This is a genomic window from Aminobacter sp. MET-1, from assembly GCF_026521175.1.
In the GTDB taxonomy this organism is placed as follows: Bacteria; Pseudomonadota; Alphaproteobacteria; order Rhizobiales; family Rhizobiaceae; genus Aminobacter.
Genome location: NZ_JAMSHL010000015.1, coordinates 1 through 55621, shown reverse-complemented (window position 1 = coordinate 55621; position 55621 = coordinate 1). Strand labels below are relative to the sequence as shown.

Sequence of the window (55621 nt, the reverse complement as noted above, 5' to 3'; positions counted from 1 at the left end):
CTCCAGCGCATCGGGCTTATGGGCGTAGTCGACATAGACGGGGGCGCCCGAAGACGTAGTGCCGACGAGGTCGAGACGGCCCGGCGCCCCCTTGAGATGCTCGAGCGCCGACAGTGCCTTGGCGACATCGGTGCCCGTCGCAATCGCGAGGCCTGCCGCCACCAGCGAATTGGCAACCTGGAAGTCGCCGGCCAGCGGCAGGTCGATCTCATAGATCGTGCCGCCGCATTCGATTTCGGCGCGCTGGCGATGGCGTTCATGCTCGACGCGCTTGAGGCTGAGGAAATCGCCATGACGTCCGACCGTCAGCACCTTGAGACCTGCGGCGCGGGCCGCGTCGACCGTCGGCTGCGACCAGGCATCGTCGGCAAAGATCACCGCCGGCGCGCCCTTGGGCAGCAGCGTGTCGAACAGGCGCAGCTTGGCGCGGTGGTAATCCTCGACCGTCGGATGGTAATCCATGTGGTCGCGACCGAGATTGGTGAAGCCTGCGGCGGCGAGCTGAACGCCATCCAGCCGGCGCTGGTCGAGGCCGTGGCTTGAAGCCTCCATCGACGCATGGGTCACGCCTGCATTGGCAAGTTCGGCCAACAGCCTGTGCAGCGCCACCGGATCCGGCGTCGTCAGCTGGCCGTATTCGTTGCGGCCCGGCGCGACGACGCCCGTCGTGCCGATGCTGGCAGCGGCATAACCCGCCCGCTCCCAGATCTGGCGGGTAAAGGCTGCGACCGACGTCTTGCCGCTGGTGCCGGTCACGGCCACCATGGTTTCGGGCTGGCGGCCAAAGAACTTGGCGGCGCTGAGCGCCAGCGCCTGGCGCGGATCGTCGACCGAAATCACCGGCACGCCGATGGAGCCGAGTTCGGCGCCCCTGGCAGCCACGACGGCCAGCGCACCGCGCCTGGCGGCATCCCCGGCATAGGCGGCGCCATCGGCCTTGCTGCCGGCAACGGCAAAAAACACGGTTCCGGGCACGACTTGCCTGGAATCCGACGACACCCCGCTCACCTCTACATCGTTGGGATTGAGCCCATCGACAGGCAGGACACCGGCAAGGTCTATCAGTTTCATTGAGGTCCGTTCGCTACAAACAATTGGCGCGCCCCGCAGGCGCGCCCATGGAATCAAGGGTAGGAAGCCAGCGTTGCCGCACCTTCTTGGCCGAATTCTGGCTTTACGCCAAGCAGGGACGCCGAACGCCGGATAATGTTGGACACCATCGGCGCGGCAGTGAAGCCGGCCGTGGCCGAACGGGTGGACCCTTCCATCTTCGGTTCGTCGATGATGGTCAGCACCAGATATTGGGGATCGTCCATCGGGAAGGCAGCGAGGAAGGCGTTGAAGTTCTTTTCCTTCGAATAGCGCCCGTTGACGACCTTTTCGGCCGTTCCGGTCTTGCCGCCGACGCGATAACCGGGAACCGTACCGCGCTTGCCGGAACCACCGGGGGCCGTCGCGTTCAGGTTATAGAGATAGCGCATGTCGGCGCTGGTCTGGTCGCTCACCACCTTGGTCGAGACGGCCATCGCCTCTTCTAGGGTGCGCGGCAGGAAGGTCGGTATCATGTAGCGGCCGCCATTCATCAGCGCGACCGCACCGGCTGCCGTCTGCAGCGGCGTCGTCGAGAAGCCGTGGCCGAACGCAGCGGTGATCGAGTGCACCTTCTTCCAGACCTTCGGCTCGGTGGGACGCGCCGATTCCGGAAGCTCGGTCTGCAGGCGGTCGAGCAGGCCGAGACGCTTGAGGAACTCGCGGTGTCCCTCGATGCCGACGACGTCGGCCTCCTTGGCCGAACCGATGTTGGACGAGAAGATGAACACTTCCGGCACCGTCAGCACCCGGCCCTTGCCGTGGAAGTCGCGGATGGTCTGGCGGCCGATGGTCAGCGGGCGGCTGGCATCAACGGTGCTGTTGAGCGACATCTTGCCCGAATCCAGCGCCATTGCCGTGGTGAAGCTCTTGATGGTCGAGCCCATCTCGAACAGGCCGGCCGACATGCGGTTCAGCCGGTCCTTGTCCTGGGCGTTGAACGGATTGTTGGGATCGAAGTCGGGCACCGAGCCCATGGCGAGGATTTCGCCTGTCTTGACGTTGATCACGACAGCACCGGCAGCCACAGCGCGGTACTTTTCCATCGCCGCCTGGATCTCGTCGCGCACGATGTGCTGGACGCGCAGGTCGATCGACAGACGGACAGGCTTGAGGTCCTTGGCAACCGCAAGGCCCGAGGCCTGCAGGTCGGCAAGGCCCTGGTCGTCGATATACTTCTCGAGACCGGAAATGCCCTTGTTGTCGATATTGGTCAGGCCGACGATGTAGGACGTCGTCTCGCCGCCCGGATAGAAGCGGCGCTTTTCGGTGCGGAACGCGATGCCGGGAATGCCGAGCGCCATGATCTCGGCCTGCTGCTTCGGCGTCAGCTGGCGCTTCAGCCAGACGAAGCCCGTACCGCTCTTCAGCTTGTTGTAGGTCTGCTCGACATTGAGGTCGGGCAGCACCGTCGACAGCTTTTCGATGGCCTCGTCGGCGTCGACGATGCGGCGCGGCTCGGCAAACAGCGAGGCCGTCTTGATGTCGGTGGCAAGAACCTCGCCGTTGCGGTCGACGATGTCGGGGCGCGAGGCGGTGATGCGGGATTCCGGCCCGGCCGATGTATCGGGGTCGAGCATGCCGAGATAGACGAGACGCCCGGCAATGGTGGCGTAGATGCCGAAGAACACGGCCATCGTCATGATGACGCGGTTGCGCGTTCGCCCGCCGGTCGCCTTGCGGGCGCTGTCGACGACGATCGCGGTCTCGGTCTTGACCTTGATGCGCTTCCTGCCGAACAAGCCGATCATCGAGCGATGCCTCCGGTAACGGTCTGGTCGGTGCCTGCTGCGGCCATGCCGCCGGTCCGGGTCAGGTCCTCGATCGTCAGTTCACGAACCGGCAGGTCCTTGAGATTGACGATCTGGCGCGCATCCACCGGGTCCAGCTTCAGTTCCGACTGATAGGCCTGGGCGAGCTTCTGAAGCCGCGCCGGCTGGGTCAGAAGGCTCCAGTCGGCCTTAAGCAGGTCGATGGTGTCTTCCTCGTAGCGGATCTGCGCCTCGATCTTGCGCACCGCCTCGAGCCGGTTCTCGGCCTCATGCTTGGTCTGGTAGGTGAAGGCCGCGGCCCCGACCATCGCGGCGATCAGGATTATGTCGCTGGTGCGGAACATGGTTCACCTTTCTCCCGACTGACCGACGTCGGGGAGCTTCGGAAGTCCGAAGATGGAAAAGTCTTCGCCGCGCGGCGCAACGGCGGTGCGCACGGCAGCCCGCAGCTTGGCCGAACGGGCACGCGGGTTGATGGCAGTCTCGGCGTCGCTTGGGCCCACCGCCCCGCCAGCCTTGGTGAAGGTGGTGGCAATCACCTCGAGTTCCGGCATGTAGCGCGACCGCGACGGCGCGCTCGAACGGTCGGTGATGAAGCGCTTGACGATGCGGTCCTCGAGCGAATGGAAGGTCACCACGACGAGGCGTCCGCCGGGCTTCAGCGCGCGCTCGGCAGCAAACAGCGCCCGCGCCAGTTCGCCCAGCTCGTCATTGACGTAGATGCGCAGCGCCTGGAACACGCGCGTCGCCGGATGGATCTTGTCCTTGGGCGCGCGCCCGATATGCGTCTCGATGGCGTCGGCAAGGTCGAGCGTGCGTTCGAACGGGCGCTTGTCGCGGCGGCTCTCGATCATACGGGCGATACGGCCGGCATGACGCTCCTCGCCGAGGAAGCCGAAGATGCGGGCGAGATCGCCCGCCTTGAAACGGTTGACCACGTCGGCGGCACTGGCGCCGGCCTGCGCCATGCGCATGTCCAGCGGGCCGTCGGCGCGGAAGGAAAAGCCGCGCTCGGCCTGATCGAGCTGCATGGACGAAACGCCGATGTCGAGCACGACGCCATCGACCTGGTCGACATGCTCGTCGAGGCTGGAGAACGGCGCCTGAACCAGCCGCAGCTTGCCGCCGGACTGGCTTTCGAGCGCCCTGCCTGCAGCGATCGCATCAGGATCGCGATCGATGGCGACAACCGAAGCGCCCGTCTGCAGGATCGCCCTGGTGTAGCCGCCAGCGCCAAAAGTGCCATCGACATGCACTTCGCCCTCAGCCGGATGAAGCGCCGCAAGGACTTCGGCGAGGAGAACCGGAATGTGGCGGGCCGGTCCGCCGTCAGCGTGATGGTCGTCGCCGTGGCCTGCCATCATTCCGGTTGCTCCCCAGGCTTCGTCCCCTGCCGAAGCTTCGAAAGCCGGGCACGCACGTCCGCGCCATAGGCGCGCAGCCGCTCCGGCTCCCACATCTGAAAAAACTGTCCGCGACCGACAAAGGCCACATCGGTCGTGATGCCCGTATGCTCCCGCAGGAAATCCGAGACCGAGATACGCCCATCCTGATCGAGTTTCAGGAAAGTGCTGTCGCCATGCACGAAGAAGGACATGTCGTCCGCCGTCTGCAGGAATGGATCCTCTTGCGCGATGCGCTGTTCGTAGCGGTCGAGAAGATCGAGCCCGCCGACATCCAGCGCCGGAACGTCCAGCGCCCTCAGCGCATAGAGTTCCTGGTAGCCGCGCTTCTGCAATACGGCACGGAAATGCGCCGGAACGGAGACCCGCCCCTTCGCATCGATCCTGTTCACCGCACTCGAGAGAAACCGGTCCATCGCTTGATCCGGCCGTTGCGGCCGCGCCCCTCGTCGTCACGGCCGAACCCTGATGGTCCGGCCAAAATCGCAAGCCCTGAAAATCCCTGCAGTCAGCAAATAGGTCGCGACCCGCAGCCGCCGCGGCTACCGGTCCGGCGAACGCCCTACCCTTTACTGAAACGAAATCATGGTTACCGATTTGGGATATCATGGGCCAATATGGGCGTCAACGGGAACTGGGCACACAACGACGTCGCAACCACCCTTTCGGGGCCTTTCGCGGCATCCCGATTTTTATGATCCCTTAAGGCTAACGAAGTCTTACGTGGCATAATGCAGGAGTGGCTTTTCATCTTGCCGCGCAAGCACCTGGGGCCTAGCGTTGAGGCGTCTTCTGACTGCCAGGGAGAGACCGCAGATCATGTCCGAGACCATGAAGGCCCGCGCCGCAACCCTCGCCCACCTGCGCCGTTCGAAGCTGTCGGTCGGCGATCCGATCCCGGTTCCGCTGACCATGGCCTCGATCTACCACGCACCCGGCGACGCCACCGGCCACAATCAGTATGGACGTTTCAGCAACGCCAACTGGTCGGCTACCGAAGAGATGCTTGGACATCTCGAAGGCGCGCCCTGCGTCGGCTTTCCTTCAGGAATGGCGGCAATTTCGGCAGCCTTCTTCGCCCTGCTCAAGAGCGGCGACCGCATCCTCGTCGCCTCCGACGGCTACCACACGACGCGCATCCTGGCGGACCGCTTCCTCGGCGCCTTCGGCGTCAAGACCGACGTCCGCCCGACGGCGACCTTTCTTGATGGCAGCTTCGAGGGTTATCGCCTCGTCTTCATCGAAAGCCCATCCAACCCGACGCTCGACATCTGCGACATCGAAGCGGTCGCCGCCGCGGTGCATGCGGCAGGCGGCCTGCTGATCGTCGACAACACCACGATGACGCCGTTCGGCCAGCGCCCCCTCGACCTCGGCGCCGACATCGTCGTGGCCGCCGACACCAAGGCGCCCAACGGCCATTCCGACGTGCTGTTCGGCCATGTCGCCAGCCGCAGCCCCGAGATCATTGCCGCCGTCACCGAATGGCGCCAGAATGCCGGCGGCATCCCCGGTCCGTTCGAGGCATGGCTCGTGCATCGCGGACTGGAAACACTGGAAATGCGCTTCGATCGCATGTGCTCGTCGGCCGAGATTCTCGCCCCGCGCCTCAAGGCCCACCCTGCGGTCTCCGCCTTGCGTTTTCCCGGCCTTGAGGGCGATCCCTCGCACAATCTGGCGCGTGTCCAGATGGATCGCTTCGGTTTCCTCATCAGCTTCGACCTGGGCTCGGAAGAACGGGCGGAAAACTTCATCAATGGCTGCGAGCTGATGCACGCAGCCACCTCCTTCGGTGGCGTGCACACCGTCGCCGAACGCCGGCTGCGCCGCGGCGATGCCGTTACGCCGGGCTTCGTCCGGCTGTCGGTCGGCTGCGAGCCGGTGGAGGAACTCTGGGCGGCAATGAAGGCATCGCTGGACCGGCTGGGCGGCTGACAGCCGCCAGCGCGACATGTCGCCTGCCGGGATGTCGCAACGGCCTTGCAGGATGTCAACGCGCCCGTCTGCAACAGACTGTGCCGTCCCCGGGCTCATCGCACGACCGGCCGGGCTGGAATGCGGTTGGTTCCACAGGATTTCCAAGCGATGCGCCGACCGAAAGCCGGCCCGGCGCTTGATTCGAAATGCGCGGAAAGCACCCGAACGCCCTGAACATGCAGCAGAAAGGCAGCGCCAGCTGGCCTATAAGCCGGGTTCTGTATGGCCCCCGCACCTTGCGGCACGGAAACGTGGCGGCCATTCTTCTTGGACGCATGTTGCCATGCGCCTCACGCAACCTACCCGGGCGGTGAGCCGGAAACAGCCCTGAGGGTTTCCCCTCGCACCACCCCTATTCGGTTTTGCTCCCGGTGGGGTTTACCGTGCCGCTCCTGTTGCCAGTCGCGCGGTGGGCTCTTACCCCACCCTTTCACCCTTACCGCGGAAACCGCGGCGGTTTGCTTTCTGTGGCACTTTCCCTGGGGTCGCCCCCGCCGGCCATTAACCGGCACCGTGTATCCATGGAGCCCGGACTTTCCTCACGCGCTGCCTTTCGACAATTGCGCGTGCGGCCGCCCGGCCAGCTGGCAGGGCGTATAAAAGGGTTCGCGCGGCAAAAGGCAAACGAAAACGTTCGCCTGTCGCACGAGCCGCCAGGCTCCATCGGGTATCGGCGCATCGGCCCGAAAATCGGAACCGATTTTCGGAAAGCACGATGCGTAGTTTCAAGCACTTGAAGCGAACTTTGTGCGCCCGTTCGGGCGCACCGCACTCTAGCCGCCGATGCGGGCCTGGACCTTCTTGCAATAGGCCGCGGAAACCGGGTTCATGCGCTTGGCGCCATGGCCGGCATTGTACTTCAGGATCGTTCCGCAAGTGGTGCCGCCGCTCAGTTCATGCGCCTTGGCAAGATAGAGCATGCCGAACTTGATGTTGGTCTCCGGGTTGAACAGGCCCTTGGACGAGCCGCTGTAGCCCATCATGCGCGCCGTCGCCGGCTTGATCTGCATCAGGCCGATTTCGCCAGCCCGGCCACGCGTGTTCGGACGATAGTTGCTCTCGACGCTGATGACGGCATGCGCCAGCGAAACCGGAACGCCGTAGGCGGATGCGTAGCGGGCGACGATCTCGCCATAAGGCTTGCCGTTTGCCCTGGTCGTCGTGGCTGCGTTTGCAGCCTTCGCGGCCTGGTCCTTGATGTTCCTGGCGCCCTTGCCGGCGATGGACGCAGTGGTGAACGTGTCGATTTCAGCCTTCTTGGAGCAGCCAAACAGATAGGGGCATTCGTCTGCCTTCTTCTCTTCGATCTTGGCGGTCTTTTTGCTCTGGGTGATGATCGTCTTCGAGGCCTTGACAGCGCCGCCCTGGGCGTTTGCGGCAAAAGAAGTCAGGCCGGCGGCAACAGCCACCGCAACAACGGTCAAATACTTCATGTTATCCTTGTTCTCGACAGGCCGCGCGAAATGATCGCGCAGCATCCCTTCCTGACGCCGGGAGCTCTCTTCGGAGCGTTGACAGGATTTAGCCGGCGCCTTGCACGGCGATGCATTTGCCGAGGGAACTGGCGGGAAAAATGTCCGGGCAATTCACATTGGGTGACAGGTTGTAACCTTGTCGAATCAACCTGAACTAGTCGTCAAGCCCATCGGGGAGTGCGGCAAGCAGCCGGCGCAGCGTCGAAATCGTCGACCGATCGGCCACCCCGTCAACGCAGCTTGTCCGGAAATGTCGTTGAAAAGCTTGGATAGTTACCGCTGTCTGCGGGTCGAACTGGCCGGTGATTTCGACGCCGTAGCCATAGAGCGCGAGCATCGATTGCAGCTCCTCGACCGCATCCCCGGCGTCGCCGGGACGCAGCGTGTCGTGCCCGCGACGTGGTGAAGGTGCGACCCAATGACCGATGCCCGAACCGTGCAGACTGCGCCACGGGAACAGTTCGCCCGGGTCGATTTTGCGGCCGAGCGCCACATCCGAGTGGGCAAGGACACGTTCCGGCACGATCGCATGGCGGGCGATGATCCCCTGGCAAAGCCTTGCCACTGCCTGCATTTGGCGCTTGGGAAAGCGGCGATAGCCGAGCGTGTGCCCCGGATTGACGATCTCGATGCCGATCGATGCCGAATTCACGTCGGTCAGGCCCCGCCAGGAGCTTTTGCCGGCATGCCAGGCTCGGTCGCTCTCGCGCACCATCTGCACGATCCGCCCGTCCTCGTGGACGAGGTAATGCGACGACACTTCGCTTGCCGGATTGCACAGCCAGGCTTCGGCGCCGTCGCCGGTCTCCATGCCGGTATAGTGCAGCACGATCATGTCGGGTCTCATGCCGTCGCGCCGCGGTCCGAAGTTGGGCGAAACCCTCACCTCGGCATGCGGATGATCGGGCAGGAAACCGCTCATGCGTGCCGGAGCCCCCTTTCGATCATCTCGTAGGCGGCGTTGATCGCAGCAATGCGGGTCGTTGCGATGCGAATGAACTCTTCGGGCAGACCGCGCGCGATCAGCTTGTCGGGATGGTTGTTGGCGACCAGCTTGCGATAGTGCTTGCGCACATCCTCGAAGGATTTGCCGCGCTCGATGCCCAGCACGCGATACGGGTCGGCGTCGCCGAGATCGAGATGACGCGCCAGGATCGTCTGGTAATGCACTTCGTCGATGCGGAAGATCTGCGACACCTTGTGCAGGAACGAGCCTTCGCACTGATGCATCAGCCCATCGGCCTTGGCGATATGGAACAGCCCGTCGAGAATGTCCTCCAGCATGCCGCAATTGGCATGCCCGGAACCGCAGAGCTTGGCCATGCGCTCGGCATAGAACTCGAAGCCGGCGACGTCCTGCTGGGCGATCTCGTAGAGCCGCGCCACATCGCGCGCATGCTCCGGCGGCACCGCGAATATTTCGTAGAAGGCCCTGATCTCGGCCTGCGAGACCACGCCGTCGGCCTTCGCCATCTTGGCTGACAGGGCGATCATCGCCACTGAGAACGCCACCCGGCGGCGCGTTTCCGCATCGCCCGAGAATACGGTGCGCACGGCCTCCACGACATCGGCGACGCCGTTGGCGGCAGACACCGAGATACGCGCAATGAAATCGCCGAGACGGTCCCAAATCGACATGGCCGCTTCTTAGGATGAAACCTTCGCAAATGCGAGACGGCTTCGTACCGCAGGCATAACTTTTGTCGGCAACACTCTGAAAACGATCTGGCCGAAGCAGATCCGACCGAAGTAGATCTGGACCAAAATTCTGGACCAACGGAAATTCCGCGACGTAAGCGCCGAGGCCCGCTAACCCTTGCGCCCATGGATGCACGCAACACCACCCAAACCGGCTCAGCCATATCGCGCGAAACGATCGGCCTGGCGCTTGGCACGCTCGGCGTCGTCATTTTCGGCGGCACCTTGCCGGCAACGCGTGTCGCCCTGACACATTTTTCGCCATGGTTCGTCACCCATGGCCGCGCCGCCATGGCCTCTCTCGCCGCAGCCCTTCTGCTCCTGATCCTGCGCAGGCGGTTTCCGAAAGGCGATGCGCCGGCCTTGTTCCTCGCCGGCCTGCTTCTGGTCTTCGGCTTCCCGATCTTCTCATCCATCGCCTTGCAGACTGTGCCTGCCTCGCATGGCGGGGTGGTTCTCGGCGTCCTGCCGCTGACCACCAGCATCTTTGCCGCCATCATCGGCGGCGAGCGGCCATCGGCGTTGTTCTGGGTTTGCGGCGTGGCGGGTGCGGCTCTCGTCGTCACCTTCGCCATCAGCGACAACGGCATGCAACTTTCAAGCGGCGACCTGTTCCTGTTCCTCGCGGCGCTGTCGGCGAGCCTTGGTTATGTCGTGTCAGGCAAGCTGTCGCGCCGCATGCCCGGTTGGGAGGTCATCTGCTGGTCGCTGATCCTGACAGCGCCAGTCTCGATCCCCGGAGCGTTGTGGAGCTGGCATCCTGAATTCGCCAATGCTTCCCCGGCACAGGCATTTTCATTCTTCTATCTGAGCTTCGGCTCGATGTTCCTCGGCTTCTTCGCCTGGAACGTCGGCCTCGGTATGGGCGGCATTGCCCGCGTCAGCCAGGTTCAGCTGCTGCAGTCCTTCGTCACGCTGGCGATCTCCGCTTTCCTGCTTGGCGAACATGTCGGCGCACATACGCTGCTGTTCGCCCTGGGCGTCATCGCCATCGTCGCCCTGGGCAGGCGGGCGCGCGTTTCGCGCTGACCTTCCCGAAAGAGAATGCAAGCGGCCGGCCCCAATGAAAGAGGCCGGAGCGTCTGCTCCGGCCTCTCCTCCTCCCGCCGAATTACTGCGCGGGGGCTGCCGGCTCGACTGGCTTGGGCTGCATCGGCTCGCTGTTCTGCATCGTGCCCGACCCGGTATCGGGTGAAGGCGTGATGCCCTGCGTGGTCGTGTTGTCGGTTGCCGGCGGCTTGGCTGCCTCAGGCGTCGCAGGCGCCGGCGTCATCGGCGCAGGCTGTGTCGCTGAAGGCTGCTCGACGCTCTGCGTCGTCGTCTTGTCCGTGCTGTCGCTGCATGCCGCAACGGTCAGAAGTGCTACGGCGGCGGCCGACGCGAGAATGAGTTTCTTCATGATGTATCTCCTTCGCTGATGCGCCCGACAGGCGGGCCGTCGGGGAAAGAATGCTCCGGCTCCGGATGGGTTGCTTCACGTTCGGTGTCGCCATGTCACATCAGAGCCCGGATCGGGGCCCGATCGAAGCCCCGATCGAAGTATGTCGCAGCCGCGTCATGCGCCCGTCACCGCGCTGTCATGCCGGTGCGTTACCCGCTGCGCCCAACAACGAAGCGGGGAATCGCATTTCCATGACCGACGTTTCCGGAGAACTTGTCTTTCGTCGCGGCAAGAAGGTTGGAAAGGCGGTCTACCAGAACCGCGCCCTTTCGAAGGAAGGCCTTTCCGAACGGCTCTTTGCCCTTCTGTTCTCGGGCCTGGTCTATCCGCAGATCTGGGAAGACCCCGATGTCGACATGGAGGCCATGGAGCTCGCCGAGGGCCACCGCATCGTCACCATCGCCTCGGGCGGCTGCAACATCCTCGCCTACCTGACCCGCTCGCCGGCCCGGATCGACGCCGTCGACCTCAACGGCGCTCACATCGCCCTCAACAAGATGAAGCTGGCCGCCGTTCGCCACCTGCCCTCGCAGGCCGACCTGTTCCGCTTCTTCGGCGAGGCCGGCATCGGCCACAACTCGCATGCCTATGACCGCTTCATCGCCCCCAATCTGGACGCGGCCAGCCGCACCTACTGGGAAAGCCGCAACTGGCGCGGCAAGCGCCGCATCGCCACCTTCGACGGCAATTTCTACAAGACCGGCCTGCTCGGCCTGTTCATCGCCGCCGGCCACCGCGTCGCCAAGCTCTATGGCGTCAACCCGGCCGAGATCATGATCGCCCGCGGCCGCGCAGAGCAGCGCCGCTTCTTCGACGAAAGGCTGGCGCCGGTGTTCGAGCGCCGCCTGCTGCGCTTCGTCACCTCGCGCAAATCGTCGCTTTTCGGCCTCGGCATTCCGCCGGCACAATACGACTCGCTGCTGACCTCAGGCGACGGCTCGATGGCCGGCGTGCTCAGGACGCGGCTCGAAAAACTCGCCTGCGACTTCCCGCTGGAAGACAATTATTTCGCCTGGCAGGCTTTTGCCCGTCGTTATCCCAAGCCGGGCGAGGCAGCCCTGCCCGCCTATCTCGACCAGGCGAACTACGCAACGATCCGCGTCAATGCCGACCGCGTGGCAGTCCACCACGCCAACTTCACCGAGCATCTCGCCGCCAAGGACGCAGGCTCGGTCGACCGCTACGTGCTTCTCGACGCCCAGGACTGGATGAGCGACGCCCAGCTCAACGCGCTGTGGACCGAGATCACCCGCACCGCCGCCGCTGGCGCCCGCGTCATCTTCCGCACCGCCGCCGAGCCCAGCCTGCTGCCCGGCCGGCTGTCGCCTGCCCTGCTCGGCCAGTGGCACTACGAAGCGGACCAGTCGCTGCACTACACCGCCCGCGACCGCTCGGCGATCTATGGCGGCTTCCACCTCTATGTGAAGAAGCCGGCATGAGCGCGCCGGAGCTTTCGGTCGGCCATTCCGGCCTGATGGACCAGGTCTACCGGCACCAGCGCCACATCTACGACCTGACCCGCAAATACTACCTGCTCGGCCGCGACCGCATGATTGCGGAACTCGCGCCGCCGCCTGGCGGCACGGTGCTCGAGCTCGGCTGCGGCACCGGCCGCAACCTGATCCTCGCGGCCCGCCGCTATCCCGAGGCGCATTTCTACGGGCTCGACATCTCGGCCGAGATGCTGGTCACTGCGCGCGCTGCAATCGCCAAGGCCGGCCTGCAGGACAGAATCACGCTCGCCCAGGCAGACGCCACCGCTTTCGATGCCGAGGCGCTGTTTGCGCGCAAAAGCTTCGACCGCGTGTTCGTGTCTTATTCGCTGTCGATGATCCCCGGCTGGGAGAGCACGATCGCCGCCGGTCTCGCTGCAACCAATGGCTCGCTGCACATCGTCGATTTCGGCCAGCAGGAGCGGCTGCCCGGCTGGTTCCGCGGCCTGCTGCACCGCTGGCTCGCCAAATTCCACGTCACCCCCCGCGAAAGCCTCGCCCGGGAGGCGTCGCGACAGGCACGGGAAGCCGGACGCGACTGCCGCTTCACCCCGCTCTATCGCGGCTACGCCTGGCTCGCCGTCATCGGCGCGCAGGAGCTGCCGCTCGGCGCGCCGCGCTGATCAGCGCTGGGAGGAAGCGACCGCCTCGAAGCTCAGGCCGAAGCGCATAAGATATTTGCGCAGCCTGTCGGCATCGTTGCCGCTGGTCTTCAGCTTGCGCGACTGCGCGAACAATTCGCGGCCGGCCGCGCTGAGCGAACTGCTTTCACGACAGACCTTCAGCACCGCCGCCAACTGCGCGCGATCGAAAAGGTCGAGACTGTCCGCTTCATCCGCCCCCAGCACGTCCCTCAAAACATCGTCCGACGCATCGATGCCAGAACCGGCACGCCACAATCCGGTGAGGCCGGCAATCTCGTCGCGCACGGTTTCTTCATTGATCCGCCCTTGCGGCGCCAGCGTCGCCATGCGGGTGACCGAAGCCGACAGGTCGCGGAAATTCGCCCTCCAGGAAGCCTCAGGCGCCATGGCGAAGGCCAGATAAAGCGCGCGGGCCTCCTTGTTGAAGGTCACATTTTGGCCCTCGCGCTCACTGAACCGGCGCAGTTCGAAGTCCAGATTGGGTTCGATGTCCTCCTTGCGATCGGCAAGCCCAGGCAACTGGAACGTCCAGAGATTGAGACGGGCGAAAAGATCCTCGCGGAACCGCCCTTCACGGACGCCGATCGAAAGATCCCGGTTGGTTCCCGCCAGCAGCTGGAAATCGGATGTCGTGTCCTTGTCGGCGCCAACCGCCAGGAAACGCTTTTCCTCGATGGCGCGCAGGCACATCGCCTGCTCATCCAGCCCAAGTTCGCCGATCTCGTCGAGAAACAAAACGCCTTTGTCGGCCGACTTCATCAGGCCGGCGCGCTCGTTGTGCGCGCCTGTGAAGGCGCCCTTCACATGGCCGAACAACGTCGACATCGCCTGATCGCCGCGCAGGGTCGCGCAATTGACCTCGATGAAGGCGCCCGACACCTGCCGCTGCGCCTGCTTCAGCTCGTAGATTCGCCTCGCCAGCTGCGACTTGCCCGCTCCCGTCGGCCCCGTCAGCAGCACCGGCGCACGCGAACGGATCGTCACCTTCTCGATCCGTTCGATCATCTGGTTGAAGGCGGCATTGCGGGTGGCGATGCCGGATTTCAGAAATGAAGTCGCCTCGTTTCGTTCCGCCTGGAAACGCGTCGCAATCACATCGTAGCGCGAGAGGTCGAGATCGATGATCGAATGGTCACCGGAGGAATCGGCCCTCGGCTCTCCCCGCCTCGGCGGCGACAACTGCAGCAGCCGCCCCGGAATGAACCGTGCTTCGGTCAAGAGGAACCAGCATATCTGCGCCACATGCGTGCCGGTGGTGATGTTGACGAGATAGTCTTCGCGCTCTGGATCGAACGGATAGGCATGAGCGAATTCGCGCAGGCCGGTATAGACCTCGCTGAAGTCCCAGGGATCCTTCATGGCGATCACATGCTGGCGGACTTCGGTCGCCGGCGACACCTGCCCGATATCGGCAATGACCTGCTTCGCCAGGCCGGCCGAATGGGCATCGTGGACCAGCTCCAGCCGGTCGATGAACAGCCCCGGCTGCTGGCACAGCGCCACGGTGGGGCGCCAGCGCTGCCAGCGATCCTCGCGGCCACCGACATCAAGCGTGGTTCCGAGAATTCCGATGGCTACACGACGCCGCATATCTTATCCATTTGTCTAATCCTGTATCCAAATGGATATCAGAATGCCACGACCTCCTACAACCACTTCGATCGACATTCGTCACTTCAAAACTTTGTTTTGTTTATTTTCAATAAGTTAGCAAAAATCGTCAGGTGGTTCCTCGCCTCTTTGGCAAACTGGCACGCGACTTGAAATGTAGTTTGCGTGAACAGAGGGATGAAAGAGATGGCAAACAAATCCGTGTTTGCGACGATAGCGGGAAAGCTGCTCCCGCGCGCCGACGCCAGGAACCATGAGGGCGCCCAGGCTTACGGCCTGACGCCGCACCAGGCGCTGGCACAGCTGGCATCGACGGGAACGTTCAACGCGACCTTCTATGCCGATGCGCGGGAGCAGCTGGACGAGGTTCTCAAGCTTGCCTGGCAGGTCGAGCCGGACTTTCTGGCCAAGACTGCGGTGCATGCTTTCGAACGCGGCTACATGAAGGACATGCCCGCTCTGCTTCTCGCCGTCCTGTCACAGATGCAGGGCAACGAGTTCGAGCGCGCCTTCGGTCGCATCGTCAGGAACGGCAAGATGCTGCGCAACTTCGTGCAGGTCATGCGCTCAGGAGCGACGGGGCGCAAGTCCCTGGGCACGCGTCCCAAGCGGCTGGTGCAGAAATGGCTGGAGCAGGCCGCCGACGTCGAAATCATGCGTGCGGCCGTCGGCAACGACCCGTCATTGGCAGACGTCATCAAGATGGTTCACCCGAAGCCGGTCTCGGCATCGCGTGAGGCTCTTTATGGCTACCTCATCGGCAAGCCGCACGATGTCGACGCATTGCCTGACGTGGCGAAGGCTTTCGAGGCGTTCAAGCGTAACCCCTCGCAGCCCTTGCCGGCTGTTCCGTTCCAGATGCTGACTTCGGTGCCGCTGACCAGGGAGCACTGGGTACAGATCGCGGAAACGGCCGGCTGGCAGATGCTGCGGCAGAACCTGAACACCTTTGCGCGCAACGGCGTGTTCGAGGTGGAAGGGTTCGCGGAAAAGCTGGCCAGGCGCCTGAGCGACAAGGGTGAGGTAAGTCGGTCGCGGGTGTTCCCCTACCAGTTGATGGTGGCGTTCAACAATCTCGTCCCCGGCGTGCCGCCGGTGATCCGGGATGCCTTGCAGGATGCCATGGAACTGGCGATCGCCAATGTTCCAGCCATCGAGGGGAATGTCGTCGTCTGCCCTGATGTCTCCGGTTCCATGGGGTCTCCCGTGACCGGATACCGCAAGGGCTCGACGACGGCGGTGCGCTGCATCGATGTGGCTGCCCTGGTGGCCGCCGCACTGCTGCGGCGCAACCCGAACGCCAGGGTCCTGCCCTTCGAGGGCGATGTGGTGGACATCCATCTCAACGCTCGCGATACGGTGATGACCAACGCACAGAAGCTCGCGGCGATAGGTGGTGGGGGGACAAACTGTTCGGCGCCGCTTGCCAGGCTGGTGAAGCAGCGGGCCAAGGTCGACCTGATGGTGTTCATATCGGACAACGAATCCTGGCTGGACGATCGGGCACGAACGCATCACGGCACGGCAACGATGCAGAACTGGCGCAGGCTGAAGCAGGACAATCCTGAGGCCAGGCTGGTCTGCATCGACATCCAGCCGAACACCACGACCCAGGCTTGGGGAGGACCGGATGTACTCAACATCGGGGGCTTCTCCGACCAGGTCTTTGCGGTGATCGGCGCAATGTCGGCGAATGGCGATCCGGACCATTGGGTCCAAACGATCGACGCCACCGAACTTTGATCACGCTCCCGGCGGCACCTGTCGCCGGGAGCACGGAAACGCGGGGGCATGACGAATGCCGATGGAACTACAGGTCAGAAACCTCCGGGTCGCGGGTTCGAATCCCGCCGGGTCCTCCACCATGGACCCGTAGCTCAGCGGATAGAGCAGGTGTCACCGAAAGGTGAAGTTTCATCACTCTTGTCGTCATGGCCAGCGCATCCGGCAACGAACGGCAACGGAAAAGGAAGAAAACAGATGGCGTGACGAATGCTTTTGAAACTACATCCACACTTCGTGTCGCGGGTTCGATCCCCGCCGATCCCGACACCATGGGACCGTAGCTCAGCGGTAGAGCAGAAGAGAACGTTTCAAGACTTTTTGTCGTCACATCTTGAAAACACGGACGCGGCGAATGCCGGATGGAACTACAGCATCTAGATCGGGAAATCCGTGAGGTTCGACTCCTCACCAATTGCATGCGCTCTCTGGCACGAGCGGGACCCCGGAGTTTCATCCTATTTTGTCGCCGCGTCCGAACCGAATTGGCGAATGCAGGCCGGACTACAGGATAGAGCGCCCACGTCGAAAGACTGGGGAGGTCGGGTGTTCAAGCCACCCCTTCGATCTCCAGGCAAGTTGCCTGGGAACGAAAGTAGCTCAGATTTCGTCCTGCCGTTCTTGTCGCCGGTCGAGACACGGCAGGTCGAATGCCTGCGGGACTACATCTGGTGCTGGGTGGTTCGATCCCACCCCGTCTGTCCTTCACCGGACAGGCGGAAGTCCGGCAAATGATTGTCGTCTGCTGTGTTGGCAAATGAGCGAATGAAGTGAGGCCGCAATGGAGGCGGCGCATCGTGCGGGTGACGGAAGGCTGAACGTTGAAAGCCTTGCTTTCCTGAACATCCGCGTGTCGTCCCAATGCAATTCGGCCGCAGCCGCGGCCAGTTTGAAAGCAACTGACATGAAAGAAGTACTGAGCGGACAGGATTTGATCGACGCCGGCATGCGCCAGGGCAAATGGTTCGCGCCCGCCCTCGCTGCAGCCAACGAACTGCTGGACAAGGGGGGATCGCATGCCGACGCCCTCCAGATCGCGCTCGGCTTCGCGCCGCCGCCGACTGTGCCTTTGCACGCGTCCGGCGCGATCCCGTTCCACCTCAACATCGAGGCTGAAACGCCCGATGAGCAGGCAAACATCGACGCTGTCGCCGCCAGCATGCAGGCGCTGATGCGCACCCCTGTGGTGCGCACCGGCGCGATCATGCCCGATGCCTGCCCGGCGGGACCGCTGGGCACCATTCCGGTCGGCGGCATTGCCGTGTCTGAGGCCATACATCCGGGCATGCACTCGGCCGACATCTGCTGCTCCATGGCCATCTCGGTGTTTCCCGGCGTGGCTCCGGCGGCATTGCTCGACGCTGTGCACGCGATCACGCATTTCGGACCGGGCGGACGTCCGCGTGGCCAGCAACTGCGTCCGGATGCAGCGATCCTCGAGCGCTTCGCAGCCAACAGGCTGTTGAGCGACGCGACGAGTGCGGCGATCGAACATTTCGGGACGCAGGGCGACGGCAACCATTTCGCCTTTGTCGGCACGATCAAATCGACCGGCGAGACCGCGCTGGTGACGCATCACGGCTCGCGTGCGCCAGGCGCCCGTCTTTACACCAAGGGCATGAAGATCGCCGAAGCGGTGCGCCAGGAAAAGTCGCCGGAAACCTTGCCGCAGAACGCGTGGATTCCGGCCGACACGGCAGAGGGCGATCTCTACTGGGAGGCTTTGCAGGCCATTCGCGAATGGACCAAGGGCAACCATCTGGTCATCCACGACATGGCGGCCGAAAAGCTGTCGGCGCGGGTGTCCGACCGGTTCTGGAACGAACACAACTTTGTCTTCCGCCGTTCGGACGGCCTGTTCTACCACGGCAAGGGCGCGACACCGGCCTTTGACGGCTGGGCGCACGATGCCACCGACCTGACGCTGATCCCGCTCAACATGGCAGAGCCAGTGCTGATCGTGCGCGGCAAGAATGCCGACAACGGGCTCGGCTTCTCGCCGCACGGCGCGGGGCGAAACTACTCGCGCACCCAGCACAAGCGGCAGCAGGCCGGGCGAAGCGACGCCGAAATCTTTGCCGCGGAGACGAAGGGCATAGACGCCCGCTTCTTCACCGGAAGAACCGATATCTCGGAGTTGCCAAGCGCCTACAAGAACGCCAGCGCCGTGCGACGCCAGATCGAGCGCTACGGCCTGGCGGAAGTCGTCGACGAGGTGTTGCCATATGGCTGCATCATGGCCGGCGACTGGCAGGCCGACGCGCCCTGGCGCAAGAAGCGGCAGGCGCGCCAGGAATAATCCAGACGCCCTGGATACGACGTCGAATGCGGAACTCGCCAATCCGCATTCGACGGTCATCTGATGCCAAAACCTCGCATCGGCCGTTGCCAAGACCTCAGCGCATGGCGCCGATCAATGCCGCAAGCATCGCCTGCGGCTTGTAGTGCAGCTTTGACGGCGTCAGGCCCAGCCTGACCACCACCAGATTGGCCGACGGTGCAATCGCCACCGTCTGCCCGTCATGGCCCTGCATCCAGAAGGTATCGGCAGGCAGGTCGAAGCCGGTGTCGGGATTCTGGCCCACCGGGGTTCCGCCTTCCGGTCCCTGCAGCCACAGCTGCCCGCGGCCATACTCGCCATGCGTGGCGGCCGGCGCCTTTTCGCGCATCCACCGGACATAACCCTCGGGCAGGATGCGCGTGCCGTTCCAGACACCGTCCTGCAGAAGGAACTGGCCGAAACGGGCCCAGTCATGGGCGGTCGCATACATGTAGGACGAGCCGGCAAAGGTGCCGCGCGCATCGACCTCGAGGATAGCGCTCGACATGCCGAGCGGCCCGAACAGCCGCTCGCGCGGCCAGGCCAGTGCCTTGGCCGGATCGGCCACCGCATCCTGCCAGAGGCGCGAGAGCAGCACCGTCGTGCCGCTCGAATAGGAAAACACCTTGCCGACCTCACCCGCAAGCGGCTTGCCGCCCGCGAACCCGGCCATGTCGGGTTCGAGATAAAGCATGCGGGTGACGTCGGTGACGTCGCCATAGTCCTCGTTGAATTCCAGTCCGCTCGACATCGCCATCAGGTCGGCGAGGCTGATCGCCGCGCGGCCGTCGCCCTTCCAGGCATCGCGCAGGCCGGTCTTGTCGACCGCCATCCTGCCGTCGCCGACCAGCGTGCCGATGATCGCCGCAGTCACCGTCTTGGTCATCGACCAGCCGAGCAGCGGTGTCTCAGCGCTGAACCCCTCGGCGTAGCGTTCGCCGACGATGCGCCCGTTCTGGACCACGACGACGGCTCGCACGCCCGGTCCGGCCAGCGCCGCATCGTCGAGGATGGCGTTGATCCCGGGCGCCTGCGACGGCTCGACCTTGTCGCCTTCGGGCCACAGCGCGTCCTTGTTGGCGGCAGGTGCTGCCGGCACGGCGCCCAGCCTGGCAGCCGCAAGGTCGCCGTCGGGGACGGTCGTGCAGCCGGCACCTTCATGGGCAACCGCAAGCCCCCGGCCGAAGACGCCGAACAGCCCTGCCCGCACAGTGCCCGCCTCCTTGTCGACACTCACCGACATCAGCCGAAGCAGCGGATGGCCCGGCGCCTGCACGTCGTCGGCCAGCACCTGGCCGGCATCGCGCCCTGCAACGAAGACGTTGGAACAGACGATCTTGGCCGCATAACCCGAACCGACACGGATCAGCGCCGGCGGCGCGAAATAGAGCCAGCCGGCCAAGGCGGCGACCGCAAGGACAACAAGGGCCGCAAACCATTTGATAATCTTGCCAACAATGCGCATTGCTTCCTCCGCCGGGAACCATGCTTTCGCCATGGAATTGCCGTCATTCCTCACGCAAATCGGGAAGGCTGTCGAGCACGATCAACCCTTTATCAACCATGATCGGCGAAGACAGGGAGGGGATATGCGGCCGCGTGGGATATAGCCGCGATCCATCACAAATCTGCCTGACCGCAAGGTCGGCTCCTTAGATGCTCGTTCCGATCGGCCGTGCCGGTCCCTGGGAGACGTGATGCGCCGCGCTTCGGCCCTCTTGCTGCTTGCCTTCCTCAGCGCCTGCTCGACGGCGGACACGCTGTCGCTCGCCCCCGTCGGCAACTCGACGGTCACGGCGTCCAACGTGTCGGTCAGGAACCCGCGCTTCGAGGACAGCGACCCGCATCAGTGGGAGAGCGGCGCGCCCTGGACCTATGCCGTCCACGGCACCGACGTATCAAAATACCAGACCTCGATCGACTGGCCGCAGGCCAAGGACAGCGGCATCTCCTTTGCCTTCATCAAGGCGACCGAGGGCGGCGACCGCGTCGACGACTATTTCGACGAGCACTGGCGCGCCACCAAGTCGGCCGGCGTGCCGCGCGGCGCCTATCATTTCTACTATTTCTGCCGCCCTGCCGCCGAACAGGCGCGCTGGTTCATCCAGAACGTGCCCAACGAGCGTTCGTCGCTGCCGCCCATCCTCGACATGGAATGGAACCCGCAGTCGCCGAGCTGCAAGCTGAGGCCGGCAGCCGCCACCGTGCGCAGCGAGATGAAGATCTTCCTCGACATCGTCGAAAGGCACTATGGCAAGAAGCCGGTCATCTACACCTCGATCGACTTCTTCGAGGACAACAACCTGTCGACGTTCACAGGCTATCCCTACTGGCTGCGCTCGGTGGCTGGCCATCCGTCATCGAGATATGGCAGCCATCCCTTCACCTTCTGGCAGTACACCGGAACCGGTGTCGTGCCGGGCATCCGGGGCAATGCCGACATCAACGTGTTCAACGGCACCGAAACCCACTGGAAGAAGTGGCTGGCCGCCAACACGAAGTAGCACTCCAGACGCCCGGTCTGCACCGCCGGGCTGCACATTTCGCATGGCAGATGCGACAAGAAGAGGGGGTGCGGCCCTCGCGCCGGTTCTATAGAAGGCCGGCAAAGACAATGACTTGGCCGTCAGCCTGATTTCGCCATTTTGCGAAGGCACGAAGCTCGACGTGACGGGCCAAGCAGGAGACCTGCCCAATGAGACTGCCGAGCAAGGCGCTGATCGCCATCCTTTTTGCCACTGCCGCCCTGCCCGCGGCGGCCCAGGACACCGCTGCCGTCCCCCAAAGCGCGACCGCTGCAGCCTTGGAATGCGGCGACGACTTCGCCACCTGGAAGCAGAACCTTGCCAACGAGGCCCGCACTGCGGGCGTCGGCGAAAAGGGATTGTCGGCGCTCGCCAATGCTACGCTTGACCAGAAGGTGCTCGACCGCGACCGCGCCCAGGGCGTGTTCTCGCAGACCTTCACCCAGTTCTCAGAGCGCATGATCAGCGACTACCGGCTGAAGCATGGTGCTGCGAACCTCCAGAAATACGGCACCTACTTCGCCAAGGGCGAACAAGACTACGGCGTGCCCGGCCCGGTGGTTGCCGCCTTCTGGGCGCTCGAGACCGATTTCGGCGCCGTCCAGGGCAATTTCAATTCGCTCAACGCGCTCGTCACGCTTGCCCATGACTGTCGCCGTCCCGACCTGTTCCGGCCGCAGATCGTGCCGCTGATGACCCTGATCGACCGCAATGTCCTGCCCGCCGACGTCAAGGGCGCCTGGGCCGGCGAAATCGGCCAGACCCAGATCCTGCCGTCGGACTATCTGGCGCGCGGCGTCGACGGCGACGGCGACGGCATCGTCGACCTGCGCAACAGCCCGGCCGACGTCATCCTGACCACCGCCCGCAAGATCGAATCCCGCGGCTGGAAGCGCGGCGAGCCCTGGGTTCAGGAAATCCGCGTGCCCGCCGAGATGGACTGGGCGCTGACGGGCCGCACCAACAAGCTGCCGCTGGCCGACTGGGCCAAGATGGGCATTACCAACCGCGACGGATCGGCCCTGCAGGACAACGGCCTGAAGGCCGGCGTGGTGCTGCCGATGGGCCGCAAGGGCCCGGCCTTCCTCACCTACGAGAACTACGACGTCTATCTCGAATGGAACCAGTCGGCGACCTACACGCTGACGGCGGCCCACCTCGCTGCCCGCCTCGCCGGCCAGCCCGCCTTCGACCGTGGCAACCCGGACGCAGGCCTCACCGGCGATGCCATGAAGGCCCTGCAGCAGAAGCTCCACGACAAGGGTTATGACGTCGGCGGTATCGATGGCATTCTCGGCACCAACACCCGCGAAGCCATCCGCCAGGAACAGATGCGCCTCAAGCTGCCAGTCGACGGCTGGCCGACGGACGAGCTGCTGGCGGATCTCTGAGGGAATAGGGAAGGATTACGACGTCTTGCCGTTGGAAACTCCCACTTCCCACTATTCCCTACCTCACTATTCACCCTTCGCCATTCTCAAAACAACGCCGTAGCGCTCTCGTGCCGCGGCTTCCAGCCAAGCTCGGCGCGCGCCTTGTCACCGCTCAGCTGTTGGCTGATGGCATAGCCGCGCACCCATTCGCCGAGCCGCTCCGCAGCCTCGTCGACGCTGACGACACGCATCTCCAGACGTTCCACGCCCAGGTAATCCGCCACGCCCGATATGATCGCGCCCTGGGTCAGGCCTGATATGGCCGAGCCGTTGTAGACGGAACCGGGCCGCGCCTGCTCCATGGCCAGCAGATAGAGATCGGCAAGGTCGCCGGCATGGACGAGCGGCCAGACGACATCGAGCGAGCCGATGACGTCGACGGACTGGCCTTCGCGCAGGGCGTCCATGAACGACGAAAACACGCCGCCTTCGCCGGAGTAGACCATCGCCGGATGAATGACGACGCCTTCGACGCCCGGCGCCTCCAGCACGCGGCACATGTTGTCGATCATCCAGCCGAAGGCCGGCAGCGGATCGAAAGCGCTGTCTTCGGTGGCCACACGCTCTCCCGTCGCCCCGAACAGCCAGCAGCCGCCGGTATAGACGAAGCGCGGCCGCTTTGGCATGGCGCCCAGCACCGGCAAAAGCGCATCGAGCAGCGCCGTCTCGACAGGCCCCATGTCGTCGCCGAAATCGGCCGCCGCATGGATCACGGCATCGACGGGCGGAAGCTTGCCGACCCATGCACGCGGTGTCCGCAGGTCCCCGAGCAGCGGCACAGCGCCTGCCGCCACGAGACGTTCAGCCGACGCTTCGGAGCGAGCGAGGCCGATCACCTCATGGCCGCCTTCGATGAGAAGCTGCAGGACATGGCGCCCGATGAAACCGGTGCCGCCGAGAAGGAAAACGCGCATGGGGAAGGCCTTGAGAAGTGAGTAGTGAGTAGTGCGTAAGGTGCGTAAATCGGAACGTCCCCACGGCCGTTCAAGCCGCCACTCCCATTTCCCTACTCACTATTCCCTATTCGCTGTCCCTCTCACTCCGCCGCCATCGTCTCCAGGCTGGCAAAGCCCTGCGGCGCGTCGCCCTCGTCGAACGGCGTCGTCACCTCGACGAAGGTATCGGGATAAAAGCCGTTGAAACGGGTCCTGAGCGACAGCGAGTAGGCCCCGATATGGCCGATCTCGATCCAGTCGCCGGTGTCGATCGTCTCGGGCAGCCAGAATGGCCGCGACAGGATGTCGACGGAATCGCAGGTCGCCCCGCACACCTTGAAAGGAACGATGTTGCCGACGTCGCCGTTGCGCGTGCGGATCGCCGGATCGGGGATGAAGCGCGCCGGCAGGGTGATCTTGCCGGTCCATGAGTCCGACAGCGATGCCCAGATGCCGTCATTGATGTAGAGCCGCCTGCCCTTGCGCAACAGCACGCGCACGATCAGCGACAGGCAGCGCGCCACGATCACCCGCCCCGGCTCGGCCACCAGCGGCATCTCGTCGAAATTGTACTCCTTCAGGTCGCCGCGAAAGCGCGACATGATCTGGCCGATCGAGGGCATCGCCGGCTTCTTCGAGTTGGGGTCATGGCCGTATTCGGCCGGGAAGCCCCCGCCGACATCGAGCCCCGCCAGATCGAACGACACGCGGTTGCGCACCCAGTCGACCGAGGCCAGCGCCCGCTCGTAGGTATCGGGATCCTCGATCTGGCTGCCGACATGGAAGCACAGGCCGACCTTGTACCCGTTGCGGTTGAGCCGTTCGGCCAGCTCGACGGCATTGGCCGGCCCTGCCCCGAACTTCTTCGACAGCTCGTAGGCAGCCGAGCCCTTGGTCTGCACACGCACGAACACGGTGATCGCGCCCGGGTCGATATCGAGTGCCCGCACCACCCGGTTCAGCTTGTTGATCTCGTCCTCGTGGTCGACGGCAATGACGCGGATGCCATAGGTCTCCAGCGCCAGCCTGATGTCCGACTGCGCCTTGACCGGATGCATGTAGATCATCTCGGCCTCCTTGGAGACCTCGCGCACCGCAGCGAATTCGCCCGGCGAGGCCACGTCGAACATCGTCACGCCGGCTTCCACCAGAGCCTTCAGCACGATCAGCTCGCCATTGGTCTTGACCGCATAGGCGGTCTTGCCGGGAAACATGTCCATGAAGGCGCGCGCGTCTGCCTTGAGCACATCCGGCCGGAAGCAATAAACCGGGGCATCGGGGCGGAGAGCGAGGGCTGCCTCGCGTGCATTCTCGAATCGCTGCATGGAAGCTCCTCGTGTGCCGGCTGAAATCTAACCCAAGCGGACTGCGATGCAACCTGAGCAGATTTCCGGGCGGACTTTGGCAGGAATGTTGCGTCAGGCTCTTTGAATCGGGTGGCTCTATCGGTGAATCGCGCTTAGCGATTGAATGTGACGAAGCGAAGAAGGGATCGGCAATGAGCGCACGTGACTGGGCAAGGCTGCTGCTTCTGGGCCTCATCTGGGGCGGGTCGTTCTTCTGCGTGCACATCGCGGTCGCCGAGATCGTACCGCTCAAGCTGGTGATGTTCCGGGTGCTGATCGCGGGCGCTGCCCTTCACCTGTTCCTGCTGCTGCGCGGCCCTTCCTTCCGCCTCGCCATACCTCATATGGGCACGCTGTTCTTTCTGGCGGTGCTCAACAACGTCATCCCGTTTTCGCTGATCTGCCTCGGCCAGACCGAGATCGGCGCCGGTCTTGCCTCGGTGCTCAACGCCACCACGCCATTCTGGACCCTCATCATCGCCAACATCGCCACCAGCGACGAGAAACTGAACTGGAACAAGCTGGCCGGCATCGGATTGGGCATCGCCGGCACCGCCATCATGGTCGGTCCGGGCATGGTCGCCGGGCTCGGCGGCCCCGTATGGGCCAAATTCGCCCTTGTCGGCGCCTCGCTTTCTTATGCGCTCGCTTTGATGGTGGCGCGCAGGCTGAGGGGCGTTCCGCCCGCCATCATCGCCACCGGCCAGCTGACGGCCTCGTCCATCATCATGGTTCCGCTCGTGCTGGCGCTCTACGGCACATCGGGCCTGTTTGCAGCCAGCAGCAATGCCTGGCTGGCCACGCTGGCGCTGGCGCTGGTCGCCACGGCTTTCGCCTATATCCTGTTCTTCAAGCTGGTGGCCTCGGCCGGCGCCACCAACACCTCGCTGGTGACGCTCATCGTGCCGGCAAGCGCCATGCTGCTGTCGGTGAGCTTCCTGGGCGAGCGTCTCGAACCATTCGAACTGGGCGGCATGGTGCTCATCGCGCTGGGACTGGTCACCATCGACGGGCGGCTATTCAAGCGCCGCCAGCCGGCCGGCGCCTGACGGCGGATTCGAAATGGCGAGCCTTGCCCGACATTGCTGCAGTGCCCCGTCGCAGGCTGAATGGGAGGCCTGGGCGCTGTCGTGGCTAATCGATTAGCCACAATTTCTCCACAACCCTTGCCGGTGCATTTACCAAGTAAATCCAACGGCTAAGAGCAAAAAACGTGTCGTATTTCTCATAATTCTGTCGCAATGCAGCACATTTTTTCCTTGCGTGTGACCGAAATGCCCCTAGATTCCGGCCTGTGGCTTGCAAAGAGGAGGCTATGCATGGGACTGACTAGGTCAATCAATGCAGTCATGATTTGCGCTGCCTTTGCCTTCATCGGCGCGCTTATTGTCGGAGTTCTTCCATAGGCCGCTTGACGGCGGAAGACCAAAGCACCTCCAAGGTGGAAGCTTTCGAAAAGGCCGGGATCACCCTCCCGGCCTTTTTGATTCCCGACGTTTTCCGTCCGTTCAGGCCGCGGCCGATCCCTGCAATGCCGGCTGCGGACGGATGCCGATCATGTGGCACACGGCCACCACCAGGTCGGCGCGGTTCATCGTGTAGAAGTGGAAGTCGTTGACGCCGCGCTCGACCAGATCGAGCACCTGCTCCACCGCCACGGCCGAAGCCACCAGCGCATGCGTCTGCGGGTCCCTGTCCAGCCCTTCGAAGCGCTCAGCCAGCCAGCTCGGCACATGCGCGCCACAGCGGGCGGAAAAGTTGGCCACCTGCGTGAAGCTGTGGATCGGCAGCACGCCCGGCACGATCGGAATGTAGATGCCTGCCTTGCGGGCGCGCTCGACGTAGCGCTCGTAGAGGTCGTTGTCGAAGAAGAACTGGGTGATGGCACGCGTCGCGCCATTGTCGACCTTGCGTTTCAGCATGTCGAAATCGGTAACGAAGTCGGGGCTCTCGGGGTGCTTCTCGGGATAGGCCGACACCGAAATGTCAAAGTCGCCCTGCGCCTTCAGCGCCCCCACCAGCTCGGCGCCGTTGGCGTAGCCGCCGGGATAAGGCTGATAGGCGGCGCCAACGCCCTCCTTGGGGTCGCCGCGCAGCGCCACGAAGCGCTTCACACCCATGGCGGCGAATTCTGCGATGACCTGGTCGACCTCCTCGCGCGAAGCATCGACACAGGTCATGTGCGCTGCCGGCGTCAGCGTCGACTCTTCAAGGATGCGCTTGACCGTACGGGCCGTGCGCTCGCGCGTCGAGCCGCCGGCGCCATAGGTCACCGACACGAACTGCGGCCGCAGCGGCTCGAGCCGGGTCACCGTGTCCCAGAGGCGCGCTTCCATGTCGTCGTTCTTGGGAGGGAAGAACTCGAAGGAAACACGGATCTTGTTGCCGATGTCGGAGCGCCTGGAGAGCGGAAATTGGTTCATCAGGCGGTTTCCCTCGCAAGTTCAGGATTGGGGTCGGCGATCAGCAGGCGCCTGTCGCGCGCCAGCCAGAGTTTCACGGTCAGGCTCGCCTTGGACGAGCCGCGTGGTTCGAATTCCTGGGTCTCCTCGAGCTCCAGGCCGGCCTCGGACAGCCAGTCCTCGATCTGCCGGTCGGAGAAGCCGAGGCGCGCATGCGCATGCTCGGAGCGCAGGAAGTCGAGCCCGTGGGGAGCGAAGTCGACGATCACCAGCCGTCCCGACGGGCGCAGCAGGCGCGCGGCCTCCTGGATGGCGCGGGCCGGATCGTCGAGATAATGCAGCACCTGGTGGATGGTGACGAGGTCGAAGGCGTCGCGCTCCACCGGCGGCGAGAAGATGTCGCCCTGGCGAACCTGGGCGTTGGCGATGCCGGCCTTGTCGAGATTGGCGCGCGCGACCGCCAGCATCTCGCGCGACATGTCGATGCCAATGCCGCGGCGATAGAGCGGGGCAAAGATCTCGAGCAGCCGGCCGGTGCCGGTGCCAAGGTCGAGCATCGACTGGAACGGCCGCTTGCCGACCAGCTTGACGAGAGCGGCCTCGACGGCACGGTCGGAGGCATGCAGCGAACGGATCTCGTCCCAGCTTGCCGCGTTGGCGCTGAAATAATGCGCCGCCCTCTCCTGCCGTTTGCGCTTGACGTCATCGAGCCGCTCGAGGTCGCGCCTCACCTGCCCGTCGCCCTTGTCGATGCCGGCCACGAGGCCTTGCACGAAGCCGCGCGCCTGGTCGGCGTCGGACAGGCGGAAGAACGCCCAGGAGCCCTCCTGGTAACGGTCGATCAGGCCGGCTTCCAGCAGCAGCTTGAGATGACGCGACACGCGCGGCTGCGACTGGCTAAGAATCTCCGTGATGTCGGAAACCGTCAGGTCGCCGTGCGAAAGCAGCGTCAGGATGCGAAGGCGGCTGGATTCGGCTGCCGCCTTCAAGGTATCTACCATGGTGTCGAGCGTCACATGCATCGGCTTTGGTTCTCGCCAAAAGACATAAACATATCTTTATGTGACGTATCGCGCGATTGCAACGCCCAATGTCGCATGCGGGCAAGAAAATGGCGCGGCTGTGGGAGGTGTCATGCAGATGTTCGAACAGCGCGACGGCGAAGTGGCGCTTCAGGGCGATCCGGCAACTGATGCCGACGACGCCCGCCTCGCCTATATCGGCCGCATCGCGTCGCCCTGGAAGCTGCGCGAGGACTGCCCCAAGAACATGAATGCCGCCCGCGAGCGCGGCGGCACGGCAACCGTGACGGTCGACACGCCCTACCGTGCCGGCCTCGCCGGGCTCGCCGGCTTCAGCCATGTCGTCATTCTCAGCTGGTTCGAACAGGCGCCGCGGAATCTGATTGTCCAGAAACCGCGCCATGCCTCTGACGCAAAAGGTGTTTTCGCCCTGCGCTCGCCGGCCCGGCCCAACCCAATAGGTCTGCATGTCGCCCGCATCGTCGCGCTCGACGTCGAGCAAGGGGTCATCGAACTCGACGCCATCGACGCGCTCGACGGCACGCCTGTCATCGACCTGAAGCCCTATTTCGCCTCGGTCGACGCCATTGCTGACGCCACGCGCCCGAGCAAGGACACCTGAATGCCAGCCCCCACCGGCCGCCAGCGCGCCGTGGCCAAGGCGCTGACAGCACTCCTGCCGCTCGCGCCCTACGCCGACACCGAGGTGATCCGCGCCGACGCGCTTGCCGTGCACATGAAGACGCTGCCGCCGTCGATTGCCGTGTGGCTGGCGACCGTCGCCCATGTCCGCCACGCCCACACCGATTACGAAAAGCTTTTGTCGGAAGGCTACGACCGCGATTCCGCCCGCTTCTTCGTCATCGACCAGGTCAATGCCACACTCACCCGCTGGCGCGCCACCCGCCTGCTCGATCCCGACGACGAGGACGTCTAGGCCGCCGCCGAACGGTTGCCCGCCGGCGCCATCTCTGCTTTGCTCCGCCCCTGTTGCGGCTTGAGAGGAGCAGGCGCATGACGGCAGGCACCGAGCCCTATCGCCACCATCACAAGGACGGCAGCCTCTGGATCGTCGGGCAGACGAGCGCCGGCAAGGCCGAGGGCTATTGGGAGTGGTTCCGCAAGGACGGCACCAAGCTACGTTCCGGCCACTTCGCCGCGGGCGTGCAGGTCGGCGACTGGACGACCTACGACAAGGCGGGAAAGGCCTATAAGGTCACCACGATCAGAAAGCCGAACCCAGCCTCGGTCACCACCAGCAGCACCCTGCCGCGCTGATGTCTAAGCCCTGTAGATCCACTGCTCCGGCACGCGCACCGAAACCTCTTCGCCGGCAGCGATCACGCCTGGCTTTTCCACCCAGGCGACCAGCCCGCGCAGGCGGCGCGACACTTTCGGAAACAGCAGCGAGCCGGCGTCGCCATCAGCCATGCGTGCATGCTCGGCAATAGAGCGCCCGGCCACGCGGCATGGCGCGTTCTGGCCGTCGATCTTGATGGTCACGCCGCCCTTGAAGAACAACATCGTGCCCGAAGGCAGCATCGACAGCATCGGCACGCCGTCGAGCAGCAGATTGGCGCCGATCCATTCCGGCTTGATCTCGTTCAGGCCCATGCGTTCGGCCACGATCGCCATCTCGTCCGGCGCCACGATGGACAGCTGGCGTTCGTTGCGCATCTCGGTGCCGCGCGGATACCACGGCTCGCGCCCGCCCGAACGGCGTGTATGTCCGGCATGGAAATCGCCAGCGATACCCTCGAAGCTCAGCGGCAGCGTCGCCACCGCTTGCGTGACGAAATGGTCCGCTGGCGCGGTGTACACGCCGGCAACCCGCGCCGCGAGCTTTCTGCCCGGCAAAATCTCGGGTTCGCCTTCCCTGTGCATCGTCGGGTCGAGCATCTCTAGCCTCTCGGTTTCAGACTGCTGCTTTGATCCGTAGCCGCTGGAAAATCCAGCCAATAAGCCTGATCGCAGCGATCATCCGAAATGATGGATCGCACGGCCCGGCACAGCGGCCTCACATCATCCTGACCAGCGCGCCACCGATGGAATAGCCGGCGCCGAAGGCGCAGATCAGCCCATGGTCGCCCGGCTTCAGATCCTCGTGGTTCTCCTTGAGCGCGATGATCGCGCCGGCGGCCGCCGTGTTGCCCAGTCGCTCCAGCACCATCGGTGCGGTGTCGTGGTCGGCCTCGTGACCGAGCGCCAGCTTCAGGATCATCGCGTTCATGCGTGCATTGGCCTGATGCAGCCAGTAGCGCCTGATGTCGGACGGCGTCATGCCGTGGTCGGCGAGGAAAGCGGTGATGAAGCGGTGCGCGGCATGCGTCACCTCCTTGAACACCTTGTTGCCCACCTGCTTGATCATGTTGCCCTCCATCTCGACGACGGAGGTGTTTTCCTGCCCGGCGCGCAGCAGGAAGCCGAAATTGGTGCGGATGTTGTTGGAGAACTGCGTCCAGTTGCGCGTGTCCAGCATCTCGAAACGCCCCGGCCGCGTCTCCTTCGGCCCAATTGCCTCGATGACCATCGCCACCGACGCATCGCCGAAAATGAAATGCGTCTGCCGGTCGCGGAAATTGAGATGGCCGGTGATGATTTCAGGCGTGACGATCAGCACGCGCTTCTGCCCGCCGGAACGGACGAGATTGAAGGCCACATGCAACGCAGCCGCCGCCGACGAGCAGCCGAGGCTCATGTCGAAGGCAGCACCTTCGATGCCGAGTTCCTTCTGGATCTCGATGGCGATTGCCGGATAAGGCCGCTGCTGGTGCGAGGCAGCACAGATCACCATGTCGATGTCGGCGCCGGTCAACCCGGCATGGTCGAGCGCCTTGCGGGCCGAGGCGACGCCGAACTCGGCCTCGACCGACAGCGCGTCGTCGGCGCGCGCCGGAATGCGCGGGCTCATCCTTTCAGGATCGAGGATGCCGTCAAGCGTGTGCACATGGCGTTGCTTGACGCCTGAGGCATAGACGATGAAATCGCTGTCCGATTTCTTGATCGGCTCCTGCCCGGCAGCTTCGCGCCTGGCATTCTCGCCGTCGGCCCATGCGTTGAAGCTCGCGACCAGCTCGTCATTGCTGATCGTAGCCTCGGGAATTTCGACGCCAATGCCACTGATGATAACGCGATGCATGAAAATCCGTCCGCCGCATGAACTCATGGGCACGGCCCCGAGAGGCCATCTGCCTTCGAAGGACCCCACCCCAACAAACAAGAAGGAACCGCAAGGTTCCCGGCGTGTCCTGTCCCCGTATTCACCGGACTCGCCACCGCGCAGTTTATGTCACATGCCAGCGTTCGAATACGCCTTGTGTGACAGTTAGCCTGCTATGCTGCCTTATCCTCTCTGGGCGACCATGAACAGCCTGGGAAAGCGCAACAGGACCTTGCCGTCGGCAGCAGGCGGATAGGCAGCGGCGATGCGCGCCGCATACGCCGTGAGATAGGCCTCGCGCTCGTCTGCCTCCAGCGGATCGACGAAAGGCTTGAGGCCCGTGCCCTTGACCCATTCGACGATCGCGGCAGCGTCCGCCAGCGGGTGATTGTAGACCGTGTGCCAGATGTCGACCCTCGCCGACAGCGGGACAAGCAAATCGTAATAGGAAGCGACCGACGGCAGTTTTCCGCGCGCGGCACCTGCAATCTTCGCCGCAAACGGCACGGAGGCCGCGGTCTCGCGCATCGCCACATGCGACGGCTCACCGATATTGTCGGGCATCTGCACCGCAAGGTAGCCGCCCGGCGCAAGCAGCCCCATCAGCCGGGCCAGAATAGCTTGATGATCCGGCAGCCACTGGAACACCGCATTGGCGAAGATCACGTCGACCGGTTCTTCCGGCGTCCAGTCGCGCGCATTGGCGAGCTGGAAATCGACGCCGGGAAGCCGCAGCCTCGCCTGTTCGATCATATCGGGCGACGTGTCCAAACCCGACACCTTCGCCTCCGGCCAGCGCTCGACCAGAAGCTCGGTCGAATTGCCGGGACCGCAGCCGATATCGACGACCCTCCTTGGCCGGCCCAGCGGTATCTGGGCCAGGAGATCGCGCGACGGCCGCGTCCGCTCGTCCTCGAATTTGAGATATTGCGTGGCGGACCAGTCTTTCATGTCGGAAACTCCCGAAGCTATGCCTGAAAACAAAAACGCCCCGCTTTGGGCGGGGCGTTTTCAAAAACCTTAGCGCGTCAGGCGCTTGTGGCTCATCCGGTGCGGGGCGGCAGCCTCCGCGCCGAGACGACGGATCTTGTCCTTCTCGTATTCTTCGAAGTTGCCTTCGAACCACTCGACATGCGCGTCGCCTTCATAGGCGAGCATGTGGGTGGCCATGCGGTCGAGGAACATACGATCGTGGGAGATGATGACGGCGCAGCCGGCATAGGCTTCCAGAGCGTCTTCGAGCGCTCCCAGAGTTTCGGTGTCGAGATCGTTGGTCGGTTCGTCGAGCAGCAGCACGTTGCCGCCGTTCTTCAGCATCTTGGCGAGGTGGACGCGGTTGCGCTGACCACCCGACAGGTTGCCGACCTTCTGCTGCTGGTCGCCGCCGCGGAAGTTGAACGACGAGCAATAGGCGCGGCTGTTCACTTCGTGCTTTCCGAGCTTGATGACTTCGGCGCCGCCGGAGATCTCTTCCCAGACGGTCTTGGTCGGGTCGAGCGCGTCGCGGCTCTGGTCGACATAACCGAGCTTGACGGTCTCGCCGATACGGATCGTGCCGCTATCGGGCGTTTCCTGGCCAGTGATCATCTTGAACAGCGTGGTCTTGCCGGCGCCGTTCGGGCCGATGACACCGACGATGCCGCCGGGCGGCAGCTTGAAGTTCAGGTTTTCGATCAGCAGCTCGTCGCCGTAACCCTTGTTCACGCTGTCGACCTCGATGACCACATTGCCGAGGCGTTCGCCGGCCGGAATGACGATCTGGGTGTCGGTCGGCTTGCGGTTCTGCGACTGCTCGACCAGTTCCTCATAGGCCTTGATACGGGCCTTCGACTTGGTCTGGCGCGCCTTGGGCGACGACGCAATCCACTCGCGCTCGCGCCAGATCGCCTTCTGACGCGAATCGTCCTCGCGGCCTTCCTGGATCAGGCGCTTGGCCTTGGCGTCGAGATACTTGGTGTAGTTGCCCTCGTAGGGGATGCCGCGACCGCGGTCGAGCTCGAGGATCCAGCCGGTGACGTTGTCGAGGAAGTAGCGATCGTGGGTGATGATCAGCACCGAGCCCGGATAGTCGCGCAGGTGCTTTTCCAGCCACGCCGTCGTCTCGGCGTCGAGATGGTTGGTCGGTTCGTCGAGCAGCAGAAGGTCGGGCTGCTCGAGCAGCAGGCGGCACAGCGCGATGCGGCGGCGCTCACCACCCGACAGCTGGGTCACTTCGGAATCGCCGGGCGGGCACTGCAGCGCGTCCATGGCCATCTCGACCTGCTGTTCCAGGTCCCAGAGGTTGAGGCGGTCCATTTCGTCCTGCAGACGCGCGCCCTCGTCGGCGGTCTCGTCCGAGTAGTTCATCATCAGCTCGTTGTAGCGCTCGATGATGGCCGTCTTCTTGGCAACGCCGTCCATGACGTTCTCGAACACGGTCTTGGCCGGATCGAGATGCGGCTCCTGCGCCAGGTAACCGACAGTGGCGCCTTCGGCCAGCCAGGCCTCGCCCGACCATTCCTTGTCGAGGCCGGCCATGATCTTGAGCACGGTCGACTTACCGGCACCGTTGGGGCCTAGGATGCCGATCTTGGCGTCCGGGTAGAACGACAGATTGAGATTATCCAGCACCTTCTTGGTGCCGTAGGACTTGGTCAGTCCCGACATGTGATAGATGAACTGGCGTGCCACGCGCGCGTATCCTGCTTCAGTGAACGGAGATTTGCGCGCTATGTAGGCCATCCCACCCCAAACGGCAATCGCCATTTGGCTCAGGAATGCGCCACCTCCTCCAGCAGCCAGCGTCCGACCGGCCATGTCGCGGCGAAATGCGACAGCGCCTGCCCGGCGAAATCGGACGCCTCGGCGGCCTTGGCCGGCAGCTCGATTCCGGCATAAAGCCCCTCGAACTTGAGCAGCCTTGCACGCGGATGATCGGGGTCGAAGCCGCGAGGCACGCTTTTGCGCGTCTCGCCGCCGATCTGGTAGGCGCCATCGATCGAATTGATCGCCGCCATCAGGCGCTTTCCGGAAGCATCCGCGGTCACCGCACGCCTGAACCCCTCCAGGACAGGCTTTTCAAAACTGTGCATGCCGGTCCCGAGAAAGATCGTGCTCGGGGCGATGCGCATGTAGAAGCCGGGGCAATCCCAGCCTTTCTTGTCGCCATGCCAGAACCAGATATCGAGATGGTTCTTGTAGGGCCGCTTGTCCTTGGAGAACCGGACGTCCCGGTTGATGCGGGCAATCGAGCCGTTGATCCTGGCATCGAAGCGCACTGTCGGCGAAATCGTCACAAGCCGCCGGCCGACAGTTTCAACGAAGCGCCTGGCCGGCGCCACGTAGCCGGCCTCATAGAGATCGCGGTTGGCATCGAACCAGGACTTGCTGTTGTTGTCCTCGATCCCGCGCAGAAACTGCAGCGTCTCAGGCGGGAAACCGTCAAATCCGTCACCAGCCACAACCATGCTCCACTGCTCGACGACGGCGAGACTATCACCGCCTTCGCCAGCGCCAAGGCACCCCAGGCAGACTGCTGCCAGACGCTGACGTCGCCGCTCCGGGTCTGCAAATCCTTGTCTGCGTCAAGCCGGCAGCTATCGCCCCGCCCGTCGTCACGGATCGCCCCGTGAAGCGAGGCTGTGATCTGCCCCTGCTGTCCGGGCTCGAACGCATTGCAGGCAAACTGGCCGCATGCGACAGATGGCTGGGCTTGGGAGGCAGAGGACAAATGTGGCCTGTGTTCAGGAAGTTTTTCTCGCGGTCTACATCCTTGAACGTCCTGTTTGGCGACGTAATCCATGCAACTCCCAGAGAGCATGGCATCAACTCCGGCTCGTTCTTCGAGTGGCGCGTCAAGAAATCGCTCGACAGCACGCAGATCTACGTGTCGCTCGCCATGATACCGGATGGTTATGCCGGCTCGGAGGGTTCACCGACAAACCACATCAATTTCGACCTGGTGACCGCGACACGCGTCCGCGACAAGTTGAACGAATGTATCGAGTTTGCCAGACGTCACGATCGCTCGATGCCCAACCATACCACCGGCGACAACTGACCGACGCCGTCCCTATACCGCCTGCGCCTGCAGCGCGCCCGAGATCCGCTTGAGGATCGCCGGCCAGCCCGCGCCCATGCCGTCATATGCCTGCCGGCCCAGCGGCGTGTCGAGGTCGAAGCCCGAATGTTCAAGCGTCAGCCTGGTGCCCTCGCCTTCGGCCTGGATGCGCCAGGTGATCGTCATCCATTTCGAGAAGGTGTAGCTGATCATCCGTTCTGGATCGGAGGCAACCACCTCGCAGGGCTGCTGTCCCCATTTGCCCATGTCAAGCGTGAAGCGGTGGCCGGGCTCGGCCGAGACATTGCCCGGCGCCCACCATCTGGCGATCAGTTCGGGTCGCGTCAGCGCCGCCCATACGCGCACGGGCGGCTGGTCGATGAATTCGTCAAGAACGATTGTCGCCATCTTGGTCATCGTCTTCCTCCAGAACGGCACGCAGCGCGGCCACGCGCTCCTGCCAGTAGCGTTCGAATGGGCGCATCCAGGCGCTTGCTTCCATCAATGCCTCCGGGTTGAGGCTGTATTGCCTAGTACGCCCGATCTGCTCTTCCCTGACCAGCCTGCTGAGCCGCAGCACCTGGAGATGTTCAGACACCGCCGGGCGATGGAGCTGGAACTCGGCCGAGATCTCGCCCGCCGCGCGCGGGCGCTCGAGCAGCAGCTCGAGAATGCGGCGGCGGACGGGATTGGCGATGGCGGCGAAGATGTCAGCGGTCATGACTGCGACAATATGTCGGAAAATTCCGACGCGTCAATATATGTCGGAATTTTCCGAAATGAGATAGAAGATCCGGACAATCCCAGGCGGTGGCCTGGGCCATGGCATGCGCCCGCCCCTCTGCCACTGGACATTTCGGTGGCACGCGCGCCACCCTCAGACCTCAAGCAGTCGCCAAGGAGACCCATGCTTACCGAAGCGCAAGTCCTGAAGCTCTCGATCGCCGTCACCTTTGTCGTTGCCCTGTTCGGCATCGTCTTCGGCGTCCTCACCGGATCGTTCTCGATCGCCTTCGACGGCGCCTACTCGCTTGCCGATGCCTCGATGACCATCCTGGCTCTGGTGGTCGCGCGCCTCATCACCAGCTACGCCACCGAAAGCGGCAAAGGCCGGCTGCGCAAGCGCTTTTCGGTCGGCTTCTGGCATCTGGAGCCGATCGTGCTCGGCATGAACGGCATCGTCCTGATGAGCGTTTCGGTCTACGCGTTGATCAACGCCATCAGCAGCCTGCTGTCGGGCGGACACCAGCTCGAATTCGACTACGCCATCGTCTATGCAGTCGTCACCCTCGCCACCTGCCTGATCATGGCTTATGTCGGCCGCCGCGCCAACCGCACCATCCAGTCCGACTTCGTCGCGCTCGATGCAACCGCCTGGATGATGTCGGGCGGCATCACTGCAGCACTGCTTGTCGCCTTCATCGGCGGCTGGCTTGTCGAAGGCACCAAGCTTGCGTGGATCGCGCCTTATGTCGACCCCGCCGTGCTGGCGCTGGTCTGCCTGGTCATCATCCCGATGCCGTTGGGCACCGTGCGCCAGGCCTTCGCCGATATCTTGCTGATCACGCCCGGCGACCTCAAGGCCCATGTCGACGAGGTCGCGCGGGCGACCGTCGCACGGCACGGCTTTCTCGCCTATCGGGCCTATGTCGCCAGGATCGGGCGCCTCTTACAGGTCGAGCTTTATTTCATCGTGCCGCCAGGCCTGCCGCCGAAAGCAATCGAGGACTGGGACAGGCTGCGCGACGAGATCGGCGACGCCATCGGCGACGAAGGCCCCGACCGCTGGCTGACCATCGCCTTTACCGCCGACAAGGAATGGGCCGAGTAGGCCGGCAGGGGTTGCCGCCGGCCAGGCTAACCGCGCTTCTTGATGACGCCGTAGACGATGTTGCGATTGGCGCCGAAGAACACGCTGGCATCGACCGCGTTGCGATCGACGCTGTGGTTGATGATGCTCCACATGTCGGCCTCCGAGCGCAGCAGCAGCGCCCAGTTCATGAAGGTCTCCATGTAGCCGTCGACGACGATGTCCTGGGCGAAATTGGCAAACAGCAGCGTGCCGTTCGGCTTCAGCATCTTCAGGCATTTGCGCGTCAGCTTCACCGCCACCTTTTCCGACAGGTAGTCGTATAGGCCGGCCGAATAGGCAAAGTCGAAATGGCCGAGCTTGTAGGCATCGGTCAGGATACCGCGCACCGAACCATCGACAGTCTCGACGCAGGTGCCGGTGAAATCGCGCGTGATCGAGCCGACGCTCATCGGGTCCTGGTCGAGCGCCACCCAGCGCTTGATGCGCCCTTCCCTGAGCGCCGTGGAACGGTCCGCCTCGCGCAGGTGCCCGGCGGCAACCGTCAGGATCTCGGTGTCGGCGCCGTGCGCCGCAGCGATCTCGTCGACATATTTGGTCAGCAGGTCGCGGCGTTCGCGCACCGCGACCGACGACGACGCATCCTTGGTATAGTCGTAGAGCGCCCGCCCGAGTTCCGTCGAACCCGTCACGTCGGCATCGACGCTCTTGTGGCCATAGATGAAGTCGAGCAGTTGGGCGTCGCCGGAATAGCCGCGCGGCTTCTCGAACGACCAGCGGGTGAACGGGTCCTGCAGGAAGTATTCGGCGACGGGATGTTCCTGCGCGATCGGGATCAGCGCCTGCCAGACATCGACGGGAAAGCGCTCGCGCGCCTGGTGCAACTGCCCTGCCAGTTCGTGGATGATTCGGGCCGGAGCGTTGCCTTTTTCAAACCTCTGCTGGGCAAGGCTCAGAAGCAACCCCAGATGCGCCTTGGCGACTGGAAGGCTCTCACCTTTGAATTTCTTTGAAGTCGAAGCGAGCTCTGCTTCGATTGCCGCGGGAGTGATGAGACTAGCGCCGTCAAATGCAACACGTTTCACGCGATACCCCAAGTCTTAACGAGACGTTAATTTTATGATCGAGATTTGAGACATTATCCAGTGGCAAAAATTCTCATCTCGTGGCAGCCAAAACTTTTATGAGGGGCGGCTTATATTTCTTTCAGCCACCCCTAGGAACATTCATTCAATTTTACTAAAAATTCGTGGACGGCGCGTAGCATTCCGTAAGAGCCGCACGTTATTGTTGTATTCTTGGACTGGGGGAATGCTGCGTGTCAGTGGTGAGCAACTACGTCCATCGTCGCAACAGATGCGTCTGGACGGCCCATTGAGCGCGGAAAAGGAGACGATGGATCAAGGCACGCCACATACTTTGGCAGACCTGGCAGACGCCGGCATCGAGGGGCCGCGCCAGCTGTCGGATGCCGAGTTGCGCGCCATGTACCGCCAGGCCGGGGCCGCCGCGCGCCGCAAGGACACGCGCCAGGGCCTGTGGATCGCTGTTATCACCTACCTGCTGTTTTCCGTTACCGACGTCCTGCTGATCCCCGACGTCGCCGCCTATACGATCATCGCGCGGTTCGCGATCGGCGTCAGCGTCCTGCTGCTTCTGGAAGTCCAGATCCGCAGAGAGGTCGACACCAAATGGCTCGACCTCACCTGCGCCACCGCCCTGATTACAGGCTATGCCGGCTGGCTGTTGCCCGCCGTCATGACCGATCTCGCCCAGACCATGTCATACTACATGATCTTCGGCGCCATCTTCATGATGGGAGCGAACCTGTTCTTCAGCTTCCACTTCCGGCTTTCGGTGATTTCGTCGGGCATCATCCTCTGCATCTTCTTCGTCGCCCTCTATCTCATTCCCGAAAACGCGCCCTACCAACTGGCCTTCGGCACCTTCTACATCTCCTGCTTCGCCTTCACCTCCTTCGTGAACTGGAAGCTGAACCGCGAGCGCTACAACGTCTTCCTGAACGCGCTTGAGGCCAAGACCCAGCAGAAGGAGGCGACCGAGCGCGGCCATGCGCTGCTGCGGCTGTCGCGGACCGATCCGCTGACCGGGCTGGAGAACCGCCGCGCCGTCGACGAGCGCCTGAGGGACTACTGGAACGACTGGCAGCGTTTCGGCGCCGGTTTTGCCGCCATCCTCATCGATGTCGACTTCTTCAAGAAGTACAACGATTCCTACGGCCATCAGGAAGGCGACCGCTGCCTGACCCTGATCGCCGACGCGCTCGGCACGACCATCGCGCAGTTTAACGGCTCGATCGGCCGCTACGGCGGCGAGGAATTCATCGCGCTCGCCCGCCTGTCGGACCGCGAGCAGGTGGCCGAGCTTGCCGAAATCATCCGCAGCACGGTCGAGGACCTGGCGCTCAAGCACAACTACCGGCGCGACGGCATGTCCATCGTCACCGTCAGCGTCGGCGCCGCCTTCACCCGCAACCAGACCGGCGCCAAGCTCGAAAAGATCATCCACGAGGCCGACCGCGCGCTCTACCTGGCCAAGGCCAGTGGCCGCAATTGCGCCTGGCTGTTCGATCCGAACGACCCCCAGAGCAGCGACGAGAGCGAAAACATCGCTGCCCTGTTGAAGATCGCCATCGAGCAGAAACTCGTCTCGCTGGTCTACCAGCCCATCCAGAATGTCGTCACCGGCCGTGTCGAAGCCGTCGAGACGCTGATGCGCCTGAGGATGCTCGACGGCACCTCCGTGCCGCCCAGCCTGTTCATTCCGGTGGCCGAGCGCACGGGTGCCATCATCGAGCTCGGTCGCTGGGCCGTGCACACCGCCTGCCAGGAGCTTCTCGCCGGCGGCCATGTCGACGTCGTCAGCGTCAACGTTTCGCCCATGCAGCTCAAGACGCCGGGTTTTGCCACCTCGATTGCCGCCATCCTTGGGGAAACCGGCGTCGACGGCCGCAGGCTGGCCTTCGAGATCACCGAAGGCCTCGAAATGGAGATGCACTCGGACATCCTCCGCTGCATCAGCGACCTGAAGCTGCTCGGCATCAGGATCTGGCTCGACGACTTCGGCACCGGCTTCGCCGGCCTGTCATGGCTGCGCCTGATCGATTTCGACACGGTCAAGATCGACCGCTCGTTCCTCCACGACTGCACCGACCCGCGTGGCCGGGCCATGCTTCAGGACATCATCGGCCTGGTGCGCAACCGCGGCCACAAGATCCTGGTGGAAGGCGTCGAGACCGAAGAGCAGATGGAACTGATGCGAGAGTTCGGCATCGACCAGGTGCAGGGCTTCCACATCGGCCGCCCTGCCCGTGCCGCCGATTTCCGCATCAGGAAGCCGATGCAGAAACTGCCGCTCGCGGTGCTGAAATCGGCCTGACCGGAGGCCAGGCCGGTCAGGGTGCTAGGCCTTGATCCGCCAGCCGGTCCTGAAGATCCACCAGACGGTGACCAGGCATGCGGCGAGGAACACCAGCGTCATGCCCAGGCTGATGCCGACATTGACGTCGGACACGCCGAAGAAGCTCCAGCGGAAGCCGCTCACCAGATAGACCACCGGATTGAACAGCGACACCGTGCGCCAGAACGGCGGCAGCATGTCGATGGAGTAGAAGCTGCCGCCCAGGAAGGTCAGCGGCGTCACGATCAGCAGCGGCACCAGCTGCAGCTGTTCGAAATTGCCGGCCCAGATGCCGATGATGAAGCCAAACAGGCTGAAGGTGACGGCAGTCAGCACCAGAAACAGGATCATCGCCAGTGGATGTTCGATGTGCAGCGGCACGAACAGGGAGGCGGTCGCCAGGATGATGAGGCCGAGCAGGATCGATTTCGACGCCGCCGCCCCGACATAGGAGATGACGATCTCGATGTAGGACACCGGCGCCGACAGCAATTCGTAGATCGTGCCGACGAATTTCGGGAAATAGATGCCGAACGAGGCGTTCGAGATGCTCTGCGTCAAGAGCGACAGCATGATCAGTCCCGGCACGATGAAGGCGCCGTAGCTGATGCCGTTGATCTCGCTGATGCGCGAGCCGATGGCAGCGCCGAAGACGACGAAATAGAGCGACGTCGAGATGACCGGCGAAACGATGCTCTGCAGCAGCGTGCGCCAGGTGCGGGCCATCTCGAACAGATAGATTGCGCGGATCGCGTGAAAATTCATCGCCGTTCCCTCACCAGATTGACGAAGATCTCTTCGAGCGAACTCTGCTTGGTCTGCAGGTCCTTGAAGCGGATACCGGCGTCGTTGAGATCCTTGAGCAGCGCCGTGATCCCGGTGCGCTCGCCCTGTGTGTCATAGGTATAGACAAGCTCGTGGCCACCATCGGCCAGCTCCAGCCCGTGGCTGGACAGCGCCTCCGGCAACGCTTCGAGCTGTGCCTGCAACTGCAGCGTCAGCTGCTTGCGCCCGAGCTTGCGCATCAACTCGGCCTTCTCCTCCACCAGCACGATCTCGCCCTTGGAGATCACGCCGACACGGTCGGCCATCTGCTCGGCTTCCTCGATATAGTGGGTGGTCAGGATGATGGTGACGCCGGTCTCGCGCAGCAGGCGCACCACCTCCCACATATCGCGGCGAAGCTCGACGTCGACGCCTGCGGTCGGCTCGTCGAGGAACAGGATCTGCGGTTCGTGCGACAGCGCCTTGGCGATCATCACGCGACGCTTCATGCCGCCCGACAGCGTCATGATCTTGTTGTCCTTCTTCTCCCACAAAGAGAGGTCCTTCAGGATCTTCTCGATATGGGCGGGATTGGCCGGCTTGCCGAACAGGCCGCGGCTGAAGCTGACGGTCGCCCACACTGTCTCGAAGGCGTCGGTGGTCAGTTCCTGCGGCACAAGCCCAATGCGCGAGCGCGCCGCGCGATAGTCCTTGATGATGTCGTGGCCGTCGGCCAGCACCCGCCCCTCGGATGGATTGACGATGCCGCAGATGATGCTGATCAGCGTCGTCTTGCCGGCGCCATTGGGTCCGAGCAGGGCGAAGATTTCGCCGCGCCGGATGTCGAGATTGATGTTCTTCAGCGCCGAAAACCCTGAAGCATAGGTCTTCGACAGATTGGAAACGGAGATAATCGGCTGCATGGCGATCACTTCAGCGAAATGGAAAGGTGTCGGGGGCAAGCGGCCCCTGGAAGGTTAGCGGAATATATGGGCTGTCTCCTGGCCTACAAGGCCGGCGCCGACACCTCCTGACATAGTTGCTGTGAAGCGCCTCCCGCTCGGCCTTGACGGCCGCACCCGCGTCCCCCAACAGTCCCTGCCTGAGGGGGAGAAAAAATGCCTTTCGACATCGTGACCCCGCTCGCTTCGCCCACCGGCGCCGAGCTCAATCTGTATATCCGCCATAGCCCTGTTCCGGCCCGCGCCGCCATCCAGATCAACCATGGACTGGCCGAGCATGCGGCGCGTTATGCCCGCTTCGCCGATTTCCTCGCCGGCCATGGCTACCATGTCTACGCCCACGACCATCGCGGCCATGGCTCGACCCGTGCACCCGATGCCCCCACCGGCCGCTTCGCCGGCAAGGATGGCGTCGACAAGGTCCTGGGAGACGTTCTCGCCGTCCACGACCGCATCGCCGCCGACCATCCCGGCCTGCCCGTCATCATCTTCGGCCATTCCATGGGCGGGCTGATCGCGCTCAACTTCGTGCTCCGCCATTCAGACCGCATCGCTGCCGCCGCCATCTGGAACGCCAACTTCTCCGCCGGCATCCTTGGACGAGTCGCCCAGGCGATCCTTGCCTTCGAACGTTTCCGGCTGGGCTCGGACGTGCCTTCCCGCATCCTGCCGAAGCTCACCTTCGGCGACTGGGCAAAAAAGATCGCCGACCGCCGCACCGACTTCGACTGGCTGTCGCGCGACCCGGCCGAAGTCGACGCCTATGTCGCCGATCCGCTCTGCGGCTGGGACGCGTCGGTGTCGATGTGGATCGATGTCTTCGAACTGGTCTTTGCAGGCGCCGACGACCGCAACTTCGCCGGCGTCCGCAAGGACCTGCCCTTCAATCTCGCCGGCGGCCAGCGCGACCCGGCCACCGATGGCGGCAAGGCGGTAGAGGCCCTTGCCGCACGCATGCGCCGGATGGGCTTCTCGAATCTCGTTTCAAGGATTTATGCCGAGACCCGCCACGAAAGCCTCAACGAGGTGAACCGGGACATGATCATGGCCGATCTGGCCCGCTGGCTCGATGCTCTATCCTTCAAACGGACGACGACAACTGGTCCATAGCATCGTGGTGGCGGCGACCGGGGACTCCTGATAGAGCGTGGCGCGACTGCAATGGTTTCTGGTGCCTCATGAGCAATCCGCCCCTTCGTGGCGTCCGTGTCATCGAACTCGCCCGCATCCTCGCCGGCCCCTGGGCAGGTCAGCTGCTCGCCGATCTCGGCGCCGATGTCATCAAGGTGGAAAATCCCGACGGCGGCGACGACACCCGCAAATGGGGGCCGCCCTTCGTCACCGGCCATGACGGCGAGAACCTCTCGGCCGCCTATTACCACTCCTGCAATCGCGGCAAGCGCTCGATCGCGCTCGACTTCTCGACCTCAGAAGGCTCCGAGATCGTCCGCAGGCTGGTCGCCGATGCCGACGTGCTGATCGAGAACTTCAAGCTCGGCGGCCTCAAGAAATACGGCCTCGATTATGAGAGCCTGAAGAAGATCAACCCAAAGCTGGTCTATTGCTCGATCACCGGCTTTGGCCAGGATGGGCCCTATGCCGCCCGCGCGGGCTACGATTTCATCGTCCAGGGCATGTCGGGCCTGATGTCGATCACTGGCCCCGCCGGCGGCGAGCCGCAGAAGGTCGGCGTCGCCGTCACCGACATCTTCACCGGCCTCTATTCGGTCATTGCCATCCAGGCCGCCCTTCGCCACGCCGAGGCAACCGGCGAAGGCCAGCATGTCGACATGGCGCTGTTCGACACCCAGATGTCGGTGCTCGCCAACCAGAACCTCAACTACCTGGTGTCGGGCAATTCTCCGGTGCAGATGGGCAATGCCCACCCCAACATCGCGCCCTACGAAGTGCTGCCGGTCAAGGACGGGCATTTCATCCTCGCCGTCGGCAATGACGGCCAGTTCCAGAAATTCTGCGCCATCGTCGGCCTCGAAAACATCGCCGCCGACCCGCTGTTTGCCACCAACTCGGCCCGCGTCGCCAACCGCGTCGCATTGCGCGAAAAGATGGTCGCGGCCCTCGCCGGCTTCGAGCGTGAGGCGCTGCTTGCCTTGCTGGAAAAGGCCGGCGTGCCGGCCAGCCCGATCAACACTATCGGCCAGGCCTTCGCCGACCCGCAGGCCATTGCTCGCGGCATGCGCATGGATCTCGACGACGGCCACGGCAACGCCCTGCCTTCGGTGCGCGCGCCCATGGTCATGTCGCAAACGCCTCTCGCCTATCAGAAACCATCACCGCGGCTCGGGGAACACACCGCGGAAATCCTTGCCGAACTGGAGAAGAACGAAAAATGAAGACCGGCGGACAACTGATCGTCGACGCACTCGAAGCCAATGGCGTCGACCGCATGTATTGCGTGCCGGGCGAATCCTACCTGGCCGTGCTCGACGCGCTGCATGATTCCAAGATCCGCAGCATCGTCTGCCGTCAGGAGGGTGGCGCTGCCATGATGGCGGACTGCCACGGCCGTCTCACCGGCAAGCCCGGCATCTGCTTCGTCACCCGCGGACCCGGCGCCACCAACGCGTCGGCCGGCGTGCACATCGCCATGCAGGACTCGATCCCGATGATCCTGTTCATCGGCCAGGTGGCGAGCCACGCCAAGGAGCGCGAGGCCTTCCAGGAGGTCAACTATCGCCGCTTCTTCGGCGACATCGCCAAATGGGTGGTCGAGATCGACGACGCCGCCCGCATTCCCGAATTGCTGACCCGCGCCTTCTCCGTCGCCACGTCAGGCCGTCCCGGCCCCGTCGTCGTCTCGCTGCCTGAGGACATGCTGACCAGCGTCGTCGAGGCCCCCGCCGCCCTGCCGGCCGTGCAGGTCGAGACCCGTCCCGGCGACGAGGAGCTGGCAAAGCTCGAGGCCCTGCTCAACGGCGCCAAAAACCCCTTCGTCATCCTTGGCGGCACGCGCTGGAGCGCCGAGGCGGTCGAAAGCATGAAGAAGATTTCGGAAGCCTGGTCGCTGCCGGTCGGCGTTTCGTTCCGCCGCCAGATGCTGTTCGACCACCTGCACGACAACTACGCCGGCGACGTCGGCATCGGCGTCAACCCGAAAATCGCCAAGGCGATCAAGGATGCCGACGTGGTGCTTCTGGTCGGTGGCCGCTTCGGCGAAATGCCGTCGTCGGATTACACGCTGATCAAGAGCCCCTACCCGGACCAGAAGCTCGTGCATATCCATGCCGACGCCGATGAGCTTGGCCGCGTCTACCGTCCGACGATTGCCATCAACGCGTCGCCGGCTGCCTTCGTCGAGGCCTTTGCCAAGCGCAAGCCGGCCGCAAAGCCGGCATGGGCCGAAAACACCAAGGCGCTGCACGCGGCCTATCTCGAATGGTCGACGCCGCCGCTGACCGGCCCGGGCCCGGTCCAGATGGGCCCGGTCATGAACTGGCTGGAAAAGGTGCTGCCCGAGGATGCGATCCTCACCAATGGCGCTGGCAACTACGCCACCTGGGTACACCGCTTCCACCGCTTCCGCCGCTACGCCACGCAGGGCGCGCCGACGTCGGGTTCGATGGGCTACGGCACGCCGGCCGCGGTCGCCGCCAAGGCCCTGTTCCCGGATCGCGTCGTCGTGGCCTTCGCCGGCGACGGCTGCTTCATGATGAACGGCCAGGAGTTCGCCACCGCCGTGCAATATGGCCTGCCGATCATCGTGATCGTCGTCAACAACGGCATCTACGGCACCATCCGCATGCACCAGGAGCGTGAGTATCCGGGCCGCGTCGAGGCGACCGATCTCAAGAACCCGGATTTCGCAGCACTCGCCCGCGCCTATGGCGGCCATGGCGAGACGGTGAACGAGACCGACGAATTCGCCGCCGCCTTCGAGCGGGCCCGCGCCAGCGGCAAGCCTGCGATCATCGAGATCAAGCTCGACCCGGAGGCGATCACGCCGATGCGCACGCTAAGCGACATCAGGGACAAGCGCTGAGCCTTGCACGGGGACAAGCTGAGGCTTGCCCAGGGACAAGGCAAGGCTTGCCCCGAGGGAAAGTGCAAGCGTCGTGGCAAATGCGCGGCTTTGATGCTATTGAGGCCGCGCATTTCGCAATGTAGACGCAACTCTCCCCAGGCAAGCTGATGATTTCAATCGTCATTCCGTGCAAGAACGAGGCTGAGAACCTGCCGATCCTGGTCGGCGAGGTTCACGCCGCCATGGCCGGGCGCGACTATGAGGTGATCGTCGTCGACGACGGTTCCACCGACCGCACCGCCGATGTGCTGGCCGAGCTCGCGCGCAGTGCCGGCCGCCTCCGCCACGTCAGGCACGACCGCTCGGCCGGCCAGAGCGCCGCGGTCCGCTCGGGCGTCTTTGCCGCCAGGGGCGACATCGTCGTCACCATGGACGGCGACGGCCAGAACGATCCCGCCTACCTGCCGAAACTCGCCGACGCGCTTGTCGCCGCCGGCCCGGCCATCGGCATTGCCGCCGGCCAGCGCCTCAAGCGCACCGACACCAAGCTCAAGCAGATGTCGTCGCGCTTCGCCAACGGCCTGCGCGAGCGCATCCTGCGCGACGGTACCCGCGATTCCGGCTGCGGCCTCAAGGCGGTGCACACCAATCTCTTCCGCCAGCTGCCCTATTTCGACGGCTGGCACCGCTATTTGCCGGCACTCGTGATCCGCGAAGGCCGCGGCGTGGTCCATGTCGACGTCGTCGACCGCTCGCGCATCCACGGCAAGTCCAACTACGGCATTCTCGACCGCGGCCTGCGCGGCATCCTCGACCTCACCGGCGTCTGGTGGCTGCGCCGCCGCCGCAAGGTCGTGCCTTCAGTCCAGGAGATGGGCCAATGAACCTCATTTCTGAACTCGGCACCTGGTTGCACGACGTCTTCATCGCGCAGTTCGATGGCTGGATTCTGCTCGGTTTCGTCGCCCAGGGCATGTTCACCATGCGCTTCGTCGTGCAATGGCTGGCTTCGGAGCGCGCCAAGCGCTCGGTCGTGCCTGTCGCCTTCTGGTTCTTCTCGCTCGGCGGCGGCGCCCTGCTGCTGATCTATGCCATCCAGCGCCAGGATCCGGTGTTCATCGCCGGCCAGGGCCTCGGCCTCTTCATCTACATCCGCAATCTCTGGCTCATCGCCAACGAGCGCCGCGCCGCCATGTCCGAGACCGAGTGATCAGCTGATGTCGGCTGCCGGAATCAATCTCTCGGAAACACCGCGCAAGGCCTTGGCCCCGCTCACTTATCTGATGCTGGCGGCACTCTGCCTGTTCGCCTTCATTCCCGGCATTTCGACGCTTCCGCCGACCGACCGCGACGAGTCGCGCTTCGTCCAGGCGACCAAGCAGATGGTCGAGACCGGCGACTATGTCGACATCCGCTTCCAGGACGTGCCGCGCTACAAGAAGCCCGCCGGCATCTACTGGCTGCAGTCGGCCGCCGTCCTCGTCAGCGGCCAGGGCAGCGAAGCGCCGATCTGGGTCTACCGGCTGATCTCGGTCCTGGCGGCCACCTTCTCGGTGCTGGCGCTGACCGTCATTGGCAGCCGCATGTTCGGTCCATCAGCCGGCCTCATCGCCGGCCTCGGCCTCATGGGCATCCTGATGCTCGGTTTCGAGGCACGCATCGCCAAGACCGATGCTACCCTGCTCGCCACAGCGCTTCTGGCCCAGGGATCGCTTGCCGCCATCTATCTCGGCCACAAGGCCGGCAGGCCCCAGGGCCGCGCCAACTGGCTGTTCTGGTTCGCCCAGGGGCTGGCGCTGCTCATCAAGGGTCCGGTCATCCCCTTCCTCAGCCTGCTCACCATCGCAGCGCTTGTCATCTTCGACCGCGATCGCGGCTGGCTGCGCAAGCTGCGCCCCTTCACGGGCCTGTTGCTGACCTTGCTGGTCGCGGCCCCCTGGCTGGTGCTGATCACGATCAAGACCGGCTCAGAGTTCTGGCAGGAATCCGTCGGCAAGGATCTGCTCTCGAAGGTCGGCTCCGGCCAGGAATCGCATGGTTTCCCGCCCGGCTATTATTTCCTCACCTATTCGGTGTTCATGTGGCCCTTCGCGCTGGTGGCGCTCGAAGGCGGGCTCAAGGCGCTGCGCCGTTTCCGTGAGGACCCGCGGCTGCTGTTCTGCCTTGCCTGGTACCTGCCCTACTGGATCGCCATCGAGGCGATCCCGACCAAGCTGCCGCATTATGCCCTGCCGGCCTATCCGGCGATGATCCTGCTGATGGCATGGACGCTCACCGACGCGTCCGCCGCCACCGTCGAGCTTGCCCGCTGGCAGCAGTGGCTGCGCAAGGTTTGCGCCTTCGGCATGTTCGGCATCAGCATCGGCCTCGCCGCCATCGCCTTCGGCATCACGCCCTATTTCCTCGGCTATGTCTCCTGGTGGGGACTGCTGGCCGCCCTGCTGGTCCTCATTGCCGCCCGCTACGGCATCGGCGCGCCCGACGACATGGATCCGGTCAAGCGCATAGCCTTCGCCGCCGCGGCCGCAGCCGCGGCCTTCGGCGTGCTCACCACCAAGGTGCTGCCGCCGCTCAAGCCGGTGTGGCTCAGCCCCGAGATCGCCCAGCGCTTCGAAAAGCTGAAGCCGTGCCCGACCTCCAGGCTGATCTCAGCCGGATATGGCGAGCCCAGCCTCGTCTTCCTCGCGGGAACGCAGACCTTGCTGACCGACGGCGCCGGCGCCGCCGCAGCACTGACAGCCGATCCCGCCTGCGGCATTGCCGTGGTCGGAGCCGCCGAGAGCCAGCACTTCCTTGCCGCCGTCCCCGGTGGCGCGGACGCGCTCAAGGAAATCGGCAGCATCGAGGGCATGAACTACTCCAAGGGCGAGCCCCGCGCGCTGACCTTCTACACCCTGGCCAGGTAAGGCCGCGGGCATGGCCCCGGATGTTCAGGCTCTCCTCGAGGCAATGCGCAAGTTGGAGAGCCTGCTCGAACAGAATGGCGAAGATTTCTGGTCAGGCAGGGTCAGCCAGGCAGCGGACACGGTGGCCCGTTCGGATGCATATGGCCTGACGCAGTTTCTCGATCTCTTTGGCGGCATGGGATCGCTGGACGATCTTGTACTTCACAAGAGCGGACAGCCGCTTGAGGCTGAGAACAAGCGCCTCGACACATTGCGGTCGAACGCATGGAACCTTGCAGATCGGTTGAAGCGCCAGATCGGCTGAGCCGACAGGGGCAAGCCTTGAGGGTCGCCGCTTTTTTCAATTCCACAAAAGATCTTCAATCCGACAAAAAGCGTCGGTCGCCCGCCCCGCCCATGCCGGAACGTTCAACGCAACGCCTGACGCGCCGAAACCCTACCCTTCAACGACTTCGCTGATCTGCACGATGGGGGCGATGTCCGTATAGTTGGCGACGTCCGCTGCGATCTCCGCGCGGTGAGGACCCAACGCCTCCTGGAATGTCGCCAGATTCGGCGAGTAGACATGGCACGCCGCGACGAACTCCGGCGCGCTTCCAGGTTCGCGACCCGCAAGGCCCTTGTCGATCTCGTAGCGCAGGCAGGCATCGCCGAGCCGTTCCTGGATCAGTGGCATATGGCGGGTGCGGTAGTAGTCGTGATCGAACTTCGAGCCGCCATTGGCCGGATAGTAGACGCTCATCTTGATCATGGTCTGGCTCCTGCCTGAACGTCTCTCCGAGCGTTCGAGGGGCCTTTCTAGCTCACCGGTACGTAAAGCGCATCCAGATTTCGGCTGAAGCCAGCCTGACGAGAGCAAGGTAGCTTTCGCAGTGCTTTGGAGGCCGGTGACGACGACACGGAAGTACGTAAGTTTGCTGAAGAAGCGCTCGACGAGGCTCCGGTAGCAATAGGGGAAGGCGCCAGACGGCGGCGGCGTTTGCTACCGGGCATTCGGCTTGATATTGGCCCATGCGCCGCGCGCGGCCATCTCGAGGCGCAAGGCATCATGGTCGTAGGCGCCATCGGCGGGCAGCGCGCTGCCGCCGCCGGGCATGCCGGCGGCGCTCCAGCCACCGTGTGATGCGCAAAGAAAAAGGGGCGGTTGCCCGCCCCTTTCAAATTGTCACGCAGCAAAGGCTGCTTGATCGGCCAGTTACTTGATCGCCTTGTCGGTGATCGCAGCCGTCCAGGCGCCCGAAGGCTCCTTGGTGATGATCTTCTGGTCGAGCAGCGCCTTGGCGGTGCGGTCGTAGGCCGCCTCGATCAGCTTGCCGTCGGCATTGTCGATCAGCTTGGCCACCTCGCCCATCATGCGCTTCTGGTGGTTCTCGTCCTGGCCGCCATTTTCGACGACGATGCCGGCGGCCTCGTCAGGATTGTCGACGGCGTATTTCCAGCCCTTCATCGAGGCGCGCACGAAACGCACCATCTTGTCTTCGAAGGCCGGATCCTTGAGCTTGTCCTCCATCACGTAGAGGCCATCCTCGAGCAGGTCGACGCCCATCGCCGTATAGTTGAAGACCGTCAGGTCTTCCGGCTTGTAGCCGGCGTCGATCAGCTGCCAGTACTCGTTGTAGGTCATGACCGAGATGCAGTCGGCCTGCTTCTGGATCAGCGGCTGCACGTCGAAGCTCTGCTTCAGCACGGTCACGCCGTCCTTGCCGCCTTCGGTCGGAATGCCGAGCTTGTTCATCCAGGCATAGAACGGATATTCGTTGCCGAAGAACCAGACGCCCAGCGTGTGGCCCTTGAAGTCGGCTTCGGACTTGATCGGCCCGTCCTTCGGGCAGACCAGCTCCATGCCGGCCTTCTTGTAGGGCTGGGCGATGTTGACCAGCATCACGCCCTTGTCGCGGGCAGCCAGCGCGCCGCCCATCCAGTCGACGATGACGTCGGCGCCGCCGCCGGCGATAACCTGCTCAGGTGCGATGTCGGGGCCACCCGGCTTGATGTCGACGTCGAGGCCTTCCTCCTTGTAGAAACCCTTGTCCTTGGCGACGTAGTAGCCGCCGAACTGCGACTGTGTCACCCATTTCAGCTGCAGCGTCACCTTGTCGGCTGCCATCGCCTGCGCCGCGGCAAGCGACATCGCCCCGGCCATCAACGAAACTACAAGTCCTCTCATTTCTTCTTTTCCCTCTGTAGTTGGACCGCGGCCCCGCCCAGGAGCTCAGGTCACGCCCGTCCACCACGGACGGACGGATGCCAGAATGTGGTGGCCCTCTCCGCGAGTGCGACCACGCCATAGAAGACGGAACCGGCCAGAGCCGCAACAGCGATCTCCGCCCAGACCATGTCGACATTCATGCGTCCGATCTCCGTCGAGATGCGGAAGCCCATGCCGACGACAGGCGTGCCGAAGAATTCGGCCACGATGGCGCCGATCAGCGCCAGCGTCGAGTTGATCTTCAGCGCGTTGAAGATGAAGGGTGCAGCCGCCGGCAACCTGAGCTTGAACAGCGTCTGCCAGTAGCTCGACGCGTAGGTGCGCATCAGGTCGCGCTCCATGTGACCGGAGGCGGCGAGGCCGGCGACGGTGTTCACCAGCATCGGGAAGAAGGTCATGATGATGACCACGGCCGCCTTCGACTGCCAGTCGAAGCCGAACCACATCACCATGATCGGCGCCACGCCGATGATCGGCAGCGCCGACACCATGTTGCCGATCGGCAGCAGGCCCCGGCGCAGGAACGCCACCCGGTCGGCGAGGATAGCGACCACGAAGCCGGCGCCGCAGCCGACGATGTAGCCGAACAGCACTGCCTTGAAGATCGTCTGCCGCACGTCGGCCGCCAGGATGGGCAGCGAGCTTGCGATGCGTGCCGCGACCGAGCTTGGCGGCGGCAGCAGGATGAACGGAATGCCCGCGCCGCGCGTCACCGCCTCCCAGATGATCAGGATCCAGGCGCCGAAGATCGCCGGGATCAGCAGCCTGAGGAAGGTTTTTGCGTGCCGCGACTGCGGCTTGAGCGCCGACAGGACGGTGACGCAGCGCCAGGCGAGCAGCCATGCGGCGGCGAGCAGCAGGAAATATGGCAAACGCGCCATGCCTTCGTTGCCCGCTATGCCCGCAATCAGCAGCCAGGCGGCCCCATGCGCTCCGATGAAAAGCAGGGCTGCGCTGGCCATGCCGGAAACCATGGCGAAGGAGGCCACGCCGAGCAAGGCAATCAAGCCGATGACGAGCGATGTCGTACCGCTCGACATCGGTGCTGCCGCTTCGCTCGCCAGTATCGGCATCGTCGCCATGGCGATGGCGCACAGCAGGAGGGCCAGCCCGACCTGCCAGGACGGTTTGGAATGCATCATGCCGGCCTCCCGCCCATGGAACGTTCGACCAGCTTGCCGACCATGCCGACAAGCACCACCAGCATCGCCGCCACCACCGAACCTGCGACCAGCGCCGACCAGATGTCGATGGTCTGGCTGTAATAGGCGCCGGCGAGCAGCTTGGCGCCGATGCCGGCCACTGCACCCGTCGGCAATTCGCCGACGATGGCGCCGACGAGGCTCGCCGCCACTGCCACCTTCATCGAGGCAAACAGGAACGGCACCGACGCCGGCACGCGCAGCTTCCAGAAGGTCTGCGAGGCACTCGCATTGTAAGTGTGCATCAGGTCCAGATGCATGACCTCGGGCGATCGCAGGCCCTTCACCATGCCGACGGCCACGGGGAAGAATGACAGATAGGTCGAGATCAGCGCCTTGGGGATCAGCCCGGTGATGCCGATCGCCGCCAGCACCACGATGATCATCGGCGCCACAGCAAGGATCGGGATGGTCTGCGAGGCGATGATCCACGGCATCAGGCTGCGGTCGAGCGCCAGCACATGAACGATGCCGACGGCGATCAGGATGCCGAGCGCGGTGCCGAAGGCGAAGCCCAGCAGCGTCGACGACAGCGTTACCCACGCATGGTAGACGAGACTGCGGTTGCTGGTGACCTTCCTGAGGAAGGTGTTTTCGAAGAAGTTCTGCGCCACCTGGTGCGGTGCGGGCAGAGTCGGCTTGGGCTGCGACAGCGTCTTGCCGATGAACTCCATCGTCGTGGGCGTCTCGCCGGCGCGCCGGTCGAGGTCGCGCTGGAACGGCGTGTTCATCAGCACGGCTGCGACATACCACACGGCTACGAGAGCGGCGAGGATTGTCAGCACCGGGATGATCTTGTCCCTGATCCGGTCCATGCGGCTCAATCCTCGTAGGAATGGCCGGCCCTGAGGCCATCGCGCACACGCGCCGCTATCGCCAGGAACTCCGGCGTCTCGCGGATGTCGAGCGGCCGCTCGCGCGGCAGCGTCGATTCGATCACGTCGGTGACACGGCCTGGACGCGGCGACATCACCACGATGCGCGTCGACAGATACACCGCCTCCGGGATCGAGTGGGTGACGAAGCAGATCGTCTTGTTGGTCCGCCGCCACAGCTGCAAAAGCTGCTCGTTGAGATGGTCGCGCACGATCTCGTCGAGCGCGCCGAACGGCTCGTCCATCAGCAAAAGGTCGGCGTCGAAAGCGAGCGCGCGCGCGATCGAGGCGCGCTGCTGCATGCCGCCGGACAGCTGCCAGGGATACTTCTTCTCGAAGCCCGAGAGATTGACGAGGTCCATGGTGCGCTTGATGCGCTCCTGCTGCTCGGTCTTGGGCAGGCCGATGATCTCGAGCGGCAGCCCCACATTGCGCTCGATGGTCCGCCACGGCAGCAGTGCCGCCGCCTGGAAGACATAGCCATAGGCCCGCGCCTCGCGCGCCTGCTCGGGCGACATGCCGTTGATCGAGATGGTGCCCTCGGTCGGCTTTTCGAGATCGGCGATGACACGCAGGAAGGTCGTCTTGCCACAGCCAGAGGGGCCGATAAACGAGACGAACTCGCCCTTGTTGATGGTCAGGTCGACATTCGAAAGCGCCCTCACCGGGCCGTCATTGGTCTGAAAGGTCAGCCCCAGTTTTCTGGCTTCGACGACGGCGTTCTGTTCGACGCTTGTCGCCGTGGCTTGATTGACTGTCATGAGCATTGCCCGACTTTACCCCACATAGTGCCATCCTCTCCGAAGATGAGGGAAGCGTCCACTTGATCGGGATGTTTTTCCTGTCGCCAGCACACAATGCCCGGCGCGTCCTGCTGCCGCGCTGCGCGGCCGCCATCCCTTCACGGTACCTGAAAATCGCCAGCGCGAATTCATGGACTGCACCCCGCCGTTCCGGACGGGGCCAGCAACGATGCGTCGGCGGCCGTCTCGACCAGCCGCCGCATCCTGATCACACGCCCGTCGCCGGGATGCCTGTGCGTTCGACCTTGCGCGGCGCAGTGATCTCTTTCCACTGCGACAGCGCCCGGTTGACGGCGGCATGCGGCTCGCGGGCGACGAACTCGCCATGGCCGGGATTGGCCTTGACCTCGTGCTCCTGGATCGCCAGTTCGCCACGGGTGAAGACGAAGCGCGGCAGGCCCGTCACCTCGATGCCCTCGAAGACGTTGTAATCGATGACCGATTGCTGGGTCTTGGCCGCGATCGTCTTCTTACGCTTGGGATCCCAGACAATGATGTCGGCATCTGCGCCTTCGACGATGGCGCCTTTCTTCGGATACATGTTGAGGATCTTGGCGATGTTGGTCGAGGTCACCGCGACGAACTCGTTCATCGTCAGGCGGCCGGTGTTGACGCCCTTGGTCCACAGAACCGGCATGCGATCTTCGAGGCCGCCGGTGCCGTTGGGGATCTTGGTGAAATTGCCGACGCCGGTGCGCTTCTGCGCGGTCGTGAACGAGCAATGGTCGGTCGCCACCACCTGCAGCGAGCCCGCCTGCAGGCCGGCCCACAGGGAATCCTGGTGCAGCTTGTTGCGGAAGGGCGGGCTCATCACCCGGCGTGCGGCGTGATCCCAATCCTTATTGAAATATTCGGTCTCGTCGAGCACCAGGTGCTGGATCAGCGGCTCGCCATAGACGCGCATGCCCTTCTGCCGGGCCCGGCGGATCGCCTCATGCGCCTGCTCGCAGGAGGTGTGAACGACATAGAGCGGGCTGCCCACCATGTCGGCGATCATGATGGCGCGGTTCGTCGCCTCGCCCTCGACCTCGGGCGGCCGCGAATAGGCATGCGCCTCGGGCCCGTTGTTGCCTTCGGCCCTGTCTCTTATACACATCTGACGCTGCCGACGAAATGACGC

At 63.9% G+C, this 55621-nt stretch carries 53 protein-coding genes and 1 other RNA gene (1 of these 54 cut by a window edge); 22 read left to right on the top strand and 32 right to left on the bottom strand.

Annotated features, from left to right (window positions below):
- The 5 genes in view from NDO48_RS19930 to mraZ are tightly spaced (at most 53 nt apart) and all read right to left on the bottom strand, a layout consistent with a single transcriptional unit that may run on beyond the window.
- A protein-coding gene (locus NDO48_RS19930) for a UDP-N-acetylmuramoyl-L-alanyl-D-glutamate--2,6-diaminopimelate ligase (protein WP_018428594.1) crosses the window boundary here: on the bottom strand, nt 1–1071 show its 5' portion. Its footprint begins 381 nt before the window's first position; 1071 of the gene's 1452 nt are visible here — the first part of the coding sequence; its start codon is at nt 1069–1071; the stop codon falls past the left edge of the window.
- 53 nt (nt 1072–1124) lie between these two features.
- Nucleotides 1125–2840: a peptidoglycan D,D-transpeptidase FtsI family protein gene (locus NDO48_RS19925; RefSeq protein ID WP_018428595.1), complete on the bottom strand. Its 1716-nt coding sequence runs from the start codon at nt 2838–2840 to the stop codon at nt 1125–1127.
- The gene (gene ftsL / locus NDO48_RS19920; RefSeq protein WP_018428596.1) at nt 2837–3205 is read right to left on the bottom strand and encodes a cell division protein FtsL; all 369 of its coding nucleotides are present in this window, start codon (nt 3203–3205) and stop codon (nt 2837–2839) included. The genes NDO48_RS19925 and ftsL overlap by 4 nt, the downstream gene beginning before the upstream one ends.
- 3 nt (nt 3206–3208) lie before the next feature.
- Nucleotides 3209–4225 (bottom strand): 16S rRNA (cytosine(1402)-N(4))-methyltransferase RsmH, encoded by a 1017-nt coding sequence (rsmH, locus tag NDO48_RS19915; protein WP_267322209.1) that lies wholly within the window; start codon nt 4223–4225, stop codon nt 3209–3211.
- The gene (mraZ, locus tag NDO48_RS19910) at nt 4222–4680 is read right to left on the bottom strand and encodes a division/cell wall cluster transcriptional repressor MraZ (RefSeq protein WP_026227316.1); all 459 of its coding nucleotides are present in this window, start codon (nt 4678–4680) and stop codon (nt 4222–4224) included. Before mraZ ends, rsmH begins: the two co-directional genes overlap by 4 nt.
- 403 nt (nt 4681–5083) lie before the next feature.
- On the opposite strand from mraZ, the gene NDO48_RS19905 reads away from it, so the two are divergent.
- Nucleotides 5084–6199 carry a cystathionine gamma-lyase gene (locus NDO48_RS19905; RefSeq protein WP_018428599.1) on the top strand — a complete coding sequence of 372 codons (1116 nt, stop codon included), beginning with the start codon at nt 5084–5086 and terminating at the stop codon, nt 6197–6199.
- A 233-nt stretch (nt 6200–6432) separates the two neighbouring features.
- On the opposite strand, the gene rnpB is transcribed toward NDO48_RS19905, so the two are convergent.
- The 4 genes from rnpB to NDO48_RS19885 all read right to left on the bottom strand — a co-directional run bounded on the left by rnpB (nt 6433) and on the right by NDO48_RS19885 (nt 9354).
- An RNA gene (gene rnpB, locus NDO48_RS19900) (RNase P RNA component class A) lies at nt 6433–6829 on the bottom strand.
- Between the two features lie 185 nt (nt 6830–7014).
- Nucleotides 7015–7674: a lytic transglycosylase domain-containing protein gene (locus tag NDO48_RS19895; RefSeq protein ID WP_026227317.1), complete on the bottom strand. Its 660-nt coding sequence runs from the start codon at nt 7672–7674 to the stop codon at nt 7015–7017.
- Between the two features lie 196 nt (nt 7675–7870).
- Nucleotides 7871–8638: an N-acetylmuramoyl-L-alanine amidase gene (locus tag NDO48_RS19890; RefSeq protein ID WP_267322208.1), complete on the bottom strand. Its 768-nt coding sequence runs from the start codon at nt 8636–8638 to the stop codon at nt 7871–7873.
- Entirely contained in the window at nt 8635–9354 is a 720-nt protein-coding gene (locus NDO48_RS19885) for a J domain-containing protein (protein ID WP_018428602.1), read from the bottom strand. Before NDO48_RS19885 ends, NDO48_RS19890 begins: the two co-directional genes overlap by 4 nt.
- Before the next feature lie 186 nt (nt 9355–9540).
- Between NDO48_RS19885 and NDO48_RS19880 the strand changes: the two genes are divergently transcribed.
- Nucleotides 9541–10443 (top strand): DMT family transporter, encoded by a 903-nt coding sequence (locus NDO48_RS19880; protein ID WP_267322207.1) that lies wholly within the window; start codon nt 9541–9543, stop codon nt 10441–10443.
- 82 nt (nt 10444–10525) lie between these two features.
- Here the strand turns inward: NDO48_RS19880 and NDO48_RS19875 are convergent, their stop codons facing one another.
- A complete protein-coding gene (locus NDO48_RS19875) occupies nt 10526–10813 on the bottom strand; it encodes a hypothetical protein (RefSeq protein WP_267322206.1) in 288 nt (95 codons plus the stop codon).
- Between the two features lie 233 nt (nt 10814–11046).
- Between NDO48_RS19875 and NDO48_RS19870 the strand changes: the two genes are divergently transcribed.
- Together NDO48_RS19870 and NDO48_RS19865 are read left to right on the top strand one after the other, a co-directional pair.
- Nucleotides 11047–12294, top strand: coding sequence for a DUF3419 family protein (locus NDO48_RS19870; RefSeq protein ID WP_267322205.1), 1248 nt, complete (start codon nt 11047–11049; stop codon nt 12292–12294).
- Nucleotides 12291–12971 carry a class I SAM-dependent methyltransferase gene (locus NDO48_RS19865; RefSeq protein WP_267322204.1) on the top strand — a complete coding sequence of 227 codons (681 nt, stop codon included), beginning with the start codon at nt 12291–12293 and terminating at the stop codon, nt 12969–12971. Before NDO48_RS19870 ends, NDO48_RS19865 begins: the two co-directional genes overlap by 4 nt.
- Here the strand turns inward: NDO48_RS19865 and rtcR are convergent, their stop codons facing one another.
- Complete coding sequence (gene rtcR / locus NDO48_RS19860) at nt 12972–14582, bottom strand: RNA repair transcriptional activator RtcR (protein ID WP_018428607.1); 1611 nt, start codon at nt 14580–14582, stop codon at nt 12972–12974.
- A gap of 207 nt (nt 14583–14789) precedes the next feature.
- On the opposite strand from rtcR, the gene NDO48_RS19855 reads away from it, so the two are divergent.
- Together NDO48_RS19855 and NDO48_RS19850 are read left to right on the top strand one after the other, a co-directional pair.
- Entirely contained in the window at nt 14790–16346 is a 1557-nt protein-coding gene (locus tag NDO48_RS19855) for a vWA domain-containing protein (RefSeq protein WP_267322203.1), read from the top strand.
- 943 nt (nt 16347–17289) lie between these two features.
- Complete coding sequence (locus NDO48_RS19850; protein ID WP_198292860.1) at nt 17290–18684, top strand: RtcB family protein; 1395 nt, start codon at nt 17290–17292, stop codon at nt 18682–18684.
- 97 nt (nt 18685–18781) lie between these two features.
- Here the strand turns inward: NDO48_RS19850 and NDO48_RS19845 are convergent, their stop codons facing one another.
- Nucleotides 18782–20170, bottom strand: a complete 1389-nt coding sequence (locus NDO48_RS19845) for a serine hydrolase domain-containing protein (protein WP_267322202.1) — start codon at nt 20168–20170, stop codon at nt 18782–18784.
- Between the two features lie 232 nt (nt 20171–20402).
- Here NDO48_RS19845 and NDO48_RS19840 point away from each other — a divergent pair, with 232 nt between their 5' ends.
- Together NDO48_RS19840 and NDO48_RS19835 are read left to right on the top strand one after the other, a co-directional pair.
- Entirely contained in the window at nt 20403–21209 is an 807-nt protein-coding gene (locus NDO48_RS19840) for a GH25 family lysozyme (RefSeq protein ID WP_267322201.1), read from the top strand.
- 191 nt (nt 21210–21400) lie between these two features.
- Complete coding sequence (locus tag NDO48_RS19835) at nt 21401–22621, top strand: lytic murein transglycosylase (protein WP_267322200.1); 1221 nt, start codon at nt 21401–21403, stop codon at nt 22619–22621.
- A gap of 86 nt (nt 22622–22707) precedes the next feature.
- On the opposite strand, the gene NDO48_RS19830 is transcribed toward NDO48_RS19835, so the two are convergent.
- Together NDO48_RS19830 and NDO48_RS19825 are read right to left on the bottom strand one after the other, a co-directional pair.
- The gene (locus tag NDO48_RS19830; protein WP_267322199.1) at nt 22708–23577 is read right to left on the bottom strand and encodes an NAD-dependent epimerase/dehydratase family protein; all 870 of its coding nucleotides are present in this window, start codon (nt 23575–23577) and stop codon (nt 22708–22710) included.
- A gap of 122 nt (nt 23578–23699) precedes the next feature.
- Nucleotides 23700–24923: an alanine racemase gene (locus NDO48_RS19825; protein WP_267322198.1), complete on the bottom strand. Its 1224-nt coding sequence runs from the start codon at nt 24921–24923 to the stop codon at nt 23700–23702.
- Nucleotides 24924–25096: 173 nt separating this feature from the next.
- Here NDO48_RS19825 and NDO48_RS19820 point away from each other — a divergent pair, with 173 nt between their 5' ends.
- Nucleotides 25097–25993 (top strand): DMT family transporter, encoded by an 897-nt coding sequence (locus tag NDO48_RS19820; protein ID WP_267322197.1) that lies wholly within the window; start codon nt 25097–25099, stop codon nt 25991–25993.
- A 459-nt stretch (nt 25994–26452) separates the two neighbouring features.
- Here NDO48_RS19820 and metF read toward each other — a convergent pair whose 3' ends face one another.
- Nucleotides 26453–27367, bottom strand: coding sequence for a methylenetetrahydrofolate reductase [NAD(P)H] (gene metF, locus NDO48_RS19815; protein ID WP_267322196.1), 915 nt, complete (start codon nt 27365–27367; stop codon nt 26453–26455).
- Nucleotides 27367–28368 carry an ArsR/SmtB family transcription factor gene (locus tag NDO48_RS19810; RefSeq protein ID WP_018428617.1) on the bottom strand — a complete coding sequence of 334 codons (1002 nt, stop codon included), beginning with the start codon at nt 28366–28368 and terminating at the stop codon, nt 27367–27369. Before NDO48_RS19810 ends, metF begins: the two co-directional genes overlap by 1 nt.
- A 118-nt stretch (nt 28369–28486) precedes the next feature.
- Between NDO48_RS19810 and tsaA the strand changes: the two genes are divergently transcribed.
- The 3 genes from tsaA to NDO48_RS19795 all read left to right on the top strand — a co-directional run bounded on the left by tsaA (nt 28487) and on the right by NDO48_RS19795 (nt 29646).
- The gene (gene tsaA / locus NDO48_RS19805) at nt 28487–28990 is read left to right on the top strand and encodes a tRNA (N6-threonylcarbamoyladenosine(37)-N6)-methyltransferase TrmO (protein WP_267322264.1); all 504 of its coding nucleotides are present in this window, start codon (nt 28487–28489) and stop codon (nt 28988–28990) included.
- Complete coding sequence (locus NDO48_RS19800; RefSeq protein ID WP_018428619.1) at nt 28991–29305, top strand: DUF2293 domain-containing protein; 315 nt, start codon at nt 28991–28993, stop codon at nt 29303–29305.
- 77 nt (nt 29306–29382) lie between these two features.
- Nucleotides 29383–29646 (top strand): toxin-antitoxin system YwqK family antitoxin, encoded by a 264-nt coding sequence (locus NDO48_RS19795; RefSeq protein ID WP_267322195.1) that lies wholly within the window; start codon nt 29383–29385, stop codon nt 29644–29646.
- A 3-nt stretch (nt 29647–29649) separates the two neighbouring features.
- On the opposite strand, the gene NDO48_RS19790 is transcribed toward NDO48_RS19795, so the two are convergent.
- The 5 genes from NDO48_RS19790 to NDO48_RS19770 form a co-directional block, all read right to left on the bottom strand.
- Nucleotides 29650–30267 (bottom strand): MOSC domain-containing protein, encoded by a 618-nt coding sequence (locus tag NDO48_RS19790; protein WP_018428622.1) that lies wholly within the window; start codon nt 30265–30267, stop codon nt 29650–29652.
- Nucleotides 30268–30385: 118 nt separating this feature from the next.
- Nucleotides 30386–31507: a beta-ketoacyl-ACP synthase III gene (locus NDO48_RS19785; RefSeq protein WP_267322194.1), complete on the bottom strand. Its 1122-nt coding sequence runs from the start codon at nt 31505–31507 to the stop codon at nt 30386–30388.
- 204 nt (nt 31508–31711) lie between these two features.
- A complete protein-coding gene (gene tam / locus NDO48_RS19780; protein ID WP_267322193.1) occupies nt 31712–32479 on the bottom strand; it encodes a trans-aconitate 2-methyltransferase in 768 nt (255 codons plus the stop codon).
- A 69-nt stretch (nt 32480–32548) separates the two neighbouring features.
- Nucleotides 32549–34198 carry an energy-dependent translational throttle protein EttA gene (gene ettA / locus NDO48_RS19775; protein WP_267322192.1) on the bottom strand — a complete coding sequence of 550 codons (1650 nt, stop codon included), beginning with the start codon at nt 34196–34198 and terminating at the stop codon, nt 32549–32551.
- Between the two features lie 80 nt (nt 34199–34278).
- Entirely contained in the window at nt 34279–34974 is a 696-nt protein-coding gene (locus tag NDO48_RS19770) for a DUF2461 domain-containing protein (RefSeq protein WP_267322191.1), read from the bottom strand.
- Nucleotides 34975–35279: 305 nt separating this feature from the next.
- Here NDO48_RS19770 and NDO48_RS19765 point away from each other — a divergent pair, with 305 nt between their 5' ends.
- Nucleotides 35280–35567 (top strand): hypothetical protein, encoded by a 288-nt coding sequence (locus tag NDO48_RS19765; protein WP_267322190.1) that lies wholly within the window; start codon nt 35280–35282, stop codon nt 35565–35567.
- Nucleotides 35568–35579: 12 nt separating this feature from the next.
- Here the strand turns inward: NDO48_RS19765 and NDO48_RS19760 are convergent, their stop codons facing one another.
- Nucleotides 35580–35984: an SRPBCC family protein gene (locus NDO48_RS19760; protein WP_267322189.1), complete on the bottom strand. Its 405-nt coding sequence runs from the start codon at nt 35982–35984 to the stop codon at nt 35580–35582.
- Nucleotides 35956–36288 carry an ArsR/SmtB family transcription factor gene (locus NDO48_RS19755; RefSeq protein ID WP_267322188.1) on the bottom strand — a complete coding sequence of 111 codons (333 nt, stop codon included), beginning with the start codon at nt 36286–36288 and terminating at the stop codon, nt 35956–35958. The genes NDO48_RS19760 and NDO48_RS19755 overlap by 29 nt, the downstream gene beginning before the upstream one ends.
- Nucleotides 36289–36474: 186 nt before the next feature.
- Between NDO48_RS19755 and NDO48_RS19750 the strand changes: the two genes are divergently transcribed.
- Nucleotides 36475–37398 carry a cation diffusion facilitator family transporter gene (locus NDO48_RS19750; protein ID WP_267322187.1) on the top strand — a complete coding sequence of 308 codons (924 nt, stop codon included), beginning with the start codon at nt 36475–36477 and terminating at the stop codon, nt 37396–37398.
- Between the two features lie 26 nt (nt 37399–37424).
- Here the strand turns inward: NDO48_RS19750 and NDO48_RS19745 are convergent, their stop codons facing one another.
- Entirely contained in the window at nt 37425–38462 is a 1038-nt protein-coding gene (locus tag NDO48_RS19745) for a methyltransferase (protein WP_085941095.1), read from the bottom strand.
- A 310-nt stretch (nt 38463–38772) separates the two neighbouring features.
- Here NDO48_RS19745 and NDO48_RS19740 point away from each other — a divergent pair, with 310 nt between their 5' ends.
- On the top strand, nt 38773–40776 hold the full coding sequence (locus tag NDO48_RS19740) for a putative bifunctional diguanylate cyclase/phosphodiesterase (RefSeq protein ID WP_018428630.1): 2004 nt from the start codon (nt 38773–38775) through the stop codon (nt 40774–40776).
- A gap of 24 nt (nt 40777–40800) precedes the next feature.
- Here NDO48_RS19740 and NDO48_RS19735 read toward each other — a convergent pair whose 3' ends face one another.
- Both NDO48_RS19735 and NDO48_RS19730 read right to left on the bottom strand, forming a co-directional pair.
- Entirely contained in the window at nt 40801–41562 is a 762-nt protein-coding gene (locus NDO48_RS19735; protein ID WP_018428631.1) for an ABC transporter permease, read from the bottom strand.
- The gene (locus NDO48_RS19730) at nt 41559–42485 is read right to left on the bottom strand and encodes an ABC transporter ATP-binding protein (protein ID WP_026227325.1); all 927 of its coding nucleotides are present in this window, start codon (nt 42483–42485) and stop codon (nt 41559–41561) included. The genes NDO48_RS19735 and NDO48_RS19730 overlap by 4 nt, the downstream gene beginning before the upstream one ends.
- A gap of 195 nt (nt 42486–42680) precedes the next feature.
- Here NDO48_RS19730 and NDO48_RS19725 point away from each other — a divergent pair, with 195 nt between their 5' ends.
- From NDO48_RS19725 to NDO48_RS19695, 7 genes are all read left to right on the top strand, one after another.
- Nucleotides 42681–43634 carry an alpha/beta fold hydrolase gene (locus NDO48_RS19725; protein ID WP_267322186.1) on the top strand — a complete coding sequence of 318 codons (954 nt, stop codon included), beginning with the start codon at nt 42681–42683 and terminating at the stop codon, nt 43632–43634.
- A 68-nt stretch (nt 43635–43702) separates the two neighbouring features.
- Complete coding sequence (locus NDO48_RS19720) at nt 43703–44878, top strand: CaiB/BaiF CoA transferase family protein (protein WP_267322185.1); 1176 nt, start codon at nt 43703–43705, stop codon at nt 44876–44878.
- Nucleotides 44875–46524 carry a thiamine pyrophosphate-binding protein gene (locus NDO48_RS19715; RefSeq protein ID WP_267322184.1) on the top strand — a complete coding sequence of 550 codons (1650 nt, stop codon included), beginning with the start codon at nt 44875–44877 and terminating at the stop codon, nt 46522–46524. Before NDO48_RS19720 ends, NDO48_RS19715 begins: the two co-directional genes overlap by 4 nt.
- A gap of 149 nt (nt 46525–46673) precedes the next feature.
- A complete protein-coding gene (locus tag NDO48_RS19710; RefSeq protein ID WP_267322183.1) occupies nt 46674–47390 on the top strand; it encodes a glycosyltransferase family 2 protein in 717 nt (238 codons plus the stop codon).
- A complete protein-coding gene (locus NDO48_RS19705) occupies nt 47387–47716 on the top strand; it encodes a lipid-A-disaccharide synthase N-terminal domain-containing protein (RefSeq protein WP_018428637.1) in 330 nt (109 codons plus the stop codon). Before NDO48_RS19710 ends, NDO48_RS19705 begins: the two co-directional genes overlap by 4 nt.
- Before the next feature lie 7 nt (nt 47717–47723).
- Nucleotides 47724–49412 (top strand): ArnT family glycosyltransferase, encoded by a 1689-nt coding sequence (locus NDO48_RS19700; protein WP_267322182.1) that lies wholly within the window; start codon nt 47724–47726, stop codon nt 49410–49412.
- Nucleotides 49413–49422: 10 nt separating this feature from the next.
- Nucleotides 49423–49716: a DUF6966 domain-containing protein gene (locus NDO48_RS19695; RefSeq protein WP_267322181.1), complete on the top strand. Its 294-nt coding sequence runs from the start codon at nt 49423–49425 to the stop codon at nt 49714–49716.
- Between the two features lie 132 nt (nt 49717–49848).
- Here NDO48_RS19695 and NDO48_RS19690 read toward each other — a convergent pair whose 3' ends face one another.
- The 6 genes from NDO48_RS19690 to NDO48_RS19665 all read right to left on the bottom strand — a co-directional run.
- Nucleotides 49849–50163 (bottom strand): EthD family reductase, encoded by a 315-nt coding sequence (locus tag NDO48_RS19690; protein WP_018428640.1) that lies wholly within the window; start codon nt 50161–50163, stop codon nt 49849–49851.
- 444 nt (nt 50164–50607) lie between these two features.
- On the bottom strand, nt 50608–51579 hold the full coding sequence (locus NDO48_RS19685) for an ABC transporter substrate-binding protein (RefSeq protein WP_026227328.1): 972 nt from the start codon (nt 51577–51579) through the stop codon (nt 50608–50610).
- 50 nt (nt 51580–51629) lie between these two features.
- The gene (locus tag NDO48_RS19680) at nt 51630–52763 is read right to left on the bottom strand and encodes an ABC transporter permease (protein ID WP_267322180.1); all 1134 of its coding nucleotides are present in this window, start codon (nt 52761–52763) and stop codon (nt 51630–51632) included.
- Entirely contained in the window at nt 52760–53638 is an 879-nt protein-coding gene (locus NDO48_RS19675) for an ABC transporter permease (protein ID WP_018428644.1), read from the bottom strand. The genes NDO48_RS19680 and NDO48_RS19675 overlap by 4 nt, the downstream gene beginning before the upstream one ends.
- A gap of 5 nt (nt 53639–53643) precedes the next feature.
- On the bottom strand, nt 53644–54465 hold the full coding sequence (locus tag NDO48_RS19670) for an ABC transporter ATP-binding protein (protein WP_018428645.1): 822 nt from the start codon (nt 54463–54465) through the stop codon (nt 53644–53646).
- A 244-nt stretch (nt 54466–54709) separates the two neighbouring features.
- Nucleotides 54710–55621: amidohydrolase family protein (locus tag NDO48_RS19665; protein ID WP_267322179.1), on the bottom strand; the 912-nt coding region annotated here is incomplete at its 5' end.

Excerpts from the sequence above, each read along its gene's own strand:
- NDO48_RS19925 (WP_018428595.1), bottom strand. The coding sequence starts at position 2,840 with ATGATCGGCTTGTTCGGCAGGAAGCGCATCAAGGTCAAGACCGAGACC.
- ftsL (WP_018428596.1), bottom strand. The coding sequence starts at position 3,205 with ATGTTCCGCACCAGCGACATAATCCTGATCGCCGCGATGGTCGGGGCC.
- rsmH (WP_267322209.1), bottom strand. The coding sequence starts at position 4,225 with ATGATGGCAGGCCACGGCGACGACCATCACGCTGACGGCGGACCGGCC.
- mraZ (WP_026227316.1), bottom strand. The coding sequence starts at position 4,680 with ATGGACCGGTTTCTCTCGAGTGCGGTGAACAGGATCGATGCGAAGGGG.
- NDO48_RS19905 (WP_018428599.1), top strand. The coding sequence starts at position 5,084 with ATGTCCGAGACCATGAAGGCCCGCGCCGCAACCCTCGCCCACCTGCGC.
- NDO48_RS19895 (WP_026227317.1), bottom strand. The coding sequence starts at position 7,674 with ATGAAGTATTTGACCGTTGTTGCGGTGGCTGTTGCCGCCGGCCTGACT.
- NDO48_RS19890 (WP_267322208.1), bottom strand. The coding sequence starts at position 8,638 with ATGAGCGGTTTCCTGCCCGATCATCCGCATGCCGAGGTGAGGGTTTCG.
- NDO48_RS19885 (WP_018428602.1), bottom strand. The coding sequence starts at position 9,354 with ATGTCGATTTGGGACCGTCTCGGCGATTTCATTGCGCGTATCTCGGTG.
- NDO48_RS19880 (WP_267322207.1), top strand. The coding sequence starts at position 9,541 with ATGGATGCACGCAACACCACCCAAACCGGCTCAGCCATATCGCGCGAA.
- NDO48_RS19875 (WP_267322206.1), bottom strand. The coding sequence starts at position 10,813 with ATGAAGAAACTCATTCTCGCGTCGGCCGCCGCCGTAGCACTTCTGACC.
- NDO48_RS19870 (WP_267322205.1), top strand. The coding sequence starts at position 11,047 with ATGACCGACGTTTCCGGAGAACTTGTCTTTCGTCGCGGCAAGAAGGTT.
- NDO48_RS19865 (WP_267322204.1), top strand. The coding sequence starts at position 12,291 with ATGAGCGCGCCGGAGCTTTCGGTCGGCCATTCCGGCCTGATGGACCAG.
- rtcR (WP_018428607.1), bottom strand. The coding sequence starts at position 14,582 with ATGCGGCGTCGTGTAGCCATCGGAATTCTCGGAACCACGCTTGATGTC.
- NDO48_RS19855 (WP_267322203.1), top strand. The coding sequence starts at position 14,790 with ATGGCAAACAAATCCGTGTTTGCGACGATAGCGGGAAAGCTGCTCCCG.
- NDO48_RS19850 (WP_198292860.1), top strand. The coding sequence starts at position 17,290 with ATGAAAGAAGTACTGAGCGGACAGGATTTGATCGACGCCGGCATGCGC.
- NDO48_RS19845 (WP_267322202.1), bottom strand. The coding sequence starts at position 20,170 with ATGCGCATTGTTGGCAAGATTATCAAATGGTTTGCGGCCCTTGTTGTC.
- NDO48_RS19840 (WP_267322201.1), top strand. The coding sequence starts at position 20,403 with ATGCGCCGCGCTTCGGCCCTCTTGCTGCTTGCCTTCCTCAGCGCCTGC.
- NDO48_RS19835 (WP_267322200.1), top strand. The coding sequence starts at position 21,401 with ATGAGACTGCCGAGCAAGGCGCTGATCGCCATCCTTTTTGCCACTGCC.
- NDO48_RS19830 (WP_267322199.1), bottom strand. The coding sequence starts at position 23,577 with ATGCGCGTTTTCCTTCTCGGCGGCACCGGTTTCATCGGGCGCCATGTC.
- NDO48_RS19825 (WP_267322198.1), bottom strand. The coding sequence starts at position 24,923 with ATGCAGCGATTCGAGAATGCACGCGAGGCAGCCCTCGCTCTCCGCCCC.
- NDO48_RS19820 (WP_267322197.1), top strand. The coding sequence starts at position 25,097 with ATGAGCGCACGTGACTGGGCAAGGCTGCTGCTTCTGGGCCTCATCTGG.
- metF (WP_267322196.1), bottom strand. The coding sequence starts at position 27,367 with ATGAACCAATTTCCGCTCTCCAGGCGCTCCGACATCGGCAACAAGATC.
- NDO48_RS19810 (WP_018428617.1), bottom strand. The coding sequence starts at position 28,368 with ATGCATGTGACGCTCGACACCATGGTAGATACCTTGAAGGCGGCAGCC.
- tsaA (WP_267322264.1), top strand. The coding sequence starts at position 28,487 with ATGTTCGAACAGCGCGACGGCGAAGTGGCGCTTCAGGGCGATCCGGCA.
- NDO48_RS19800 (WP_018428619.1), top strand. The coding sequence starts at position 28,991 with ATGCCAGCCCCCACCGGCCGCCAGCGCGCCGTGGCCAAGGCGCTGACA.
- NDO48_RS19795 (WP_267322195.1), top strand. The coding sequence starts at position 29,383 with ATGACGGCAGGCACCGAGCCCTATCGCCACCATCACAAGGACGGCAGC.
- NDO48_RS19790 (WP_018428622.1), bottom strand. The coding sequence starts at position 30,267 with ATGCTCGACCCGACGATGCACAGGGAAGGCGAACCCGAGATTTTGCCG.
- NDO48_RS19785 (WP_267322194.1), bottom strand. The coding sequence starts at position 31,507 with ATGCATCGCGTTATCATCAGTGGCATTGGCGTCGAAATTCCCGAGGCT.
- tam (WP_267322193.1), bottom strand. The coding sequence starts at position 32,479 with ATGAAAGACTGGTCCGCCACGCAATATCTCAAATTCGAGGACGAGCGG.
- NDO48_RS19770 (WP_267322191.1), bottom strand. The coding sequence starts at position 34,974 with ATGGTTGTGGCTGGTGACGGATTTGACGGTTTCCCGCCTGAGACGCTG.
- NDO48_RS19760 (WP_267322189.1), bottom strand. The coding sequence starts at position 35,984 with ATGACCAAGATGGCGACAATCGTTCTTGACGAATTCATCGACCAGCCG.
- NDO48_RS19755 (WP_267322188.1), bottom strand. The coding sequence starts at position 36,288 with ATGACCGCTGACATCTTCGCCGCCATCGCCAATCCCGTCCGCCGCCGC.
- NDO48_RS19750 (WP_267322187.1), top strand. The coding sequence starts at position 36,475 with ATGCTTACCGAAGCGCAAGTCCTGAAGCTCTCGATCGCCGTCACCTTT.
- NDO48_RS19740 (WP_018428630.1), top strand. The coding sequence starts at position 38,773 with ATGGATCAAGGCACGCCACATACTTTGGCAGACCTGGCAGACGCCGGC.
- NDO48_RS19735 (WP_018428631.1), bottom strand. The coding sequence starts at position 41,562 with ATGAATTTTCACGCGATCCGCGCAATCTATCTGTTCGAGATGGCCCGC.
- NDO48_RS19730 (WP_026227325.1), bottom strand. The coding sequence starts at position 42,485 with ATGCAGCCGATTATCTCCGTTTCCAATCTGTCGAAGACCTATGCTTCA.
- NDO48_RS19725 (WP_267322186.1), top strand. The coding sequence starts at position 42,681 with ATGCCTTTCGACATCGTGACCCCGCTCGCTTCGCCCACCGGCGCCGAG.
- NDO48_RS19720 (WP_267322185.1), top strand. The coding sequence starts at position 43,703 with ATGAGCAATCCGCCCCTTCGTGGCGTCCGTGTCATCGAACTCGCCCGC.
- NDO48_RS19715 (WP_267322184.1), top strand. The coding sequence starts at position 44,875 with ATGAAGACCGGCGGACAACTGATCGTCGACGCACTCGAAGCCAATGGC.
- NDO48_RS19710 (WP_267322183.1), top strand. The coding sequence starts at position 46,674 with ATGATTTCAATCGTCATTCCGTGCAAGAACGAGGCTGAGAACCTGCCG.
- NDO48_RS19705 (WP_018428637.1), top strand. The coding sequence starts at position 47,387 with ATGAACCTCATTTCTGAACTCGGCACCTGGTTGCACGACGTCTTCATC.
- NDO48_RS19700 (WP_267322182.1), top strand. The coding sequence starts at position 47,724 with ATGTCGGCTGCCGGAATCAATCTCTCGGAAACACCGCGCAAGGCCTTG.
- NDO48_RS19695 (WP_267322181.1), top strand. The coding sequence starts at position 49,423 with ATGGCCCCGGATGTTCAGGCTCTCCTCGAGGCAATGCGCAAGTTGGAG.
- NDO48_RS19690 (WP_018428640.1), bottom strand. The coding sequence starts at position 50,163 with ATGATCAAGATGAGCGTCTACTATCCGGCCAATGGCGGCTCGAAGTTC.
- NDO48_RS19685 (WP_026227328.1), bottom strand. The coding sequence starts at position 51,579 with ATGAGAGGACTTGTAGTTTCGTTGATGGCCGGGGCGATGTCGCTTGCC.
- NDO48_RS19680 (WP_267322180.1), bottom strand. The coding sequence starts at position 52,763 with ATGATGCATTCCAAACCGTCCTGGCAGGTCGGGCTGGCCCTCCTGCTG.
- NDO48_RS19675 (WP_018428644.1), bottom strand. The coding sequence starts at position 53,638 with ATGGACCGGATCAGGGACAAGATCATCCCGGTGCTGACAATCCTCGCC.
- NDO48_RS19670 (WP_018428645.1), bottom strand. The coding sequence starts at position 54,465 with ATGCTCATGACAGTCAATCAAGCCACGGCGACAAGCGTCGAACAGAAC.